Annotated in this window: 44 protein-coding genes and 4 pseudogenes (1 of these 48 running past the window's edge); 29 read left to right on the forward strand and 19 right to left on the reverse strand. The window is 64.7% G+C overall.

Annotation, left to right across the window (positions count from 1 at the left end):
* The 4 genes from AOQ71_RS18590 to murJ all read left to right on the forward strand — a co-directional run.
* Positions 1–1,406, forward strand: a 1,406-nt coding sequence (locus AOQ71_RS18590; protein ID WP_245316978.1) for a mannose-1-phosphate guanylyltransferase/mannose-6-phosphate isomerase, incomplete at its 5' end; no start/stop codon positions are given.
* Between the two features lie 180 nt (positions 1,407–1,586).
* On the forward strand, positions 1,587–2,591 hold the full coding sequence (locus AOQ71_RS18595; protein ID WP_057749003.1) for a Gfo/Idh/MocA family protein: 1,005 nt from the start codon (positions 1,587–1,589) through the stop codon (positions 2,589–2,591).
* A 10-nt stretch (positions 2,592–2,601) separates the two neighbouring features.
* On the forward strand, positions 2,602–3,789 hold the full coding sequence (locus tag AOQ71_RS18600; RefSeq protein ID WP_083514310.1) for a DegT/DnrJ/EryC1/StrS family aminotransferase: 1,188 nt from the start codon (positions 2,602–2,604) through the stop codon (positions 3,787–3,789).
* 278 nt (positions 3,790–4,067) lie between these two features.
* Positions 4,068–5,594 carry a murein biosynthesis integral membrane protein MurJ gene (gene murJ / locus AOQ71_RS18605; RefSeq protein WP_057749004.1) on the forward strand — a complete coding sequence of 509 codons (1,527 nt, stop codon included), beginning with the start codon at positions 4,068–4,070 and terminating at the stop codon, positions 5,592–5,594.
* 21 nt (positions 5,595–5,615) lie between these two features.
* Here the strand turns inward: murJ and AOQ71_RS18610 are convergent, their stop codons facing one another.
* Together AOQ71_RS18610 and AOQ71_RS48095 are read right to left on the reverse strand one after the other, a co-directional pair.
* A complete protein-coding gene (locus AOQ71_RS18610; protein ID WP_057749007.1) occupies positions 5,616–6,314 on the reverse strand; it encodes a winged helix-turn-helix transcriptional regulator in 699 nt (232 codons plus the stop codon).
* A 199-nt stretch (positions 6,315–6,513) separates the two neighbouring features.
* Complete coding sequence (locus tag AOQ71_RS48095) at positions 6,514–6,711, reverse strand: hypothetical protein (RefSeq protein WP_245316984.1); 198 nt, start codon at positions 6,709–6,711, stop codon at positions 6,514–6,516.
* Here AOQ71_RS48095 and AOQ71_RS18615 point away from each other — a divergent pair.
* From AOQ71_RS18615 to AOQ71_RS18645, 7 genes are all read left to right on the forward strand, one after another.
* The gene (locus tag AOQ71_RS18615; protein ID WP_245316982.1) at positions 6,656–7,048 is read left to right on the forward strand and encodes an SRPBCC family protein; all 393 of its coding nucleotides are present in this window, start codon (positions 6,656–6,658) and stop codon (positions 7,046–7,048) included. The two genes, AOQ71_RS48095 and AOQ71_RS18615, sit on opposite strands and share 56 nt — an antisense overlap.
* A 48-nt stretch (positions 7,049–7,096) precedes the next feature.
* Positions 7,097–7,522, forward strand: coding sequence for a GFA family protein (locus AOQ71_RS18620; RefSeq protein ID WP_057749013.1), 426 nt, complete (start codon positions 7,097–7,099; stop codon positions 7,520–7,522).
* Between the two features lie 423 nt (positions 7,523–7,945).
* Positions 7,946–8,338: a DUF1127 domain-containing protein gene (locus AOQ71_RS18625; RefSeq protein ID WP_057749016.1), complete on the forward strand. Its 393-nt coding sequence runs from the start codon at positions 7,946–7,948 to the stop codon at positions 8,336–8,338.
* A 39-nt stretch (positions 8,339–8,377) separates the two neighbouring features.
* Positions 8,378–8,902, forward strand: a complete 525-nt coding sequence (locus AOQ71_RS18630) for a GNAT family N-acetyltransferase (RefSeq protein ID WP_083514311.1) — start codon at positions 8,378–8,380, stop codon at positions 8,900–8,902.
* 237 nt (positions 8,903–9,139) lie between these two features.
* Positions 9,140–11,449 carry a xanthine dehydrogenase family protein molybdopterin-binding subunit gene (locus AOQ71_RS18635; protein ID WP_057749022.1) on the forward strand — a complete coding sequence of 770 codons (2,310 nt, stop codon included), beginning with the start codon at positions 9,140–9,142 and terminating at the stop codon, positions 11,447–11,449.
* 100 nt (positions 11,450–11,549) lie between these two features.
* Positions 11,550–11,999, forward strand: a complete 450-nt coding sequence (locus AOQ71_RS18640) for a cytochrome c (RefSeq protein ID WP_057749025.1) — start codon at positions 11,550–11,552, stop codon at positions 11,997–11,999.
* Positions 12,000–12,271: 272 nt separating this feature from the next.
* Entirely contained in the window at positions 12,272–13,555 is a 1,284-nt protein-coding gene (locus AOQ71_RS18645; RefSeq protein WP_057749029.1) for a cystathionine gamma-synthase family protein, read from the forward strand.
* Between the two features lie 83 nt (positions 13,556–13,638).
* Here AOQ71_RS18645 and AOQ71_RS18650 read toward each other — a convergent pair whose 3' ends face one another.
* Complete coding sequence (locus AOQ71_RS18650; RefSeq protein ID WP_057749031.1) at positions 13,639–14,058, reverse strand: CHRD domain-containing protein; 420 nt, start codon at positions 14,056–14,058, stop codon at positions 13,639–13,641.
* A gap of 153 nt (positions 14,059–14,211) precedes the next feature.
* On the opposite strand from AOQ71_RS18650, the gene AOQ71_RS18655 reads away from it, so the two are divergent.
* On the forward strand, positions 14,212–15,138 hold the full coding sequence (locus AOQ71_RS18655) for a c-type cytochrome (protein ID WP_057749034.1): 927 nt from the start codon (positions 14,212–14,214) through the stop codon (positions 15,136–15,138).
* Positions 15,139–15,148: 10 nt separating this feature from the next.
* On the opposite strand, the gene AOQ71_RS18660 is transcribed toward AOQ71_RS18655, so the two are convergent.
* Both AOQ71_RS18660 and AOQ71_RS18665 read right to left on the reverse strand, forming a co-directional pair.
* On the reverse strand, positions 15,149–15,394 hold the full coding sequence (locus AOQ71_RS18660; RefSeq protein WP_018642903.1) for an Lrp/AsnC ligand binding domain-containing protein: 246 nt from the start codon (positions 15,392–15,394) through the stop codon (positions 15,149–15,151).
* A 97-nt stretch (positions 15,395–15,491) separates the two neighbouring features.
* Positions 15,492–17,471 carry a PAS domain S-box protein gene (locus AOQ71_RS18665; RefSeq protein ID WP_157083570.1) on the reverse strand — a complete coding sequence of 660 codons (1,980 nt, stop codon included), beginning with the start codon at positions 17,469–17,471 and terminating at the stop codon, positions 15,492–15,494.
* 261 nt (positions 17,472–17,732) lie between these two features.
* Here AOQ71_RS18665 and thiD point away from each other — a divergent pair, with 261 nt between their 5' ends.
* The 4 genes and pseudogenes from thiD (at position 17,733) to AOQ71_RS18685 (ending at position 21,692) form a co-directional block, all read left to right on the forward strand.
* Complete coding sequence (gene thiD / locus AOQ71_RS18670) at positions 17,733–18,533, forward strand: bifunctional hydroxymethylpyrimidine kinase/phosphomethylpyrimidine kinase (protein WP_057749153.1); 801 nt, start codon at positions 17,733–17,735, stop codon at positions 18,531–18,533.
* A gap of 216 nt (positions 18,534–18,749) precedes the next feature.
* Positions 18,750–19,562, forward strand: coding sequence for a UDP-2,3-diacylglucosamine diphosphatase (locus AOQ71_RS18675; RefSeq protein WP_057749037.1), 813 nt, complete (start codon positions 18,750–18,752; stop codon positions 19,560–19,562).
* Positions 19,562–20,585 (forward strand): annotated as a pseudogene (locus tag AOQ71_RS18680) (glycosyltransferase family 4 protein). Before AOQ71_RS18675 ends, AOQ71_RS18680 begins: the two are co-directional and overlap by 1 nt.
* A gap of 123 nt (positions 20,586–20,708) precedes the next feature.
* Entirely contained in the window at positions 20,709–21,692 is a 984-nt protein-coding gene (locus tag AOQ71_RS18685; RefSeq protein ID WP_057749039.1) for a threonine/serine dehydratase family protein, read from the forward strand.
* A gap of 285 nt (positions 21,693–21,977) precedes the next feature.
* On the opposite strand, the gene AOQ71_RS18690 is transcribed toward AOQ71_RS18685, so the two are convergent.
* Together AOQ71_RS18690 and AOQ71_RS48105 are read right to left on the reverse strand one after the other, a co-directional pair.
* Positions 21,978–23,720, reverse strand: coding sequence for a caspase family protein (locus tag AOQ71_RS18690; RefSeq protein WP_057749042.1), 1,743 nt, complete (start codon positions 23,718–23,720; stop codon positions 21,978–21,980).
* A 719-nt stretch (positions 23,721–24,439) separates the two neighbouring features.
* A pseudogene (locus AOQ71_RS48105) lies at positions 24,440–25,414 on the reverse strand (hypothetical protein); the annotation flags it as partial.
* 75 nt (positions 25,415–25,489) lie between these two features.
* On the opposite strand from AOQ71_RS48105, the gene AOQ71_RS18700 reads away from it, so the two are divergent.
* Positions 25,490–26,686, forward strand: coding sequence for an MFS transporter (locus AOQ71_RS18700; RefSeq protein ID WP_057749046.1), 1,197 nt, complete (start codon positions 25,490–25,492; stop codon positions 26,684–26,686).
* Here the strand turns inward: AOQ71_RS18700 and dgcA are convergent.
* Entirely contained in the window at positions 26,656–27,651 is a 996-nt protein-coding gene (gene dgcA, locus AOQ71_RS18705; RefSeq protein WP_057749049.1) for an N-acetyl-D-Glu racemase DgcA, read from the reverse strand. The genes AOQ71_RS18700 and dgcA overlap by 31 nt on opposite strands.
* 137 nt (positions 27,652–27,788) lie before the next feature.
* On the opposite strand from dgcA, the gene AOQ71_RS18710 reads away from it, so the two are divergent.
* The 7 genes from AOQ71_RS18710 (at position 27,789) to AOQ71_RS18735 (ending at position 36,823) form a co-directional block, all read left to right on the forward strand.
* The gene (locus tag AOQ71_RS18710; RefSeq protein WP_057749156.1) at positions 27,789–28,922 is read left to right on the forward strand and encodes an MlaE family ABC transporter permease; all 1,134 of its coding nucleotides are present in this window, start codon (positions 27,789–27,791) and stop codon (positions 28,920–28,922) included.
* 2 nt (positions 28,923–28,924) lie between these two features.
* A complete protein-coding gene (locus tag AOQ71_RS18715; protein ID WP_057749052.1) occupies positions 28,925–29,707 on the forward strand; it encodes an ABC transporter ATP-binding protein in 783 nt (260 codons plus the stop codon).
* A 16-nt stretch (positions 29,708–29,723) separates the two neighbouring features.
* On the forward strand, positions 29,724–30,605 hold the full coding sequence (locus AOQ71_RS18720; RefSeq protein ID WP_057749055.1) for an MlaD family protein: 882 nt from the start codon (positions 29,724–29,726) through the stop codon (positions 30,603–30,605).
* Between the two features lie 225 nt (positions 30,606–30,830).
* Complete coding sequence (locus tag AOQ71_RS43460) at positions 30,831–31,007, forward strand: DUF3311 domain-containing protein (RefSeq protein WP_083514315.1); 177 nt, start codon at positions 30,831–30,833, stop codon at positions 31,005–31,007.
* The gene (gene mctP, locus AOQ71_RS18725) at positions 30,997–32,487 is read left to right on the forward strand and encodes a monocarboxylate uptake permease MctP (RefSeq protein ID WP_057749058.1); all 1,491 of its coding nucleotides are present in this window, start codon (positions 30,997–30,999) and stop codon (positions 32,485–32,487) included. The genes AOQ71_RS43460 and mctP overlap by 11 nt, the downstream gene beginning before the upstream one ends.
* Before the next feature lie 122 nt (positions 32,488–32,609).
* On the forward strand, positions 32,610–36,173 hold the full coding sequence (locus AOQ71_RS18730; protein ID WP_057749061.1) for a hybrid sensor histidine kinase/response regulator: 3,564 nt from the start codon (positions 32,610–32,612) through the stop codon (positions 36,171–36,173).
* Entirely contained in the window at positions 36,170–36,823 is a 654-nt protein-coding gene (locus tag AOQ71_RS18735) for a response regulator (RefSeq protein WP_057749064.1), read from the forward strand. Before AOQ71_RS18730 ends, AOQ71_RS18735 begins: the two co-directional genes overlap by 4 nt.
* Positions 36,824–36,997: 174 nt before the next feature.
* Here the strand turns inward: AOQ71_RS18735 and AOQ71_RS48110 are convergent.
* Positions 36,998–38,001 (reverse strand): annotated as a pseudogene (locus AOQ71_RS48110) (apolipoprotein A-IV repeat region-like domain-containing protein); the annotation flags it as partial.
* A gap of 1 nt (position 38,002) precedes the next feature.
* Positions 38,003–42,900 (reverse strand): annotated as a pseudogene (locus tag AOQ71_RS18740) (apolipoprotein A-IV repeat region-like domain-containing protein); the annotation flags it as partial.
* Between the two features lie 405 nt (positions 42,901–43,305).
* Here AOQ71_RS18740 and AOQ71_RS18745 point away from each other — a divergent pair.
* Together AOQ71_RS18745 and AOQ71_RS18750 are read left to right on the forward strand one after the other, a co-directional pair.
* Positions 43,306–43,680, forward strand: coding sequence for an Hpt domain-containing protein (locus tag AOQ71_RS18745; protein ID WP_083514317.1), 375 nt, complete (start codon positions 43,306–43,308; stop codon positions 43,678–43,680).
* Positions 43,681–43,857: 177 nt separating this feature from the next.
* A complete protein-coding gene (locus AOQ71_RS18750; protein ID WP_011088626.1) occupies positions 43,858–44,178 on the forward strand; it encodes a 2Fe-2S iron-sulfur cluster-binding protein in 321 nt (106 codons plus the stop codon).
* 84 nt (positions 44,179–44,262) lie between these two features.
* Here the strand turns inward: AOQ71_RS18750 and AOQ71_RS18755 are convergent, their stop codons facing one another.
* Entirely contained in the window at positions 44,263–44,730 is a 468-nt protein-coding gene (locus tag AOQ71_RS18755; protein WP_057749067.1) for an acyl-CoA thioesterase, read from the reverse strand.
* A 182-nt stretch (positions 44,731–44,912) separates the two neighbouring features.
* Here AOQ71_RS18755 and AOQ71_RS18760 point away from each other — a divergent pair, with 182 nt between their 5' ends.
* The 3 genes from AOQ71_RS18760 to AOQ71_RS45980 all read left to right on the forward strand — a co-directional run bounded on the left by AOQ71_RS18760 (position 44,913) and on the right by AOQ71_RS45980 (position 47,280).
* Positions 44,913–45,941, forward strand: a complete 1,029-nt coding sequence (locus AOQ71_RS18760) for an NAD(P)/FAD-dependent oxidoreductase (protein ID WP_057749070.1) — start codon at positions 44,913–44,915, stop codon at positions 45,939–45,941.
* A 124-nt stretch (positions 45,942–46,065) separates the two neighbouring features.
* The gene (locus AOQ71_RS18765) at positions 46,066–46,677 is read left to right on the forward strand and encodes a DUF2147 domain-containing protein (protein WP_057749162.1); all 612 of its coding nucleotides are present in this window, start codon (positions 46,066–46,068) and stop codon (positions 46,675–46,677) included.
* Positions 46,678–46,923: 246 nt separating this feature from the next.
* Positions 46,924–47,280, forward strand: a complete 357-nt coding sequence (locus tag AOQ71_RS45980; RefSeq protein WP_205668240.1) for a hypothetical protein — start codon at positions 46,924–46,926, stop codon at positions 47,278–47,280.
* 51 nt (positions 47,281–47,331) lie between these two features.
* Here AOQ71_RS45980 and AOQ71_RS18775 read toward each other — a convergent pair whose 3' ends face one another.
* From AOQ71_RS18775 to AOQ71_RS18810, 8 genes are all read right to left on the reverse strand, one after another.
* The gene (locus AOQ71_RS18775) at positions 47,332–47,601 is read right to left on the reverse strand and encodes a hypothetical protein (protein ID WP_057749076.1); all 270 of its coding nucleotides are present in this window, start codon (positions 47,599–47,601) and stop codon (positions 47,332–47,334) included.
* Between the two features lie 185 nt (positions 47,602–47,786).
* Positions 47,787–49,328 (reverse strand): galactarate dehydratase, encoded by a 1,542-nt coding sequence (gene garD / locus AOQ71_RS18780; RefSeq protein ID WP_057749078.1) that lies wholly within the window; start codon positions 49,326–49,328, stop codon positions 47,787–47,789.
* Positions 49,329–49,467: 139 nt separating this feature from the next.
* Positions 49,468–50,916, reverse strand: coding sequence for an aldehyde dehydrogenase family protein (locus AOQ71_RS18785; protein ID WP_057749081.1), 1,449 nt, complete (start codon positions 50,914–50,916; stop codon positions 49,468–49,470).
* An 81-nt stretch (positions 50,917–50,997) separates the two neighbouring features.
* Positions 50,998–52,341 (reverse strand): glucarate dehydratase, encoded by a 1,344-nt coding sequence (gene gudD, locus AOQ71_RS18790; RefSeq protein WP_057749084.1) that lies wholly within the window; start codon positions 52,339–52,341, stop codon positions 50,998–51,000.
* A gap of 26 nt (positions 52,342–52,367) precedes the next feature.
* Positions 52,368–53,312, reverse strand: a complete 945-nt coding sequence (kdgD, locus tag AOQ71_RS18795; protein WP_057749165.1) for a 5-dehydro-4-deoxyglucarate dehydratase — start codon at positions 53,310–53,312, stop codon at positions 52,368–52,370.
* A 137-nt stretch (positions 53,313–53,449) separates the two neighbouring features.
* Positions 53,450–54,355 (reverse strand): LysR family transcriptional regulator, encoded by a 906-nt coding sequence (locus AOQ71_RS18800; RefSeq protein WP_057749087.1) that lies wholly within the window; start codon positions 54,353–54,355, stop codon positions 53,450–53,452.
* 125 nt (positions 54,356–54,480) lie between these two features.
* Positions 54,481–55,827 carry an MFS transporter gene (locus tag AOQ71_RS18805; protein WP_057749090.1) on the reverse strand — a complete coding sequence of 449 codons (1,347 nt, stop codon included), beginning with the start codon at positions 55,825–55,827 and terminating at the stop codon, positions 54,481–54,483.
* Positions 55,828–56,236: 409 nt separating this feature from the next.
* Positions 56,237–57,671, reverse strand: partial view of an SGNH/GDSL hydrolase family protein gene (locus tag AOQ71_RS18810; protein ID WP_057749093.1) — the 3' portion only. 518 nt of this gene lie beyond the right edge of the window; only the last 1,435 of its 1,953 coding nucleotides appear in the window; its start codon lies beyond the right edge, outside the window — the gene reads right to left on this strand; the stop codon is at positions 56,237–56,239.

A 57,671-nucleotide genomic window follows, 5' to 3' on the forward strand; every position in this document is an offset into this window, starting at 1 on the left:
AACGCATTATCCCCCTGATCATGTGCGGTGGTGCCGGCACGCGGCTGTGGCCGGCTTCGCGCGAGGTGCGGCCAAAACAGTTCCTGCCGCTGTTCGGCCCGCGCTCGACCTTCCAGGACACGCTGCTGCGTGTCTCCGATGCGTCGCTGTTCGACCGGCCTGTTGTCATCACCAATGCGGCGTACCGCTTCATGGTGCTGGAGCAGCTCGCCGAGATCGGCATCGAGGCCGACGTGATCCTCGAACCGATGCGCCGCGACTCCGGTCCTGCGATCGCCGCCGGCGCGGCATTCGCGCAAAACCGCACCAGTGAAGCGATCGTGCTGGCGCTCGCCGCCGACCATGTGGTGCGGGACAATGCCGCCTTCGTCGCGGCGTGCCGCGAGGGCCTCAGCGCCGCGAGCACGGGACGCATCGTCACCTTCGGCGTCAAGCCGGAGCGGCCGGCGACCGAGTACGGCTATATCAGCCCGGGTGAGGTGATCTCAGGCGAGGTCCACGCAGTCGCGCGCTTCGTCGAGAAGCCGGATGCGGTGAAGGCTTCGGATTACGTCAATTCCGGCTATCTCTGGAACAGCGGCAACTTCATGTTTCCCGCAAGCCTCCTGCTCGGCGAATATCGCAGGGTCGATGCGGCGAGCGTGGATGCGGTGTCCTCGGCGGTGAACAATGCCGGCCGCGATCTCGGCTTCGTGACGCTGGAGCCGCAGGCCTTTGGCGCGGCCAAGGCGATCTCGATCGACTATGCCGTGATGGAAAAGACCTCGCGCGCGGCCGTGGTGCCGGTGTCGTGCGGCTGGTCCGACGTCGGCTCCTGGCGCGCGGTGTGGGAATTGTCCGACAAGGATGCGCAAGGCAATGCGGCGCACGGCACCGCCGTGTTCGAGGATTCGCGCAACTGCAACGTCACGACCGATCATGCGCTGGTCGCGCTCGAAGGCGTCGACGATCTCGTCGTGGTCGCGACCGCGGATGCGGTGCTGGTCTCGCGCCAGCAGGATGCCAACGGGCTGAAGCGCCTGATCACCAAGCTGAAGGCGGTCGCGCCGAAGGTCACCGAGGAGCATCTCAAGGTGCATCGGCCCTGGGGCAGCTACCAGTCGGTCGACAATGGCGAGCGCCACCAGGTCAAGCGCATCGTGGTGAAGCCGGGCGGACGGCTGTCGCTGCAGAAGCATCACCATCGCGCCGAGCACTGGATCGTGGTCCGCGGTGCCGCCCGCGTCACCGTCAACGAGACGGTGAAGACGGTGCACGAGAACGAGTCGATCTATATCCCGATGGGCGCGGTGCACCGGATGGAGAACCCCGGTAAAATCATGCTGGAGCTGATCGAGGTCCAGACCGGGTCCTATCTCGGGGAAGACGACATCATCCGGATTGAAGACGACTATCAAAGGTCGTAACCAGCGAACTCCGAATCACGCGATCCGGGCCCCAAAGCCCGCTTTCGGCGGCTAAGGCCCGGAGAACGTGTAACTTTTTGAATCAAATCGTGTCCGGTCAATTTGCCCGGCATTCGCCACATCTGTGGCGCCCGTGCTAGAAGCAGCCCGGGGATTTGCGTTGAATCGGGGTTTGCTCAGATGAGTTCCAAGGGATCACAGCCGGCAAAGGCCGGCCTGCGCGTCGGTGTCGTCGGCGCCGGCGTGATGGGCAGCAACCATGCGCGGGTGCTCGCCGGTCTGCCCGGCATCACCCTGGTCGGGGTGGTCGATCCTTCACCCGCGCATCGGACGCGCGCGACGGAGCTCGCCAATTGCAACAGCTTCGAGACGCTCGACCAGCTCCTGGCCGAGGGCGTCGATGCCGTCACCATCGCAGCGCCGACGCATCTGCATCACGAAGTCGCGCTGGCCTGCATCGCCAGGAATATCCACGTGCTGGTCGAGAAGCCGATCGCCTCCACGGTGGAAGAGGGCCGCGAGATCGTCGCCGCCGCGCAAAAGGCCGGCGTCACGCTGATGGTCGGCCATGTCGAGCGCTTCAATCCGGCCGTTGCCGCGGTCAAGCAGGCGATCGCGGGCGAGGACATTCTCTCCATCGCGATCACCCGCGTCGGCCCGTTCCCGCCGCGCATGTCCAATGTCGGCGTCGTCATCGACCTTGCCGTGCACGACATCGACCTGATCCGCTGGTTCACCGAATCCGACATCGTCGAGGTGCAGCCGCAGCTGTCGAGCGCGGTCGCCGAGCGCGAGGACATCGCGCTGCTCCAGTTCCGCACCGCCAATGGCGTGCTTGCCCACATCAACACCAACTGGCTGACGCCGTTCAAGGCGCGCAGCGTCACAGTCGCGACCCGCGGCAAATACGTGATGGGCGATTTGCTGACGCGCCAGGTCACCGAATGCTTCGGCTTCAAGCCTGACGGCAGCTATTCGATGCGGCATCTGCCTGTCGGCCATGACGAGCCGCTGCGCGCCGAGCTGATCGCCTTCCTCAAGGCCGTTCGCAACGGCGAGACCCCTGCGGTCACCGGCGACGAAGGCGTCGCCAGCCTCGAGATCGCGACGCAGTGCCTCGAGACGCCATCGCGGCCCGCAGCGACGTCGCCCGCCCGCAAAGGCCCGCGCCGCGTCGCCGGCTAACTCCCTTTCCATGTCGACCAGGCAAGAAGGCGCCAAGAACCAGACCATGAACCAGCATCTTCGTTCCGAACCGATTCCCTTCATCGACGTCGCCTCGCAGCGCCGCCGGCTCGGCGCGGAGCTCGATGCCGCCGTCAAGCGTGTGATGGACCATTGCCAGTTCGTCAACGGTCCTGAGGTCTTCGAGCTCGAGAAGCAGCTTGCGGCTTATTGCGGCGCCAAGCACGTGGTGACGTGCTCCAACGGCACCGATGCGCTGCTGATGGTGCTGATGGCGAAGAACGTCGGGCCCGGCGATGCCGTGCTGTGTCCTTCCTTCACCTTCATTGCGACCGCCTCGCCGGCGGCACGGACCGGCGCGACGCCTGTTTATGTCGACGTCGATGAGACGACCTTCAACATGGACCCGGAATCGCTCAAGCGGGGCATTGCGGCTGCGCGCAAGGCCGGCCTGAAGCCTGTGGCGGTCATTCCGGTCGATCTGTTCGGACAGCCGGCCGACCACGATGCCATCGCCGAGATCGCCGCCGCCGAAGGCCTCTTCATCATCGATGACGCCGCGCAAGGTTTTGGCGCAAGCTACAAGGGGCGCAAGCTCGGCACGTTCGGGCTCGCCACCACGACCAGCTTCTTTCCGGCAAAGCCGCTCGGCTGTTTCGGCGACGGCGGCGCGATCCTGACCGATGACGACGAGCTTGCAGCCACGCTGCGCAGCATCCGCGTGCACGGGCAGGGCGTCGACAAATACGACAATATCCGCCTTGGCCTCACCGGCCGGCTCGACACCATGCAGGCCGCGATCCTGATCGAGAAGCTGAAGATCTTTGACGACGAGATCGCCGCCCGCAACAAGGTCGCGGAGCGCTACGCGCGCGGCCTCTCCAATGTGGTCACCGTGCCGCGTCTGGCGCCGGGCAATACCTCGGTCTGGGCGCAGTACACGATCCGCCTGCCTGAAGGCACCGACCGCGACGGCTTCGCCGCTGCGCTGAAGGCGCAGGGCGTGCCGACCGCGGTCTATTACGGCAAGTCGATGCATCAGCAATCCGCCTACAGGCAGTATCCAATCGCGGAGGGCGGCCTGCCTGCCTGCGAGAGCCTGTCGCAAGACGTCATCAGCCTGCCGATGCACGCTTATTTGACCGAAGCCGATCAGGAGCGAATCATCGCTGCCGTCCGCGGCGCCCTCGGGGGGTGATTCGGAGGAGTGCCTCACGGCTCATCCCCCTGAGACGCGCGCCTTCGCGGCTTCATCGTCGTCCCGGCGAAGGCCGGGACCCATAGCCACAGGGTTCTGTTGCGAGACCGCGCTGGTAAAGCCAGCGTGCTTCAACACTATCAGCCGGGGTATGGGTCCCGTCCTTCGCCGGGACGACCACCTTTCTTGTGGGGCCGGCGTGGTCGACAGAAGTCTTTTTTGAGCCATTGTCCTTCTCAGACTTATCGATTGACCGATAAGTCTCTAAAACAGTCCGCATGCTCGGACGCATCTTCACGGTTGGTGGTTACACGCTGCTCTCGCGGCTGACGGGGTTTGCCCGCGACATCATGCTCGCGGCGATCCTCGGCGCCGGCCCTGTGGCCGACGCCTTTTTCGTGGCGCTGCGCCTGCCCAATCATTTCCGCGCAATCTTCGCCGAGGGTGCCTTCAACGCCGCCTGGGTGCCGGCCTATGCACATGTCCATGGCGAGAAGGGGGAGGCGGCGGCACACCTTTTCGCCGACCGCATCTTCACGCTGCTGCTGGCCTCTCAAGTTGTGCTGCTGATCGTCGCCTGGCTATTCATGCCTCAGGCCATGAGCATTCTGGCGCCGGGCTTTTCCGAGGACGCCGAGCAGCGCAAGCTCGCGATCGAGCTGACCCGGATCACCTTTCCCTATCTGCTGCTGATCACGCTGGTGACGCTCTATGGCGGCATGCTGAACGTGATGCAGCGCTTTGCCAGTGCCGCCGCCGCGTCGATCTTTCTCAACGTCGCGATGATGATGACGCTGGCGGTCGCCGTCTGGTTTCCGACCGCCGGCCATGCTGCGGCCTGGGGCGTCCTCATCTCGGGCTTCCTGCAATATTTCCTGCTCGCCGGCGATCTCGCCCGCCATGGTGGTCTGCCGCGCTTCGCGCCGCTGAGGCTCGACGAAGACGTCCGAAGCTTCTTCAAGGCGCTCGGGCCGGCCACATTAGGCTCGATGGGGACGCAGATCGCGCTGTTCGCCGACACCATCATCGGGACCTTCCTGCCGGCAGGCGCGCTGTCGGCGCTGTACTACGCCGACCGTCTCAATCAGTTGCCGATCGGCGTCATCGGCATCGCCATCGGCACGGTGCTACTGCCGGAAATGTCGAAACGGATCACGGCCAACGATCATGACGGCGCGATGAAGGCGCAGCGCCGCGCCTTCGATTTCACGCTGCTGTTCTCGATCCCGTTCGTCGCGGCCTTCCTGACCGTGCCCGACGAGATCATGCGCGCGCTGTTCGCCCGCGGCGCGTTCTCCAAATCTGACGCGATTGCAGCGGGCGGCACGCTCGCTGCGTATGCGATCGGCCTGATCCCCTTCGTGCTGATCCGCAGCGCGGTTGCGACCTTCTACGCCCGCAAGGATACGGCGACGCCGGTCCGCGCGTCGCTGACCGGCATCGCCGTCAACGTCGCGCTGAAAGTCGCCCTGATGGGATCGCTCGCCCAGATCGGCCTTGCGCTCGCGACTGCCGTCGGCGTCTGGACCAATCTCTTGCTGGTGCTGTTCTTCGCCGTGCGGCGCGGTTTTCTCGTGCTCGACCGCGCCTGGCTGATATCGCTCGGCAAATTCCTGCTGACCGGAATCATCCTCGCGGCCGCCTTCTGGCTGATCGCGGGCGTCAGCGGATCTACGTTGGGCGCGATGCGCTTCCACGACGAGGTGGCGCTGGTCCTGCTCGCCGTCGGCGGCACGATCGTCTACGCGCTCGCGATCCTCGTTCTGTTCGGGCGCCGCTGGCTGGTCTCGCTGGTACGCGGCTAGACCCGAGCGAATGGTCGGCATTCAACTCGCCAGTTTTCTCTCCTTGGCGAACGGGCTGAGACCAAGCCAAGTTTGCATCGAGGATGCGATTTGCCGATCGCCGGTCAGAATCATTCGGCGACTGTCCACGGCCGCACGGACGGTGTCGAGCCCCATCCAGATAGCAGTCATGCTGCGCAGATCGACGGAAATATAGAGGTCGACGTCAAACCCGGGATCGACCGAGCACAGGTCGACGCCTTCCTTGGGATCGACGATCAGCCACCAGTGTCGTTGGGTCGCCGAAAGCTCGGGATAGACGAACTGAATGATGTTTCGCCGCCTGGGCATCGGCGTCGGATTCAGATTTCGCCGCATATCCCACATCAGCAGTTGAACGTCGAGGTGCTGGAGCGACAGGTCGGCCTTGATCCGGCGTTGACCCCAGATTCCAAATCCTTCGACGATGGGAGTGAGTTCACGTCCCGCTGGCGTCAACCGATATTCGTAGAGGCCAGGGTCCGAAGCCAATGCTTCCCGCGCGACAATCCCTGCCGACTCGAGATCCTTGAGCCGCTGCGATAGCAGCGCGGGCGACATCCGGGGGACACCACGTCGCAGATCGTTGAAGCGCGTCGAGCCGGCCATCAGCTCCCGCAGCAGCACCACAGTCCAGCGTGTACACAGAACTTCGGCGGCCATCGCGACGGGACAGAACTGCTTGTAGCTGCCAGCAGCCATGTTCTCTCTCCTGGTGGACCATTTGCGAACGTACTGCGGAATTCGCAGGGGCTTCCAGTTCAAAATCTGTACCGGCATCGATTCAGTTCGTGAACTAGAGGCGCGCAGAGGGCCTTTGCTACCTCTCAGCATGCGGATTTGGACCGCTTCACCGGGCTTGAAGGACCGCCGCGTCGGCCGAGAGCCTCATGGCATCAACTCACAATGACAAGGTAATTGCGATGACAAGGATTTTCTGCAGGCCCAGGCTCTCCATGGCGAGCGCCGCGATGTTCGGCACGGTGTTGCTCCATTCGGGCGCCGCATCGGCCGCTGCAGCCACGATCAGCCGCAGCGTTGATGTGAAGGCGCCTGCCCGGGACGTTTGGTCGCTGATCGGGCCGTTCTGCGCGATCAAGGATTGGCTGCCCCCGGTGGGTCAGTGCATCGAGGACGGCAAGGCGCCATCGACGCGCATTCTCGTCACGAAGGACGGAAAGGCCGCTTTCGTCGAGACGCAAGTCGCCCGGAATGAGGCCGAGTACAGCTACTCCTACAAGTTCCTGACGAGCCCGCTGCCCGTCTCGAACTACACCGCAACGATCAAGGTGACCGCGAAAGCCAATGGCGCTTCCACCATTACCTGGAACGGCTCCTATACGCCCGCGCCAAGGCAGGAGAAGGCCGCGAGCGAAGCATTGCTCGGGGTCTATGAAGCGGGGCTCGCTGAAATCCAGGCAAGATTCGGGAAATAGGTCCGAAGCTCCAGACGTTCAACAGATCAAATCAAGGAGATCGACATCATGACGATTTACAGCGGCAAATGCTTTTGCGAAGCGGTTGAAATCGAAGCGGAGGGCGCACCGGAGGCCATGGGATATTGCCATTGCTCGTCGTGCCGCTCCTGGTCGGCCGCCCCAGTGAACGCATTCACATTGTGGAAGCCGCAGAACGTGCGGGTGACCAAGGGCGCCGAATTCGTCGCCACCTACGCACAATCGGAGCTCAGCCATCGGCAATACTGCAAGGGCTGCGGGGGGCATCTCATGTGCGACCATCCGCCGCTTGGGCTCGTCGACGTCTACGCAGCCACATTGCCGACGCTGAAGTTCGCGCCGGGCGTGCACGTCAATTATTCCGAGACGGTGTTGCCGATCAGGGACGGCCTGCCTAAACTAAAGGATTTTCCCGCCGAATTCGGAGGCTCAGGTGTCGCCGTTTCTGAATAGCCCCCTGGTCTGGACCTTGATCGCGCTGATCTTGTCCATGGCCGGAATCCTTCATGACCTCAGCTGAACTTCTTCGCAGGAGCGCGGCCGTCTGATCGTCCGGCGATCCTATTTCCGCGGCGTGCAGCCGCGGAAAAAGGTCCTTGCGAAGCGTGCTCGCGAATACCTGTCGCCACTCGCCTTAAAGGAGTGCTTGGCTCCCTTGCATCCCTTGATTTTGTGCGGTTGCCGTGGTATTGGAGCCCCATGATCAAGTGCCCGCGCAAAGTAAACTTCTCGATCATGACCCGCTTCGGCTGGGCCGTGGAAGGAGTCGTGCGCTAGCATTTCGACGACGACATCTCTTCCACCAGGCCCCGCCGGCATCGGACGGGGCCTTTTGTTTGGCCACGCTCCCTGCCGGCACAACAGCAGGAGCATACGATGCCACCACAACTCACGGATATCTCACCCGGAATTGAGGGAGAGGCCGCAAGGCGCGGCCTCACGCTCTCGATCGTCCAGGCAAAGAGCGCGATCGACCAGGCGTTGGCGGAGCGCCTCAAGGCGTCTGCGTCGGCGCTGGACGGCGCTGTGCTGGATGCTGCCGGACCGACGGCCGCATCGACGCCAACCCTCCTCGGTCTGCTCAAGCAAGCCTGGCTTGCGTTTCTGGCGCGGCGCCAGAATCCGCAGGTCACCTTGCAGGATCTGAGCGACAGGGAGCTGATGGATATCGGCCTGACGCGCGGTGAGGTCGACTATCTCTCGCCACAACGCGGCATCGACAAGTTGAGGGACAGCACGATGTATCTATGGAGCGGCCGTGGGATGTAAATGACCATGCCGCGCTAAGATAACAGAAGGGCTGATATCATGGTCTCAAACGCGGTCATTCCTCGGGCGGATTTTGAGATCCGGCGATTGACTGTCGATGATCTGGATTGTCTCCGCGAGATTCGCGCGGAGGCAATTCGGGCGTATCCTCAGACGTTTGGATCTCCTGAAGAGGACGAAGGCGGCGATGTGATGATGGCGGCCTATCGCCAATGGCTCGGCGAGACGATCCTCGGCGCGATTGGATGTGAGGGTCTGATCGGAGTGGCGGGCTTCTATGCCTCGCGATACAGGAAATCGCAGCATAGGGGACATATCTTCTCGGTCTATGTGCGGGAGAACGAACGCGGCAAGGGCGTCGGCGATCGGCTCATCAAGGAGCTTCTTGCCCATGCCGTGACGCGTGTCGAGCAGGTGCACCTCGCCGTGGGATCGACGGCAGTTGCTGCCATCAAGACTTATCAGCGAAATGGTTTCGAGATTTATGGCACTGATCCCAGTGTCATTCGCATCGGTGATGCCACCTATGACCATTACCTGATGGTGAAGAAACTGAGTCACTAGCGCCGGTTTTGGCAGCGGCCGGGGCCTGGTGGTGCCAGAATTCGGATGCGTCGAAGGGACGCCGAATCATCGGTCTCCACAGGGAAACGACCGCACTGCGGGCGTTCCGTCCGATCCCGCTCTGAGGCGCAAGGTACGGGTCATTTTTTCGCGGGGCCCGCCTGCCTAAACCCGTTTGCACTGCCTCTTTTTCCACGGCAATATGCCGGCAAAACAACCATAGGACGGGACAAGACAATGGCAGCCCCCATCAAATTCGGCGTAGGCCAAAGCGTGCTGCGCAAGGAGGACGACGCGCTGATCCGCGGCAAGGGCCGCTATACCGACGATTACACGCCGCAGGCCGCGCTGCGCTGCCTGGTGCTGCGCTCGCCGCATGCACACGCCAAGTTCACCATCGATGCGAGCCGCGCCCGGACGCTGCCTGGGGTCGCACTGATTCTCACCGCGGCCGAGGTCGGCGATCTCGGCAATCTGCCCTGCCTGTTCAATCTAGAGACCGATCCGTTCACCGGCCCGCCTTACCCGATCCTGGCCAAGGACGAGGTGCGGCATGTCGGCGACGCCGTCGCCTTCGTGGTTGCCGAGACCATCGACCAGGCCCGCGACGCGATCGAGGCGATCGAGGTCAAATGGAGCCCGCTGCCGGCCGTGACCGGCGTCGTCAACGCCGTCAAGAAAGGCGCGCCGCAGGTCTGGCCGGACAAGCCGGGCAATGTGCTGTTCGACGTCTCGATCGGCGACAAGAAAGCGACTGAAGCCGCCTTCGCCAAGGCGCATACGGTTGCCGAAATCTCCATCGTCAATCCGCGCGTGGTTGCGAGCTTCATGGAGACGCGCGCGGCGGTCTGCGAATACGACGCCAAGGCCGATCATCTGACCCTGACGGTCGGCAGCCAGGGCAGCCACCGTCTGCGCGACATCCTCTGCCAGAACGTGCTGAACATCCCCACCGACAAGATGCGGGTGATCTGCCCCGACGTCGGCGGCGGCTTTGGCACCAAGCTGTTCCCGTACCGCGAATACGCGTTGATGGCGGTCGCCGCGCGCAAGCTGAAGAAGGCCGTCAAATGGTCGGCCGATCGCTCCGAGCATTTCATGGGCGATGCGCAGGGCCGCGACAACGTCACCACCGCCAAGATGGCGCTGACTGAAGACGGCAAGTTCCTGGCGATGGATTGCGACCTGATGGGCGACATGGGCGCGTATCTGTCGACCTTTGGGCCCTATATCCCGCATGGCGGCGCCGGCATGCTGCCGGGCCTTTACGACATCCAGGCCTTCCACTGCCGGGTGCGCACCATCTTCACCCACAGCGTGCCGGTCGATGCCTATCGCGGCGCGGGCCGGCCCGAGGCCGCCTACGTGATCGAACGCCTGGTCGATGCCTGTGCGCGCAAGCTCGAGATGACGCCGGATGCGATCCGTCGCAAGAACTTCATCCCGCCGAAGGCGCTGCCCTACAAGACCGCGACCGGCAAGGTGTACGATTCCGGCGATTTCGCCGCGCATCTGAAGCGCGCGATGGAAATCGGCGAGTGGAAGGAATTCGGAAAACGCGCCAAGGCGGCGAAGAAGCACGGGCTGATCCGCGGCATTGGCCTTGCGAGCTATGTCGAGATCTGCGGCGTGATGGGCGAGGAGACCGCCAATGTGCGGCTCGACCCCAATGGCGACGTCACCGTCCTGATCGGCACGCAGTCGAGTGGGCAGGGCCACCAGACCGCCTATGCGCAGATCGTCGCCGAGCAGTTCGGCGTTGCGCCGGAGCGCGTCCACGTCCGCCAGGGCGACACGGCAGAGATCGCCACGGGCCTCGGCACCGGCGGCTCGGCCTCGATTCCATCAGGCGGCGTCAGCGTCGAGCGCGCCACGCGCGAGCTCGGGCAAAAGCTCAAGGAGATCGCGGCGCAGGCGCTGGAAGCCAGCGCCGGTGACCTCGAGATCACCGACGGCATCATCAAGATCGCCGGTACCGACCGCTCGATCTCGTTCGCGGATCTCGCCAAGCGGCCCGGCGTCGATCCGTCGAAGCTGAATGGCAGCGCGACCTTCGCCAGCGCTGACGGCACCTACCCGAACGGCACGCATCTGGCGGAGGTCGAGATCGATCCGGCCACCGGCATCATCAGAATCGTCAACTACGTGATCGTCGACGATTTCGGCAAGACGCTGAATCCGCTGCTGCTGGCGGGCCAGGTGCATGGCGGCGCCATGCAGGGCATCGGCCAGGCGCTGATGGAGCAGGTGGTCTATGGCGCGACCGATGGCCAGCTCATCACCGCGACTTACATGGACTACGCGTTGCCGCGCGCGGCGGACGGCCCGTCCTTCGTGTTCGAGACCCACAACATTCCTTGCACGACCAATCCGATGGGGGTGAAGGGCGCGGGCGAGGCCGGCGCGATCGGGTCCTGCCCGGCCGTCGTCAACGCCATCGTCGATGCGCTCTGGCGCGAATACAAGATCGATCACATTGACATGCCGGCAACGCCTGAGCGGGTGTGGATCGCGATCAACGAGCACCACCGCCGCCACAGCCTGTAAGGCGTGGCTTCTCCCGCGGCGGGAATTAACTGACCGCCGCCGGGTTCTAACCATCAATGGCCTGTTCCCCAACCGACTTGCGAGCCGGAGAAGAAGACTCATGAAACGAATGTTTGTTGTCGCGGGCACCCTGATCCTGGGTGCAGGCGCCGTGATGGCGCAGCAGGAGGTCGCCGTCCAGCAGGACAATCTGATGCGCTCGCAGGCCAAGAGCATGTACGGCGTGATCCTCAAGATGACGAAGGGCGACATTCCCTACAACCAGAAGCAAGTCGACGAGGCAATCGCCAGCCTGGAGGCGGACGTCGCCAAGATTGCCAAGACCTTCGAGGTCAATCCCAAGCAGGACGTGGTCAACGCCACCTATGGTTCGTCGCCAAAGGTGTGGCAGCAGAAGGCTGATTTCGAATCAAAAATCCCCCCGGTGCAGAAGGCGATCGCCGACGTCAAGGGCAAGATCCACAATGTCGCCAGCCTCAAGGCGGCCTACACCACCATCAACGACCGCTGCAATGATTGCCACGAGACGTATCGGCTGAAGCTGAAGTAAGGCGAGGAGCTCGCTGACTTCGTAGCCCGGATGGAGCGAAAGCGAAATCCGGGGCTGCCGTCGATGCGGATAGCCCTGTCCCGGATTGCGCTGCGCTCCATCCGGGCTACTGGGCTCGCGCCTTTTTCGATCACATCGCCAAATTCTGTCCGCTTGCCCTGACGCATGGCCGTCAGAAGGACTATGTTTGCTCGCGCCGCCGCGGCGTTGATGCCTGACGCTATCGAGAGTTGCGCCGCGGGCGGCGATCGCAGGCAACAGCGAGACAGGCCATGGCAAAACCGTTCCCGTCGAAAACCCACATCGGCAACCATATGCTGCATCCGGAAACGCTGATGCTGACCTATGGCTATGATCCGCAGCTGTCGGAAGGCGCCATCAAGCCGCCGGTGTTCCTGACCTCGACCTTCGTGTTCAAAACGGCCGAGGACGGGCAGGACTTCTTCGACTACGTCGCCGGCCGGCGCGAGCCGCCGGAGGGGATGGGCGCTGGGCTCGTCTATTCGCGCTTCAACCATCCCAACAGCGAGATTGTCGAGGACAGGCTCGCGGTCTATGAGCGCACCGAGAGCTGCGCGCTGTTCTCCTCGGGCATGGCGGCGATCTCGACGACGATTTTGGCGTTCGTCCGCCCGGGCGATGTCATTCTCCACTCGCAGCCGCTCTATGGCGGCACCGAAACCCTGCTGACGAACACGCTGTCGCGCTTCTCGATCGGCGCGGTCGGCTTTGCCGACGGCGTCGACGAGGTGGTGGTCAACCAGGCCGCGGAGGAAGCCATGCGCTTAGGGAGGGTTTCGATGATCCTGGTCGAGACGCCGGCCAACCCGACCAATGGGCTCGTCGACATCGCGCTGATGCGCCGCGTCGCCGACGGCATCGGCAAAGCCCAGGGCACCACGCCGATCATCGCCTGCGACAACACGCTGCTCGGCCCGGTGTTTCAGCGGCCGATCGAGCACGGCGCCGACATCTCGCTGTACTCGCTCACCAAATATGTCGGCGGCCATTCCGATCTGATCGCGGGCGCAGCGCTCGGCACCAAGGCGGTGATGAAGGGCATCAAGGCGCTGCGCGGTGCCATCGGCACCCAGCTCGATCCGCATTCCTGCTGGATGATCAACCGCTCGCTCGAGACCCTCAGCCTGCGCATGGAGAAGGCCAACAGCAATGCGCGTCTCGTCGCGGATTTCCTGCGCGATCACGCCAAGGTGGCGAAGGTTCATTATCTCGGCCATCACGAGGAGACCTCGCCCTCGGGGCGCGTGTTCGCGCGGCAATGCTCAGGCGCGGGATCGACGTTCTCGTTCGACATCGTCGGCGGCCAGGCGGCGGCGGAGAAGTTTCTCAACGGCTTGCAGATCCTCAAGCTCGCGGTCAGCCTCGGCGGCACGGAATCGCTGGCGAGCCTGCCGGCGACGATGACTCATTCCGGCATTCCCGCCGATATCCGCCGCAAGATCGGCGTGCTCGATTGCACCATCCGCCTGTCGATCGGCATCGAAAATCCGTCCGATCTGATCGCCGATCTCGAGCATGCGCTGAGTGCGGCTTGAGCGCGCGGGTGTCACCTGTCGTTTCGGAATCAAAAAGGCCGGACGCTCGCGCCCGGCCTTCAACGATGAGGTCTTGATGATCTCTACTTCGTCACCTGGCCGCGGATTTCGCCGCCCGGGTTGGCCGCGGTGTGAATGTTGACGTAGAGCTTGCCGGACAGGAGATCGGAGGCCTGCGCGTCGGTCAGCGTCGCCGAACCTTCGGCCGGGCTGTTGGCGATGCCCGGGATCGGGATCGCGACGCCGGCGTTCTTGCCGACCTCGGCAGGGCCGTGGAAATGAGCGGCAGTGGCGGGGCCGGAGAGGCCGGAATAGGTCACCTTCCAGGACAGCTTTTTCGTTGGGGCGTCATAGTCGATATCGGCGGTGCCGGTGCCACTGGTGGTGGTGGCGGGCACTTCGGACTTCCCGTCCAGTGTCGCCTTCAGCTTCTCGGCGCTGGCCGGACCTGCGAATGCGACGGCAGCTCCGAGTGCCAGCGTGGCAAAAAGCGCTTTGTTCATGGGTCTCTCCCTGTTGACGCCTGATTGCTGTCACCTTGCAAACAGTGCGACTGCGATTTTATTCCCGGATTACAGTCACACCATCTAAATTATTCGTGGCTGGAGCTGCGGCGGGATGACCCGTAAATACGCTTGAGCTCAACGGGATTCTTCATGCTGCGACGAACAATTTACGTCACTTTGATCGCTGCTGTCGCAGCCTTTGCCGTCTATTGGTGGCTGACCGCGCCGAGCGCCTTGGCGTTGCCGGCGCCGACGCGCAAGCCTGATCTCGCCAATGGACAGGAGCTGTTCAATGCGGGCGGCTGCTCCTCCTGCCATGCCGTGCCCAACCAGCCGGATCGCCTGAAGCTCGGCGGCGGGCTCGCGCTGGGCTCGCCGTTCGGGACGTTCTATGCGCCGAACATTTCGCCTGACCCCACCGACGGCATCGGCCGCTGGAGCGAGGCTGATTTCGTCAATGCGGTGACGCGCGGCATTTCGCCCGAGGGCAGGCACTACTTCCCGGCATTTCCCTACACGTCCTATCATCTTGCGGAGGTCGACCACGTCCGCGATCTCTTTGCCTATCTGAAGACGCTGCCGCCGGTCTCGGGTCGCGTGCGCGACCACGAACTGCCGTTTCCGTTCAATATCCGCCGCAATGTCGGCATCTGGAAATTGCTGTTCATGGATGTAAGGCCGTTCGTGCCTGACGCAACGCGCTCCGCGCAGTGGAATCGCGGCGCCTACCTCGTGAATGGTTTTGGCCATTGCGCCGAATGCCACAGCCCGCGCAATGTTCTCGGCGGCGTCATCAGCTCGCAGCGCTTTGCCGGCGGTCCCAATCCCGAAGGCGAGGGCTGGGTGCCGAACATCACGCAGAAGGGCTTAGGTAGCTGGAGCGAGAAGGATATCGCCGACTTTCTCGAGACCGGCGACATGCCCGAGGGTGACAGCGCATCGGGCGCGATGCGGCCGGTGATCAAGAACCTCGCGCAGTTGCAGCCGGAGGATCGCGCCGCGATGGCGGCGTACCTGAAGTCGCTGCCTCCGGTCGATGGCCCGACGCCGCCCAAGCGCAAGGAGGGCGGCGGCTGAGCGCGTGCGGCTAGCCGGTGCCGAACGCCTTGAAGGTGATGATGGTGAGCGTGTCCTGGATGCCGGGCAGCACCTGCACCTTCTCGTTCACGAAGTGGCCGATGTCGGTGTCCTTGTCGACATAGAACTTCACCAGCAAATCGTATTGGCCGGCGGTGGAGTAGATCTCGGAGGCGATCTCGGCTTCGGCGAGCGCATTGGCCACCGTGTAGGACTGACCAAGCTTGCATTTGATCTGGACAAAGAAAGGAACCATTGCAGTCAACTCCGAAGACATGTCTTGGCGGCTAATAGGCCAAAACCGGCGCGATTTAGCAAGCGGGCCGGCCGACCGCCAGAGAGCCGTGCGGGGTTTACGACGCCACCACCGCTGCTGCGAAGGCATCCCTGAGCCGCTGGGCCAGTTCGGCCTTGCGATAGGGCTTGGTCAGGACCACGGCCGCTGCCTGCGCGCGGCCCTGCTCGACCAGGGTCTCCAGCGCATAGCCCGAGGTGAACAGCACCGGCAGGCCGGGCCTGATACGCCGGGCCTGCTCGGCGAGCTCCCAGCCGCTCATGCCGCCGGGCATGACGATGTCAGTGAACAGCATGTCGATGCCGGGATCCGCGCGCAGCCGGTGCAAGGCCTCCTTGCCATTGACGGCGGCGACGACGCGATAGCCCAGCGCCTCCACCCGCTGGATCACCGAGGAGCGTACGAACGGATCGTCCTCCGCGATCAGGATGGTCTCACGGCCGCGCGGCGCGGCCTCGTCAGTCTCGGGCATGTCGGCCAGCCCTTGTCCGCCGCCGGGGCGGGGCAGGTAGATCCGGACCGTCGTCCCCAGGCCCTGTTCGCTATAGATCGAGACATGGCCGTCGGATTGCTTGGCAAAGCCATAGACCATGCTCAGCCCGAGGCCGGAACCCTTGCCGACCTCCTTGGTGGTGAAGAACGGCTCGAACGCGCGCTCGATCACCTCAGGCGCCATGCCTTCGCCGTCGTCGGTGACCGAGATCAGCGCATAGCTTCCGGATGCGACCTCCGGGTGAAGGGCGCGATAGTCGTCGTCGATCGCGGCGATCTCCGTGCTCAGCGTCAGATGTCCGCCCGACGGCATCGCATCCTGCGCGTTGAGCGCAAGGTTCAGCACGGCGGATTCGAGCTGGGCGCGGTCCGCAAAGGCCTGGATGGTGCCGGGACCGAACGTCGTCTTGATCTCGATGTTCTCGCGCAAGGTGCGCTTGAGCAGTTTCAGCATGGACAGGATCAGCTCGCCGCAATCGATCGCACGCGGCTGGAGCAATTGGCGGCGACTGAACGCCAGCAGCCGCTGCGTCAGTTCCGCACCGCGTTCGCCTGATTCGCAGATGTCGTCGGCAAATTGCCGCAGATCGGGCCGCGCATTGAGCTGCTCGCTGAGATGCTCGGCGTTGCCGATGATGACGGTGAGGAGATTGTTGAAGTCGTGGGCGATGCCGCCCGAGAGCTGGCCGACCGTCTCCATCTTCTGTGCCTGCTGGAGCTGCTGCTCGGTGAGCTTGCGCGTGGTCAGATCGTGGATGATGCCGACGTGGATCAGCTCGCCATCCTGCCATGCCTGGCCCACCGAGAGGTTCATCGGAAACGTCGAGCCGTCCTTGCGCAGGCCGACGGCTTCCCCGGTTGCGAAACGCCGCGCATGAGCTGCGGAGGAGGGCCTTTCCTCATTGGACATCAGCATGCCGATGTCACAATTCATGATCTCGTCGGCGCGATAGCCGAACAACCGCTCGCAGGCAGGGTTGAACAGGAGAATGCGGGCTTGTGCGTCGAACAGGATGACGCCGTCGACCGCAGTCTCGACGACAGCGGTGAGTCGCGTCATGCTTTCGCGCATCGCGCGCTGAGCGTCCCCCACCTGTTTGAGCAGCAGCGCCGCGTCCCGGCTCTTGATCTCTTCCTCAACGAGCGCTGCCTGGACCTTTTGCAGCTCGAACGGGGAGGGGATCATCAGGATCTTCGGCAGCAGCGGCCATAGTGCACCGGCGGTGAAGATAGAGGCCGCGGCCGTGACCGCCTTGACCATGCCCTCAATGCCGTAGATCGGAACCCAGAGCGTGTAGATCGACAGCACATGCGTCAGGCCGCAGGCCATGATGAAGATCGCGAACGCCCAGTAGACCCAGCCGAACTGGAGGTCGCGCCGCTTGGTGACGAGAATGGTGAGGGCGAACGGGATCGAGAAATAGGCGGCGGCGATGACGGCGTCGGAGGCGACGTGGAGCCAGATCAGCTCGGGCTCCCACAACAGGCAGATGCCGTGCGGTGAAAGCGTCGACGAATCGAGCAGACGTTGAAAAAAGGCCCACATGATTTCTTCCCGAGAGGATTGCGGCCGAAGCCGGACCGCAATTTGGCGTCGCTGAACGAATCCACTCACTAACGTGTCATTTGCACACTCGGGCGCCAAGGCCGGTCGATGCCATGGTCATATTTTCTCAGGATATGCACGCCTACGGGACGACAATCCCGCGCAGCGCCGGCTCCGCCTGATTCGCCGGCTTGCTGGGGCTGCGCCGGCGCGCTAGGACAGGCGATGGCCAATGTCCTTTTCGAGCAGGAATATCCTGCGATGACGACGCCCGTGGCGCTCACCATTGCCGGCTCGGATTCGAGCGGCGGGGCCGGGATTCAGGCCGACCTGAAGACCTTTGCTGCGCTCGGCGTCTACGGCGCATCCGCAATCACGGCGCTCACGGCGCAGAACACCAAGGGCGTCACCGGCATTCACGCGGTGCCGGCAGCGTTCGTCACAGCGCAGATCGATGCCGTGTTTTCCGATCTCGATGTCGCCGCGGTGAAGATCGGCATGGTGGCGCAGGCCGCGAGCATCGATGCGATCGCTGCTGCGCTGGCGCGCTGGAAGCCTCGCCATGTCGTGCTCGATCCCGTGATGGTCGCAACATCAGGCGACCGCCTGCTCGCCGCAGAGGCCGTCACGGCGTTGCGCGCGAAACTGATGCCGCTCGCATCCGTGATCACGCCCAATTTGCCGGAGGCGGCCGCGCTGCTCGAAGAACCGATCGCGCGAAGCGAGGCCGAGATCGAAAGCCAGGGACGCCGCCTGCTGTCTCTTGGCTGCCGCGCGGTTCTGATCAAGGGCGGGCACGGCGAGGGCGCGGAGAGCACCGATTATCTCGTGGCTTCGGACACCACGCTGGCGCTCGCCGCACCGCGCGTCGCCACCCGCAACACCCATGGCACCGGCTGCTCGCTGTCGTCAGCGGTGGCGGCGGGCCTCGCCAAGGGCGAGGATCTCGCGACGGCGGTACGCAACGCCAAAGGCTGGATCAGCGCGGCGATCGGGTCTGCCGACCGTTTCAGCGTCGGTCATGGCCACGGGCCGATCCATCATTTCCACAAGTTTTACTGACGCCGGCGTCCTGCTGCCGCCGTCTGTCCCGATATTAACCAATGAGGCCGGGGGGTCCGCGGTCTTGCGGGCCATCATCGGCTGATCATGTCGCCTGATTGTCGCATGTGACTGATATTCGCGGGGAGGGCGAGGCAAGGTTCGATTCGTATCTGAGGGGCCTCAAGGGTTCAATCGGTCATCCCCCTGTCACGGGACACGGTTACAGGCTGGCGCATGGGAAGTTACGATGTGAGTGACGAGAGCCCGGAGCGGCGCTTTCGCACGTTGTTCATCTCCGACGTTCATCTCGGAGCCCGCGGCTCTCAAGCCGATCTTTTGCTGGACTTCCTGCGCTACCATGATGCCGATACGATTTATCTCGTCGGCGACATCGTCGACGGCTGGGCGCTGAAATCGAGCTGGCACTGGCCGCAATCGCATAACGACCTGGTGCAGAAGCTGCTGCGCAAGGCGCGCAAGGGCGCCAAGATCATTTACGTGCCCGGCAATCACGACGAGTTCCTGCGCAACTATTACGGCACGCATTTCGGCGGCATCGACGTCGTCGAGAACACGGTGCACACCGGCGTAGACGGCAAGCGCTATCTCGTCATCCACGGCGACATCTTCGACCTCGTGGTGCAGAACGCGCGCTGGCTCGCCCATCTCGGCGACAAGGCCTACGACTTCGCGATCCAGATGAATCGCTTCGTCAACTTCTTCCGCCGCCTGTTCGGCGTGCCCTATTGGTCGCTGTCGCAATGGGCCAAGCAGAAGGTCAAGAACGCGGTCAATTATATCGGCGCGTTCGAGCAGGCGCTCTCGGCCGAAGCGCGGCGCCATGACGCCGACGGCGTGATCTGCGGCCACATCCACTATGCCGTGATCCGCGACGAGAACGGCATCCGCTACATGAACTGCGGCGACTGGGTCGAAAGCTGCACCGCGCTGGTCGAGCATGACGACGGCCATTTCGAGATCATCACCTGGGCGGATCATCTGCAGAAACCCGCACAAGTGCCGCAAGTGGCAGCAAGGGCAGCTTGATGCGCATCCTGGTCGCGACCGATGCCTGGCACCCGCAAGTCAACGGTGTGGTTCGGACGCTGACCAAGCTCGCTGACGCCGCCAAATCGCTCGACGCCGAGTTCACGTTCCTGACGCCGCAATCATTCCGCACCTTCGCGATGCCGACCTATCGCGACGTTCGGCTGGCAATGCCGCGCCCGGCCCGCATTGCAAAGCTGATCGAGGACGCCCGGCCCGACAGCATCCATATCGCGACGGAGGGGCCGATCGGCCTGATGGTCCGCCGCTATTGCGGCCAGCGCAAGTTGCCATTCACGACCAGCTTCCATACCCGCTTTCCTGAATATGTCCGCGCCCGCGTGCCGGTGCCGGCTTCGCTGATCTGGCGGGCGCTGCGCCGATTCCACAGCAGCGACGCCGGCGCTGGCCCGGGAACTCGGCGAGCGCGGTTTCGACAATGTCGTGCTGTGGCCGCGCGGCGTCGACACCCGCCTGTTCCATCCTCGCGCTGTCGATCTTTGCCTGCCGGCGCCGATATTCCTCTCGGTCGGCCGCGTCGCGGTGGAGAAGAATCTCGAGGCGTTCCTCGATCTCGATCTGCCCGGCACCAAGGTGATCGTCGGTGGCGGCCCGGCGCGCAACGCTCTGGAGGAGGCTTATCCCGAGGCGATTTTCCTCGGGGAAAAGCACGGCGAGGAACTGGCCGACATCTATGCGGCGGCTGACGTGTTCGTGTTTTCGAGCAAGACCGATACGTTCGGCCTGGTCCTGCTCGAGGCGCTGGCGAGCGGCCTGCCCGTCGCGGCCTTCCCGGTCAAGGGTCCGCGCGACGTCATCGGCGATGCGCCGGTCGGCGCGCTGGACCATGACCTGCGCAACGCCTGTCTTGCCGCACTCGACATCTCCAGGCAGGCCTGCGTCGAATTCGCCGCCGCCTACACCTGGGAGGCCTCGGCGCGGGCTTTCATCGACGGCATCCGCGCCGTCGGCGCCGTGCTGCCGGGCCGGGACAGGGCGGAACAGCCGCGCTTCGTGGCCTAGATTCTTGTTTTGACGCGTTTTCTTCACGCGAACCGGTACCCACTTCGCTCGAAAACGCTTTGAGAAAAATCCTCGCGCGGAGGTGTCTTGCCCGCGCCGCGCCGGGCGCGATAACATCCCGCCATGTCCGAACAGCCCCTCCCGATCGGCCCCGCCGATATCGACGCCGCAGCGCGCGTGCTCGCGCCCTTCGCCGTCCGTACCCCGCTGTTGTCTTTCCCCGTGCTCAACGAGCGCGTCGGTGCAAAAGTGTTCCTGAAGCCGGAGATGCTCCAGCGCACCGGCTCCTTCAAGTTCCGCGGCGCCTTCAACAAGGTGTACTCGATCCCGCAGGACAAGCGCGCCGGCGGCGTCGTCGCATTCTCCTCCGGCAACCACGCCCAGGGCGTGGCGGCGGCGGCAAAAATCCTCGACATGCACGCGACCATCGTGATGCCGGCGGACGCGCCGCTGTCGAAGCGCGAGCGCACCAAATCCTATGGCGCCGAGGTCGTGCTGTACGACCGCTACAACGACGACCGCGAGGCGATCTCGCGCGGCATCGCCGAGAAGCGCGGCGCGACGCTGGTGCGGCCCTATGACGATCCCTTCGTGATTGCAGGCCAGGGCACCGCCGGCCGCGAGATCGCGGAGGACATGGCAGCGCTCGGCCTCTCACCTGACATCGTGGTGGCGCCGGCGTCCGGCGGCGGCCTGATCGCGGGCGTCGCCACCGCCGTGAAGGCGCGCTATCCGCAGGCCCAGATCGTGGTGGCCGAACCCGAGGCGTTCGACGATCACGGCATCTCGCTGACCGCAGGCCATCGCGAGCCGCACCCGCCCGCCGGCCGCACCATCTGTGATGCGCTGATGGCGCTGATCCCCGGTGAGATGACCTTTGCGATCAACAGCAAGCTGCTGGCGCGCGGCGTGACCGCGTCGGACAAGGAAGTCGGCGCGGCGGTTGCCTTCGCCTATCACGAGCTGAAGCTCGTGGTCGAGCCGGGCGGCGCGGTCGGCCTTGCCGCACTGCTGGCGGGACGTCTCGATGTCGCCGGCAAGAGCGTCGTCATCGTGCTCTCGGGCGGCAATGTCGATGCGGATCTGTTCGCCGAGCTGGTGGCCTGATTCCGATTGAACGCTGCGAGCGAGGGAGCTCGGTCCACCTCTCCCCAGCGGGGAGAGGTCGGATTGCGCCCGGCGATGCGAAGCATCGTCCAGTGCAATCCGGGTGAGGGGCAGCGGCGCTCACTGAGACTGTAACCCCTCACCCGGATCGCATCTACCGATGCGATCCGACCCTTCCCTTCGGGAGAGGTGGGCAGCTTGCCTCAGCGGTGAAATTCAATTCGCGCTACGAAGAAAGGGGCAGAACGTCGCCGTTCTGCCCCTTTGTCGTTTCGCTGATCGCGATCAATGCATGAAACCGCGGTGGTTGTTGCCGCCGTTCATCGCGGGCGACTGGTTCATCGACTGGCGGAAGTTGTTGTTGCCGCCGCCGTTGCCGATCGCATTGAACTGCGGACGGTTGTTCACCTGGCCGTTCTGCACCTGCACCCTGTTCACCGGGTTGTTGTTGAGCTTTACGATGCCGGTGTTGCCGTTGTTGACGTGGATCGGCTGGTTCTGGGGCTGAACATTCGTCGTCTTCACGTCGGTGCTCTTGACGTCGACTGTCGAACCACCCTTGCCGACATTCACCGGCATGCTCACGATCTTGCCCGCCGGGCCGGTATTGTTGTTGCCGGTGTTCGACGTGGTGTTGGTCGCCGGCAGCGTCACGATCTTGCCGATGCCGGTATTGTTCGTCGTGGTCTTGGTCGGCGCCGGCAGGGTGACGATCTTGCTGATCACGTTGCCATCGATCGGCTTCTGCACGACCGGCAGGTTGCCGTTCGTCGGGGAGCCGCCATTGCCCTGCTGCTGGATCAGCGGCACGTATTTGGGCTGACCGAGATTGCCGATCTTCAAGGTCGGGGCAATGTTCTGCGGAGCCAAAAACTTCGTCGCCTGCAGCAGCGGGATGATTTTGGGCTGCGCCTCGAGCTTCAGCGCGGCTTGTGCATATGGGCTGTTGCTGTAGTGGCTGTAGAAGGCCTGATAGCCGATCGGCGAGTTCGCGAGCACTGCTTCGTGCCACGCCTGCGAGATCAAGAGGTTCGCCAACAGCCAGCGGATGTGGTCGCACAGCGGGTCGTGCGGATACATCGCGACGAACTCCTGATAATATTCCGGCTTGCCCTCGGACAGCACGTAATCATAGGCCTGGCGCGCCGAGCGGCTCGGCAGGTTGGAGGCCATCTGCACCACCGGCGCATGCACCGGCGCGCGGCTCGCGGCCACGGCCGTGTCGCCGAAGAAGGTGAAGTCCGAGGTTAGCGAGGAACTCTCCCAGGGGACCTGCGCGCCGCTGGTGGTCTGGTTCACCGCGAGCCGCACGCGCTTGAACAGCTGCTCGATCGGCACGTTGGGCTCGCGTGCGACGTTCAGGAAGGCCTGCGTATAGGGGCTGTGGCCGCCCGTGCCGTCGAGCGCTTCGGCGCCCGGCGCGGTCGAATAGCCGACAATCGAGCCGTTCGGCGCGTCGACGATGGCAAGGCCCCGGCCGGCGTCGTTCACGTTGGGGAACGGGTTGTTGCGGCAGGCGTCGAGAACGACGATGCGCATCCGGCTCGGGATCGTCTCCAGCGTCGACATCACGTCGACCAGGCGGACCGAGTCGTTGACGAGGTCGGTCTGGTTGGAGACTTTGGCATCGACGGGCACGAGATAGTTCTCGCCGGCAAGCTGCACGCCGTGGCCGGCGTAATAGACCATCGCCACGGTGTTCGGTCCGCGCGCGGACACTTTTGCGGAGAAATCCTGCACCACGCGCAGCATGTCGTTCTGGCCAAGGTCGGTCGCCGAGATCACCTCGAAGCCGGCGGAGTTGAGGAATTGCGCCATCGACTGGGCGTCATTGTCGGGGTTCGCAAGCTGCGGCGCGTTCTGGTAGTTCGAATTGCCGATCACCAGCGCCACCCGCTGCTCCGGGCCTTGCAGCGTGGTCGGGGCGGGCGTGACGGGGGCAACTTGCGCAGAAACAGGCCCGCAGGCGAAGCCGAACAGGCTTCCCAGCAGGCCAACAGTCATCACGGCGGATTTCAGGCGGAACATGGCGTGCTCCTTTGGCACTCATCTCGATGCGAGATTGGTTGCGAGGAGACTAGGTCGCGTTCGAAGGCGTGGTCCGTGATTGTGGTCACCCTCGTGAGATGCGTGATCCAGGTCACGCAAGGTCAAAAAGCTCATTGGAAAATTTCGTTGACGTCTCATACTCCGTCATTGCGAGCGCAGCGAAGCAATCCAGAGTCTTTTCGCGGAGGGATTCTGGATTGCTTCGCTGCGCTCGCAATGACGATGTGGAGGCGGACCTGCGTCACACGTCGCTCTCGTGCCCCGGACGCAGCGCAGCACTTCTTAGGGGTGCGCTGCTGAGCAGGGGCCCAAAGGAGCACCCTACGAGAAGAACGCGATCTTCTCGGCCTGGGTCATGCGGCGGATCGGGGCGAGCGCGTCGTTGGCGGCGGGGCGGGGCTTTTGCACGATACCGCTGGCGAGGATGGTGGCGCCGAGCGAGGGCTCGGGCAGGGGCGACGGCAACGGCAGCGTTGCGCTGGGGGCTCCGCCAGAGAATGCTGCGGCCGCCATGGCGGAGGCCGGCTGCTCCATCACTTCGGCGGCGGCTTCCGCGATGGCATCGGTCAGGCGCGCCAGCGATGCCATCGCGATCGGGGCCTCGACGACGGGCTCCTCGACCTCAGGCTCCTCGATATGGGGTGTGATCGGCGGCTGCTCGGCGACTGGTTCCGCGATCTCCGCGGGCCTCTCCTCCNCTCGGGAACTGCTGCTCCCATCTCCATGGGCTCGACGATCGCGTCGAACTCCGGATCGGGCGCGGCCATCTCCAGCGCGATGGCGTCGAGGATGGCGTCGTCCTCGGCCTCAGCAGCGGCGTGAAGGGAGAATTCGTCGGTGATCTCGGCAACGTCTGCGAGTCCGGCGAGGTTGTCCTCGACCGCGGCAAAGTTCTCCTCGACGGCGGGAGCGTGGCTTTCGACGATCTCGGGCGCGACCGCGACGTCCATCATCGCCTCCTCGGCGATGCCACTGATGTCGGCGACTGCCTCAGGCTCGGGAGCAATCTCCTGCGGCGTCTCCGTAGAAGCCACGGGTGGTTCGCTCGCCATCGCCGGTCGCGCTTCGCCAACAGGTGCCCCAGCCGCCGGCTGCTCGGGCGTAGGTCGCGCCGTTGCCTGCTGTGCAGCAGCGCCCCCAGCGTCCGTCTGCTCGATCCGGTCCTTGAGCAGATCAAAGGCGGCCTTGAGGTCGCCGCGCGGATCGATCCCCGACACCTGGGCGCAGGCCGCTTCGATCGAGGCGAGCTGCGAATCAATCAGATCGCAGATTCGCCCGTCGGCGCCGATCTCGCGCCAGCGCCAGGAGATCTCCTTGATGATGCGTACGCCGCGCGTCACAGGCGCAAGGCTCGCTTCGATCGCGGCGGGATCGAACGCCATGGCGACGGTGCTTTCTGTGTCCTCGACCGCGCGGCGGATCGCGACCAGCGCTTCCGGCAGGCGATCCTCGACGACGGGTTGTCGCTGTGCCGCAAGGGCTTCTTCGATTTTCGCGACCGCATCGAGCACCATGCTTGTGTCGGCGTTGCGGTTGCGCTTGGCATATTCGCCGAGGAACCAGCGGCCGCGCGCCGTCTCCATGAAGGCTTCGCGGATCGCGTCGTAATCCTGCTCGTTCGGCTCAGCCGCGCGGGCAGACATGGGCGAGAGGGCGAATGCTTCGTTGGCCATGACAATCTCGTCGCGCAAATCAGTGCGCGTTACTGTAACGATCACCACGATATCGACCGAATCGCAATTGGTTTGATGCAGAGCGAATCACAAATCCCCACGCCAGCGGCGGTCAAGCGGCGATTCGCCGTGAGTCTCGCGCTGTTCTACGGCACGTCCTATGGTGTCCTTGGCACCCATCTGCCGTTCTTCACTGTGTGGTTGAAGGCCATCGGCATCGAGCCGGGCTGGATCGGAATCATCAGCGCCGTCCCCGCCGTCACGCGCTTCACAACGCTGCCTGTCGTGACCGGCCTTGCCGAACGGCGCCGCGCATTGCGCGGCGCGATGATCCTGACGGCGTCGGCCACCGCGCTTCTCTTTATGCTGGTCGGCACCCAGCAGCAGCCCTTGCCGGTGCTGGTGCTCTACATCGTGACCTGTTGCTGCTGGACTCCGCTGACGCCGCTTACCGATGCCTACGCCTTGCGCGGCGTCGCCCGCTACAAATTCGACTACGGACCCGTGCGGCTCTGGGGATCGGTCGCGTTCATCCTGGGTGCGCTCGCCTGCGGACTGTTGATCGAATTGATTGCCGCGCGCCAGCTGATCTGGATCATTGTCGCGATGGCGACGATCTCGGCCTTGACAGGGCTTTCGCTGCAACCGCTGGAGGAGGTGCCGCGAACGTCTGGGGTGGCGGAGGGCGGCAGGCCTCTGCTGCGCGACGCGGGCTTCCTCGCCATCATCGTCTCGTCCGCGCTGATCCAGTCCAGCCACGTCGCCTACTACACCTTCGCCTCGATCAACTGGCAGAGCCATGGTCTTGGCGGATTGACCATCGCGGGGCTGTGGGCGCTCGGCGTGTGTGCCGAGATTGTCGTCTTCGCGGTGTCGCCGCGCTTTTCGTTGCATCCCGCGCTGCTGGTGGTGATCGGAGGCTTGAGTGCGGTGATGCGCTGGTCGATTACCGCGCATGAGCCGCCGATCGGCCTGCTTGCTATCGCGCAGCTCGGACATGGCCTGAGCTTCGGCCTGACCCAGGTTGGCGTGATGACTCTCCTGGTGCATCACGTGCCGCCCCGTCAAATGGCGCGAGCACAGGGATACTACGCGGCGACCACCGGGTTGTTGAGCTCGGCAACGTCGATCATCTCAGGCGCGATCTACGCACGCTATGGCGAGGGGCTGTACTACGTCATGGCGGGGATGGCCGCGGCCGGTGCGCTTCTGATCTGGTCGGCGCGGAATCGGCTGAAGGATCAGCCCCACAGGGCGGCATCAGGCGGATAGACCAGGCTGCCGTCGTAACGCAGCCCATGATCGCGGTCGCGGGCGAGCAGCAAGGGACCATCGAGATCGACGAAGCGCGCTTGCGGCGTCACCAGCATGGCAGGCGCCATCGACAGCGAGGTCGCGACCATGCAGCCGATCATGATTTCAAAGCCGAGTGCCTGCGCCGCATCGGCCATGGCGAGCGCTTCGGTGAGGCCGCCGGTCTTGTCGAGCTTGATGTTGACAGCGTCGTAGCGCGCGCGGAGCGGTGCCAGCGAGTGGCGGTCATGCACGCTCTCGTCGGCGCAGACCGCGAGCGGCCGCTTGATCCGCGCCAGCGCCTCGTCGTTGCCCGCCGGCAGCGGCTGCTCCACCAGGGTGACGCCGACGGCGGCGCAGGCCGCGAGGTTGGCCTCCAGATTGGCCTCGGTCCAGGATTCGTTGGCATCGACGATCAGCTCGGATTCGGGAGCGGCCTTGCGCACCGCCGCGATCCGCTCCGCATCGCCGTCGCCGCCGAGCTTGATCTTCAATAGCGGCCGATGCGACGCCTTGGCGGTTGCCGCCGCCATGGCCTCGGGCGTGCCCAGCGAGATCGTATAGGCGGTGGTGCGCATCCCCGGCTCCGGGCGGTCCAGCAGGTTCCAGGCCCGCTGGCCGGCCGCCTTGGCCTCGAAGTCGATCAGGGCGCAATCCAGCGCATTGCGGGCGGCTCCCGGCGGCATGGCGGCTTGGAGGGCCTGCCGCGTCAGGCCATCAGCCACGGCCGCCCGCATGGCCTCGATGGCCGCAAGGGCTGCCTCGGGAGGTTCGCCATAGCGCGGATAGGGGACGCATTCGCCGCGGCCGACGAGGCCGTTCTGGCTCACTTCGGCCACCACGGTCACCGCTTCCGTCTTGGCGCCCCGGCTGATGGTGAAACTGCCGGCGATCGGAAACCGCTCGATTCGCGCGGCAAGGGCAGGAACTTTGCTGGAAGTCATTTTGAACTCTGGCGAAATCTGAACCTGCTGGTTACCTCTAGCAACTAATATTATCCAAATGGGGATACCTTTTCCGGGTACGGGCGCGTGCGCAACAATCTGATTTCCTCCGCCCTGGTCGTATGGGAGCGGACACCTTGAGCGGCGATCCGAAGCTGGAACGGATTGCCAAAGGCAATGCGCTGGCCCTCTGCGCCACCGGGACCTGGACCGCGAGCTTCGCGCCGGCCCTGGAGCGGATGGTCGCAGATGCCGAGGAGCTCGCCGGCAGCCCGCAAAACATCTTCATCGACGTCTCCGAGGTTGCCAAGCTCGACACCTTCGGGGCCTGGCTGATCGAGCGGCTCCGCCGCAGCCTTACGAAAGGCGCCGTCGAGGCGCAGATCGCGGGGCTCTCCGCCAACTATTCGAGCCTCGTCGACGAGGTGCGCCGGGTCCGTGCGAGCCCTGTGGCCGAGACGTCGGCGATCACCATCACCGGCATGCTGGAGCAGATCGGCCGCGCCGTAGCCGGTGTCGGCGGCACCTTTGCCGGCCTGATCGACATGCTGGGCGCCGTGCTTGCGGCGGGCGTTCATGTGCTGATCCATCCCCGCTCGCTCCGCCTGACCTCGACCGTGCACCACATGGAGCAGGTCTGCTGGCGCGCGGTGCCGATCATCGTGCTGATCACCTTCCTGATCGGCTGCATCATCGCCCAGCAAGGCATCTTCCATTTCCGCCGCTTCGGCGCCGACATCTTCGTCGTCGACATGCTCGGCGTGCTGGTGCTGCGCGAGATCGGCGTGCTGCTGGTCGCGATCATGGTCGCAGGCCGCTCGGGCAGCGCCTACACCGCCGAGCTCGGCTCGATGAAGATGCGCGAGGAGATCGACGCGCTGCGCACCATGGGCTTCGATCCGATCGAGGTGCTGGTGCTGCCGCGCATGCTGGCCTTGGTGCTGGCGCTGCCGATCCTCGCCTTCCTCGGCGCCATGGCCGCGCTCTACGGCGGCGGCCTCGTCGCCTGGCTCTATGGCGGCGTCGATCCCGAAGCGTTTCTGCTGCGCCTGCGCGATGCCATCTCGATCGATCATTTCATCGTCGGCATCGTCAAGGCGCCCGTGATGGCCGCGGTGATCGGCATCGTCGCCTGCGTCGAGGGCCTCGCGGTGCAGGGCAGCGCGGAATCGCTCGGACAGCACACCACGGCCTCGGTGGTGAAGGGCATCTTCTTCGTCATCGTGATGGACGGCGTGTTCGCCATCTTCTTCGCCTCGATCGGGATGTGACGATGGCGCAAGACACGCAAAGCGCGATTCAAAACCCCATCATCCGCGTCCGCGACATCACCGTGCAGTTCGGCAGCACACGGGTGCTCGACGGGCTCAACCTCGACGTCAAGCGCGGCGAGATTCTCGGCTTTGTTGGTCCTTCAGGCGCGGGCAAGTCGGTGCTGACCCGGACCATCATTGGCCTCGTACCGAAGATCGCGGGCTCCATCGAGGTGTTCGGCGTCGACCTCGATTCCTCCAACACCGCGCAGCGCCGCAATGTCGAGCGGCGCTGGGGCGTGCTGTTCCAGCAAGGCGCGCTGTTCTCCTCGCTCACCGTCAGGCAGAACATCCAGTTTCCGATGCGCGAGTATTTGCGTGTCTCGCAGCGGCTGATGGACGAGATCACCATGGCCAAGCTCGCCATGGTCGGCCTCAAGCCTGAGGTGGCCGAGCGTTTCCCCTCGGAACTGTCCGGAGGCATGATCAAGCGCGTCGCGCTCGCCCGCGCATTGTCGCTCGACCCTGATCTCGTCTTCCTCGACGAACCGACCTCGGGCCTCGATCCGATCGGCGCCGGCGACTTCGACGAGCTGGTCAGGACGCTGCAGCGGACTTTGGGGCTGACCGTTTTCATGGTAACCCACGATCTCGACAGCCTCTACACAGCTTGCGACCGCATCGCCGTTTTAGGGAACGGTAAGATCATTGCGGCAGGGTCGATTGCCGACATGCAGGCCTCGCAGCATCCCTGGCTGAGGCAGTATTTCCATGGCAAGCGCGCCCGCGCAGTGATGAGTTGAGTAGCCGGAGCACCTGATGGAAACGCGGGCGAATTATGTGTTGATCGGATCCTTCACGCTGGCGGTGATCGCGGCTGCGATCGGCTTCGTGCTCTGGTTCCAGTCGCTGCACACCACCAAGCAGCGCAGCCCCTTCCGTGTCGTGTTCGAGGGCCCGGCGGCAGGCCTGCGCAACGGCGGCAGCGTCAATTTCAACGGTATCCGGGTCGGCGAGGTGGTCTCGGTGAAGCTTGACAATCCGCGGCGGGTTGTCGCACTCGCCATGATCGAGAACAACACGCCGCTGCGCAAGGACACCCTGGTCGGCCTCGAATTCCAGGGACTGACCGGCGTCGCCGCGATCTCGCTCAAGGGCGGCGAGGAGGCCGCGCCGCCGCCGCCGCTCGACGAGGACGGCATTCCGACGCTGACGGCGGATCCGAACAAGCTCCAGGACGTCACCGAGGCGATCCGCGGCACGCTGCAGAACATCAACAAGATCGTCGCCGACAATCAGGAGTCGGTGAAGAACTCGCTGAAGAATCTCGAGACCTTCACCAATTCGCTCGCTCGCAATTCCGAGAAGATCGATGGCGTAATGGCCAAGGTCGACGGCGTGATGCTGAAGGCCGACAACCTCATGCTCGGCCTCAATACGCTTGCCGGCGGCAAGGATGGCGGCGAGCTGTTCCTGACGGTGAAGTCGATCCGCGAACTGGCCGAGGATTTCGACAAGCGCTCCGGTGCGCTGATGACCGACGGTCGCCGCACCCTCGGCGACATCAGCCGCGCCGTGAACAATTTCGACCGCAACCCGACCCGCGTGCTGTTCGGCGCCAGCAACAGCGCACCAGCCGCAGCGCCGCCTCCGGCCGAGCCGCCGAAGCCGGCACCGGCGAACGAGCGCAAGCGGCAGTAGGCGTCTCCCTCCTCCGTCGTTGCTTCATCGCCTGCGCAAAATTGCGACGCAATTTTGTCGCGGGCTTCTTGCAGTGACGACCTATCGGTCGCCGCGCCCATACGAAAGTATGGGGGGCTGGCCGCGCCAAGGTAGGGGGAGGGGCTGGCGGTGATCTCCGCTATATCGCGCTCAAGGTGCGCTTCACGAAAAGCGCGTCGACTTCACTCATAGGGAGGAGAGAGCGTGATACGTCTGCTGCTGTTGTTGCCGTTCATCGGCCTGATGATCGTGCCGTTCTACAATATCCGGGAGCCCTATCTGTTCGGCTTCCCGTTCTTCTACTGGTACCAGCTCGCCTGGGTGCCGCTCACCTCGCTGCTCACCTACATCGTCTACAGGAGCGTGCGTCGTGCTGGCTAATGTCGATAGCGCGGCGTTCGCCGTTTTCCTCGTATTGTTCATCCTCGTCACCGGCATGGGCTTCGTCGCTGCGCGCTGGCGCAAGCCTGAGACGCTAGCTCACCTCGACGAGTGGGGCCTCGGCGGCCGCAAGTTCGGGACCTTGATCACCTGGTTCCTGGTCGGCGGCGATTTCTACACCGCCTACACCGTGATCGCGGTGCCCGCCCTCGTTTACGCGGTCGGCGCCTACGGATTCTTCGCGTTGCCCTACACCATCATCGTCTATCCCTTCGTGTTTGCGGTGATGCCGGTGTTGTGGAAGGTCGCCAAGAACCGCGGCTATGTCACGGCCGGCGACGTGGTACGCGGCGCCTACGGCTCGCGCGGGCTGGAGCTTGCCGTTGCGGCGACCGGCGTGCTGGCAACGATGCCCTACATCGCGCTCCAGCTGATCGGCATGGAAGTCGCGATCAAGGCGCTCGGGCTGAGCGGCGAGGTGCCGCTCGTCCTGGCCTTCCTGGTGCTGGCGCTCTACACCTATTCGTCGGGCCTGCGCGCGCCTGCGCTGATCGCCTTCGTCAAGGACATCATGATCTACATCGTGGTGATCGCCGCGATCGCGATCGTGCCGTCCAAGCTCGGCGGCTACGGCGCGATCTTCACCGCGGCGGATGCAGCCTTTGCGGCCAAGGGCTCGGGCGGCATCCTGCTGTCGCCGGCGCAGATCGTGCCCTACGCCTCGCTGGCGCTCGGCTCGGCGCTCGCCGCCTTCATGTATCCGCACACGCTGACCGGCGTCTTCGCCTCGTCAGGCGGCAACACCATTCGCAAGAATGCGATGCTGCTGCCGGCCTACACGTTGCTGCTCGGCCTGCTGGCGCTTCTCGGCTACATGGGCCACGCGGCAGGGCTGAAGCTTGCGAGCAACAATGACGTCGTGCCGGAGCTGTTCAAGACTCTGTTCCCGAGCTGGTTCGCAGGCTTTGCCTTCGCGGCGATCGCGATCGGTGCCTTGGTGCCGGCAGCTGTCATGAGCATTGGCGCGGCCAATCTGTTCACCCGCAACTTCTGGAAGGTGTGGGTCGATCCGAAGGTGACGCCGGCAGGTGAAGCCAAGGTCGCCAAGATCACCTCCATGCTGGTAAAGGTCGGCGCGCTGCTCGCCATCCTGTTGATGCCGACGCAATTTGCGCTCGACCTGCAATTGCTTGGAGGCCTCTGGATCCTGCAGACGCTGCCGGCGCTGGTGTTCGGTCTCTATCTGACCTGGTTCTCGAGCACGGCGCTCTTGGCCGGCTGGGCCGTCGGCCTTGCGGGCGGATCGTGGCTGGCCTGGTCGGATGGGCTGAAGCCGCTGCACGGCATGGACTTCGGCGCCGGCAAGGTCGCGATCTACACCGGTCTGCTGGCGCTCGTGCTCAACATCGTGGTCGCGGTCGTAGTCAACCTCGTGCTCAAGGGCCTTCCGCAGGCTCGCTTGTCGCGCGAGGCGGCCTGACGTCAAGACTGGATCGGCGGNCCGCCGATCCAAAGTGCCTTCCATGCGATTGAAAACGCTTTAGTATCCGCCCGCGTTCCGAGCCCTCATGAGTGGGCGGATCGGTCTGGAGTGAGGATATCTTGCAGGCGTGGTTCGTTCTCGCGGTCGCGGCCGGTTATGTGACTACGCTGTTCCTGATTGCCTGGTGGGGCGATCGGCGGAGCGCGGACGGACCGCTGGTCTCGCCAAAGTCCTGGGCGGCGGCGATCAGCTATTGCCTGACGCTTGCGGTCTACAACACCTCATGGAGCTTCTACGGGTCGGTTGGCCGCGCCGCCACCAGCGGGCTGGACTTCGCCACGATCTATATCGGTCCGACTCTGGTGCTGCTGTTCGGCCAGAAGTTGCTCGGCAAGTTGATCGCCATTGCGAAGGCCCAGAACGTCACCTCGATCGCCGACTTCATCGCCGCACGCTACGGCAAAAGCCAAGTACTCGCCGCCTTCGTGACGCTGGCCTCGCTGCTCGGAGTGCTTCCCTATATTGCGCTTCAGCTCAAGGCCGTCGGCAAGAGCTTTGACTATCTGATCCTGCAGCCTGAGCGCGCCAGCGGCGAGGCGCTGCGGTTCTGGCAGGACTCGGCCTTCGGCGTCGCGGCGTCGATGGCGCTGTTCGCAATCGTGTTCGGCGTTCGCCACGTCCATGCCAGCGAGCATCATCGCGGCTTGATGCTGGCGATTGCGTTCGAGAGCGTGGTCAAGCTGATCGCCTTCCTTGTCGTCGCGTTGTTCGTGCTGTTTGGGCTCTCAGGAGGACCAGCCGCGCTGCTGTCGCAGCTCTCTTCGGATCCGCAATTGGCTGGGATCCTCGCCTTCGATCCCGCCCAGCCGGTCTGGCCCTCGACGATCATCATCTCGGCGATTGCCTTCCTTTGTCTGCCGCAGGCGTTCCACGTCGTCGTCGTCGAGAACGAGAGCCCTGGCCATACGCGCACCGCAGCGTGGCTTTATCCTGCCTATCTTGCGCTGTTCAGCCTGCTGATCCTGCCGATCGCGGCCGCCGGCCTTGCAAGGTTCGGTGCGATGACGGACCCCGACACCTACGTCATCTCGCTGCCGATCGCAGCGGATGCCGGCACCATCAGCCTGATCGCCTTCCTGGGTGGACTGTCGGCCGCCACCGGCATGGTGATCATGACTTCCGTCGCTCTGAGCACCATGCTCTGCAACGACGTCATCATGCCGCTGTTGCTGCGCTCGCGCTTCTTCGGCCTGCGCGCCCAAAGCCGGCCGGTGACTTCGGTGCTGATGACGGTGCGCAGGCTCTCGATCCTCTGCATTCTGCTGCTGGCCTACCTGATGCACCGCCTGGTCAACCAGGCCTATCCGCTCACCGTGATCGGCCTGTTGTCGTTCGTCGCAGTCGCGCAATTCGGTCCAGCGTTCGTCGGTGGCCTGTTCTGGCAGCGTGCCAACAAGATCGGTGCCTCGATGGGAATCGCCGCCGGATTCCTGATCTGGGCTTATACGCTGCTGCTTCCCTCGGCCGCACCGCTATGGCCCGCCTTCGAGGAGATCGTTAGCCACGGCCCGTGGCAGCTCGCTTTCCTCAAGCCGAACGCACTGTTCGACCTCGGCGGGCTCGATCCGATCTCGCACGCGACGCTGTGGAGCCTTGCCGCCAACATCATCTGCTTCGTTGCGTTTTCGCTGCTGGGGCGGCAAACCACCGTCGAGCGCAATCAGGCTGCGGCATTTGCCGACGGTGTCGTCCGCGACACGGTGCCAAAACTGTCATCGCGCGTGGTGGTCCGGCTCGACGATCTCCGCGCGCTCGCCCGGCGCTTTGTCGGTGCGGAGCGCGGCGAGGCGGCTTTTGACGGCTATCTCGCATCGCGTATGGCGGGCACCGGGCCGCGCCTCGATCCGTCCGACTTCGTCGATCTCGACTCGATCCGCTTCACCGAGAATCTTCTCGCTGGCGCGATCGGTGCTGCGTCGGCGCGCGTGGTGATTGCAGCCTCGCTGGAAGGGCACTCGCTGTCGCGGCGGGCGGCGATGGCGATGCTTGACGAGGCTTCAGAAGCCCTCCGCTTCAATCGCAGCCTGCTGCAAAGCACGCTCGAAAGCGTGCCACAGGGCATCTGCGCGTTCGACGCCGATTTCAACATCACGGCCTGGAACGGGCGGTTTATCGCGCTGCTCGACCTGCCGCCCGATTTCGTGCGCGTCGGCCTTCCGCTCTCCGAGCTCATTGCCTTCAATGTCGAGCGCGGCGAATACGCCGCGTCCGAATTCGCTGCGCTCCTGGTCAATCGCGACGTCGCGACCCAGAGCTGGCCCTATCTGTACGAGCGCAAGCGGCCGGACGGCACGGTGCTCGAGATTGTCTACAATCGCGCCGCCGAGGGCGGTTATGTCTCGACCTACACCGACGTGACCGAGCGTCACCGCGCTGCGGAAGCGTTGCGGCGCGCCAACGAGGATCTCGAACTGCGTGTCCGCGAGCGGACCGAGGCGCTTGAGGAGGCCAAGGCGGAGGCCGAGCAGGCCAATCTCGGCAAGACCCGCTTCTTGGCGGCGGCCAGCCACGATCTGCTGCAACCGCTGAACGCGGCGCGTCTGTTCCTGTCCGCGCTTGACGAGAGCCTCCGTGCTTCTTCGCACGCTGGTGCCGCGGGGAAGGAGCTAACTCTCGCCGGTAGCGCCATCACGGCTCTGCGCTCGACCGAGCATGTCCTCGATCGGCTGCTCGACATCTCCTCTTATGATGCCGGTGCCGTTCGTGCCGAGCCGATCGACTTTCCGATCGCGGATCTGCTCGTGCAGCTGAACGTGGAATTCTCCGCGATGGCGCGCGAGCGTGGGCTCGTCCTCCGCGTCGTCGATTGCCGGCTCGCTGTGCGCAGCGATCCGCATTTGCTCCGACGGATCTTGCAGAACCTGCTCTCGAATGCGCTGCGCTACACGCCCAAGGAGACTTTCAAGGGACGCATCCTGCTCGGCTGCCGGCGACGCGGCGGCGACTTGCGCATCGAGGTCTGGGATACCGGGATCGGCATCGCCGCGGCGGATCGGAAGCGCATTTTTGAGGAGTTCCAACGCCTGGCACCGGGATCGGAGAAAGGGCTGGGCCTAGGGCTCGCGATCGTCGATCGCATCTCGCGGCTGCTCAGTCATCCCGTCGACCTCCGTTCGCGCCCCGGACACGGCTCCTGCTTTGCCGTCACGGTGCCGCTCGCGCACGGGTCGGGAACGTCGCTCCAGCGCAAATCGGCCGACGCGGCGCCTGATGTGACCGAGCGTGCGCTGACGATCCTGTGCCTGGACAATAATGCAACGATCCTCGATGGTCTGACGGCGCTGCTCGGCGGCTGGGGTCATCGCGTCCTGGTCGCAACCGATGCCGCCAACGCGATGGCGGCGGCCGCGGCAAGCCCGCCCGACGTCGTGCTGGTCGATTATCATCTTGATGGCGAGCGTACCGGCTTGGACTTTCTCGACGATCTCAGGCAGAGATCGGGCCGCGGCGCCTGCGCGCTGGTCGTCACCGGAGATCGCAGCGAGGCCGTCCGGACAGCGGCGAAGGCACGTGGCTGCGAGGTACTGTCCAAGCCGCTCAAGCCCGCGGCGCTGCGTCGCTTCCTCGGGGGTGAGGCCTTGAGCCGGCAGTTCGGGACCCAACAGGGAGCCTCATCATTGTGACCATGCGCATCCTTATCGGCGATGATCATCCGCTGGTGCAGGCTGCGCTCCGCAGCGCGCTGTCGACCGTGCTGCCCGACCTCGACATCATAGCCTGCCAGTCCCTCGACGAGGCGGTGAGCGTGCTCTCGGCGCAATCGGACGAGATCGACCTCATCCTATGGGACCTGACGATGCCGGGGATCCAGGGATTTGCCGCGCTATTCATCCTGTCGGCGCAATTTCCGATGGTGCCGGTTGCGATCATCTCGGCGCGGCAGGACGCGGCCACGATCCGTCGCGCCATCGCCTATGGCGCATCCGGCTACATCCCGAAATCGCTCAGCCTGCCCGAGATGGCGGAGGCGATCACGAAGATCCTGGCCGGCGAAATCTGGATGCCCCCCAATGTCGGCGGCCGCGGCTCGATCCAGAGCGCCGATGTCGAGCTTGCCGCCCGCATGGCCTCGCTGTCGGCGCAGCAGCTGCGCATTCTCACGATGATCGTCGAGGGCAAGCTCAACAAGCAGATCGCCGGCGAGCTCGACATCGCCGAGCAGACCGTGAAGGGTCACGTCTCCACGATCCTGCGCAAGCTCGGTGTCGGCTCGCGGACCCAGGCTGCGGTCCTCGCCGAGCGGCTGTCGTTCAGGCAGCCGGGCGGGGCCTGATCTCGCAAGGTCAAAAAACAAAACGGAGGCGGTACTGCCTCCGTTCTCATTCATAGTCGCTAAAGCATGATCCGGAAAAGTGCGGAGCGGTTTTCCGAAAAGATCATGCTCAAACAAAGAGCTAAAGCGCGATGACGATTGAACCTAATCTCATCGCGCTTAAGCCTCGCCGCTTTATCCCAACCGCCCCGCCGCATGTGCGAGCAGGGTGTAGACCAGGCCCGTCTCCGAGGTCAGGTGGCTGCGCAGCTCCTGCGGGCCGCGGCCGTCGCGGGCGACTTCGTCGAGCAGGCGTTCGAACTCGCCGATGTAGCGGTCGACCGTGCCCTTGAAGTTGCGGTCGGCGCGATATTTGCGGGCGACCTCGTCGAAGGCCTTCTGGCCGGCGGGCGTGTACAGGCGCTTGGTGAAGGCCTTGTTCTCGCCGCGCTGGTAGCGGTCCCACATCTCGGCGGCGAGGTTGCGGTCCATCAGCCGGCCGATGTCGAGCGACAGCGACTCCAGCGGATTGCTGCTCGCCTGCGGGGCCTGCGGCTGCGGAGCGGGGGCAGCCTGGCGGCCGCGCGGGGCCTCACGACCGGTCGAAGCCGCCTGGCCCGCGTCCGTGCGGTTCAAGAGATCCGACAGCCAGCCGTCGCGGCCCTGGTCGTTGCCACCAGGGGCGACCGGGGGGGCCTCGGTGCGACGCGAGGAGGCGGGCATGCCGAGGTCCGGCGGCGGCAGCGTCGAGGCGCTGCCGGTGTCGCGCGTGCGGGTCTCGACGCCACGACCGCCCACGCTTGCTATCACCGGCTCCTCCTGGCGCTGGACGGCGACGGAGGCGCGGCCCGCCGTGGTGACGTCGAGGCCGCGGCCGTGCTGGGCCACGATGCGGTTGAGCTCAGCGAGCGCCTCGATCTGGTCGACGATCACCTTGCGCATCTGCGCGGTGCTCTCGGCGGCCTCCTGCGGCATCTCGAGCACGCCGCGGCGCAGCTCGTTACGGGTGGCTTCGAGCTCGTTGTGCATCTCGAACGCCATCTGCTTCATGCTGGCGACCAGGTTGCCGAACTTCTCGGTCGACTGCTTGAACATCGCATCCGCCTCGTCGGTGGTCTGGCGGTAGATGTCGTGCATGGCCTCGATGGTCTGGCGGTGCTCCTCTTCGGACGCCGCGCGCACCGCCTCGAACTGGCGGGNGAGCCTGCGCCGGCGGTCTCGGCGACCACGCGCGCGATGTCGCGGGCGCGCTCTTCGGCAGCAGCGAGCGACTCATCGAGCAGCCCGGTGAAGCGCGACAGGCGCTGGTCGAGATCGGCGGTGCGCAGGTCGATGGTGGTGACCAGCGATTCCAGCGCCGCCTTGCGTTCGGCAAGCGAGGCGGTGGTGTTCTTGTTGCTCTGCTCGACCACCTGTGCGGCCTCGACCAGCGCCTGGCCGTGCTTGTCGAACTGGGTCGACAGCTCGCCGAGATCCTGCAGCGCCCGGGTGGTCTTCGTATTGAAGACATTGAGCTGGTCTTCCAGGTTCTGCGTCGCCGCTCCGTTGCGCGAAGTGACGTCGTTCATCGCCGAGACGAAATCGGCGACGCGCGTCACCAGTGCCCGCTCCAGGGAGTTGAGGTTGTCGTGCGCACCGGTCAGCACTTCCTGGAGGAGGATGTTGCCTTCGCGCAGGCGCTCGAACAGGGCGACCGTGTCGGTGCGCAGGATCTTGCTGGTCTCCTGCATCTCGGTGACCGCAGCGATGGAGACCTGGCGCGACTGGTCGATCGCCGCGCGCGAGGCCGATTCGAGGTCCTTGAGCGACTTGCCGACGGCGCTGGTCGCGATCTCGCTCGCCGCGTTGATGGTGCGGGCGACTTCGTTGCCGTTGCCCATCATGCTCTGCGAGAAGGCCTGGCCGCGCGTCTCGATCGACTTCAGCGCGTCGGAGGTGACCCGGTCGATGTCGAGCGTGAGCTGGCTGGTCTTCGAGCCAATCGCGTCCACGAGCGAGCCGCGCTTGGCGTCGATCATGTTGGAGAGGCGGTCGGCCTGCTGCTGCACATAGGTGACGATCTCGTCGGTCTTGCCGGTCATGGCCTGGCCGAAGCTCGAGCTGGCGGCGAGCACCGAACGCTCGACGTCGGCCGAGCTCGACTTGACCCGCGAGCTCGCCTCGTTGGAGGCGGAGATCAGCGCGTTCTGGGCATTGAGCGCGCTGGTCTGGATGTCGTTGGTCGCGTTCGCCGTGGCCGTGCTGAGCGCGCGCTCGATCTCGGTCGAGATCGTGCGGATCTGGCTTGCGGCGTCCGCCGAGGTCGAGGTCAGCGAGATCTGGGCCTCACGCGCGCTGCTCAGGATGGTCGAGGCGGTGTCGGCGCCGACCGCGGTCAGCGTGCGTTCGATATCCGTCGTCAGCGACTTGATCTGGGTCGCGGCGTCGGTCGAGGCCGAGATCAGCGTGCCCTGGGCCTCGCGCACGCCGCTGGTGAGCGCTTCGATGGTGGCGCCGCCCGCGGTTGCCAGCGCGCGCTGCATCTCGGCGGCGAGCGAGCGGACCTGGCTGGTCTGTTCGGCCGAGACGGAGAGCAGGGTGCTCTGGGCGTCGCGGGCGCTGGCCGTGATGGTTTCGGCGGTCGTCTGGCCGACCTGCGACAGCGAACGATGCACTTCGACCGCGAGCGACTTGACCTGGCTTGCGGCCTCCGAGGACGCATTCACGAGCGTGCTTTGAGCTTCGCGGGCGCCAGCCAGAATGCTCTCCGCCGTCGAAGTGCCGGCCATGGAAAGCGAGCGCTGCACGTCGGCTGTGAGGGCCTTGACCTGGTTTGCCGCGTCCGCAGATCCGGCGACGAGCGTGCTCTGGGCTTCGCGCGCACCCGTCATGATGGTCTCGGCCGTCGCGGTGCCCGCCATCGAGAGCGAGCGCTGCACGTCGGAGGACAGCGCCTTGATCTGGTTGGCGGTCTCGGTCGAGGCCGCGATCAGCGTGCTCTGCGCATCGCGGGCACCCGCGGTGATCGATTCCGCCGTCGAGGTGCCGGCCATCGAGAGCGAGCGCTGTACCTCGGCGGTGAGCGTCTTGACGTGGTTGGCCGCGTCCGAGGACGCCGTGACGAGCGTGGTCTGCACCTCGCGGGCGCCGGCCAGGATCGAGGCCGCGGTCGCCGAGCCGGCTGCCGACAGCGTGCGCTCGACGTCGGCCGCGAGGCCCTTGATCTGGTTGGAGGCATCGCCCGAGGCTGCAACCAGCGACGACTGCGCTTCGCGGGCGCTGGTCAGGATCGAGTTCGCAGCACCGGTGCCGACCGCAGTCAGCGCGCGCTCGACCTCGGCCGAGGTCATCTTGAGCTGGGCGTTGACGTCGGAGGAGACCGTCATCAGGGACTGCTGCGCGGTGCGCGCACCGGTCTGGATCGTCTCGCTGGTGTTGACCACGAGGTTGGTGAGCGAGCGCTCGGCATCCTCGACATGCGAGCGGATCGCGGTCGAGATCATCTCGGCGCGGGACATCATGTCCTCGCTGGCCTGGCGGCCGCTGCTCTCGATGCGGCCGGCGACGGCCTCGACACGCGAGCCGAGCAGATCCTCGAATTGCGCCACGCGGACGTCGATGTCGCTCGCGACCGAACCGACCTTGGTCTCGATCGCCTGCTGGATGTCCTGGAAGCGCGCCGTGACCGTATCGGTCAGATGCATGCTGCGGCCGTCGATGAGGTCGGCAACGCTGGTGATGCGGTGATCGACCGCCTCGATCGCCTGTGCGGTGCCGTCGGTGAGCGTGGATGTCAGGAGGCCGAGGCGCACATCGATGGACTGCAGGGCCTGCGAGGCGCCGTTTGTCAGGGCGGTGTTCAGATAGGTGAGGCGGGTGTCGATGGTCTCGAGGGCCTGCGACGCGCCGCCGGTGAGCGTGGTGGTGAGATGGGTCAGGCGGCTGTCGATTGTCTGGATGGTTTGCGATGCGCCGTCGGTCAGCGTCGTCGTGAGGTTGATCAGGCGTGAGTCGATGGATTCGAGCGCCTGCGCCGCGCCGCCGGTGAGCGTCGTCGTGAGGTTGGTCAGGCGCGAGTCGATGGATTCGAGCGCCTGCGCTGCGCCGCCGGTGAGCGTCGTCGTGAGGTTGGTCAATCGCGCATCGATCGACTGGATCGCCTGCGTCGCACCGTCGGTCAGCGTCGTGGACAGCGCGTTGAGACGGCCGTCGATGGTCTCGGTGACGGACTTCGCGCGGGCATCGAACGACTGCTCGAGCGCGCCGACGCGGCCGCCGAGCTGTTCGTCGAAGGTCTTGATTTGGCCTTCGATCGTGCCGTCGAGGCTGGCGATCTTGCCGTTCAGCGAGGCGTCGAGATTGGACACGCGCTCGCCGATCGTGGTCTCGAACTGCACCAGGCGCTGGTCGAGAATGGCCGTGATCTCGCCGCCGTTGGCGGTGAATTGGGCGTCGAAATTCTCGACATAGGTCTTCAGCGAGTCATGAATGTCCTGCGTGCGCTGACCCATGCGCTCGACGATCTCGCCGCCGAAGGTCTTCACGGTGCGGTCGAACTCGGAGATGTGGCGGGTGATCAGGGCGCCCAGCGTGCCGGAATCGCGGGCGAACCTCTCGACCAGTTCGGTACCCTGGTTCTTCACCAGCTCGTCGAACGCGCTCATCTGCAGCGACAGCGAATCGTGCGCGGTCTCGGTCTGGCTGACGACCTTGGCGACGAGGGTGTTGACCGTGGCCTCGAGCGCTTCGCTCGCCTTGTCGCCGGAGGTCATGATCTGGCCGGCGAGGCGGTTGCCGGCGTCGTCGATCTTGGCCGAAAGATCGTTGGAGCGCAGCTCGAGTTCGAGCAGCAGCGAGTCCGACGAGTTCTTGAGGCTGTCGTGCACCAGCTCGGTGCGCTCGGAGATGCCGTCGACAATCGCGGCGGAACGCTGCTCGAACTCGCCGGTGATGCGGTCGATGCGCTCGTTCAGCATCTCGTGGACGCGGTCGGCGAGGTCGACGAACTCGTCGTGGACGTGGCCGGTCTTGAAGTTGAGGCTGGTGGTCAGCCGCTCGCTGGCGTCGAGCACCGCGCGCGTGGTCTCGGCGCTGGCCTCCTCGAGGCGGTCGAGCAGGTCGCCGCCGCGCTCGCCGAGCGCCAGGATCATGTTGTCGCCGGCATGGCTCAGCGCGCCGGTGATGTGGGCGCCGCGCTCTTCCAGCGCGCCGGTGATGGATTTGGCAACCTCGTCGACGCGCGAAGCGATCGCATCCGAGATCAGCGCGATGTCGTGGCGGAGGTCGATCTGCACGCCGGAAATGGCGCTGCGGACCTGCTCGGCCTGGCCGACCAGGTTGTCACGCTGGTGGGCGATGTCCTGCAGCAGGGCGCGGATGCGCACCTCGTTGTCGGAATAGGCGCGCTCGAGTGCGGCGACCTCGTTGGCGACAAGGGTCTCAAGTTCGCCGGCACGCGCGATGGCGCGCTCGATGCCGTCGCCCATCGCCGCGACCTCGCGGCGGATGGCCTGGCCGACGGTAACCATGGAATCGGAGGCCGAGCCTTCTGGCTCGGAGAAGCGGATCGCGACCTGCGCCATCGCTTGCGCGACTTGGCTCATCTGCTGGCCGCGCCAGACCAGGCTCGCGAGGAAATAGAACAGCATGATCGGCGCAAAGAACATGGTGGCGAGGCCGGCGATCGCCAGCACGCCGCCGCTCTCGCCCATGGCGGCCCGAATCGAGGGCAGGAAGCCGACCGTCAGCGCGGCGCAGGCTGCAAGCCAGACCACGGTGAAGATGGTGGCGCCGGTGTAGATGTTGCGGGCAGGGCGGCCCGTCTGCAGCGACTGCAGCAACTGGCCTATGGTCTCGCGGTCATCATTGGCGGCGCGGCGCGAGGTCCGCGGTTCCTCGATGGAATCGAACACGGCGCGTTCATCGGCGGCGGGCCGCGGCTCGAAGGCCGGATCGTCGAACACGGGCGGCGCGGGAGGTGCGACCGGCGGCACCGTTTCGTTGCGCATCGATGCGTTCCGGCTGGTGTCGGCAGCCGTGTCGCTGATGTTGAGGGCTTCCTGGATCGCAGAAAGCGCAACTTCTGTGGGGTCTTTGACCTTTTTGGGAGTATTGGCCATGTTCAGTCCGAGCCCTCGTTACTTACTTGTACGCGTCCCCCGCGAGCCCTGCGCGCGGCGCAAGCCCACAGACCGGATCATGCCGCTTGCGCGGATCTCCAAGCCGTCCCCACCCGGACGGCTTGTCCGCCAATTTCCGCAACATCCTATTGGCAGAGCGTCGCGAATGAAATGCCCGCGATTAAGACATTCTTAATCATCCTTAATCATCGTTAACAGGAACGGGCCGTAACACCTTAGGCCTAAATGAAATTCTCCACTGGACTCGGCCGATTGCGGCAGCTTTTCGTCAAGAAACGGGCGGATTTGCGTAAAACTACCCAAACACTTCGTTAACCATTTCCGTGCTTCGGTTGCGAGAACCGCCGGACCGGCGGACCATCGCGCGATGCCGGGGCCTGCGCCATGACGCCTGAACTGCAACGGATGGACTGGATGCCCTCGCCCCCGCTTGCGCCCATCGACAGCCCGCTCGACCTCAACCACCTCTCGCGCATGACGCTGGGCGATGCCGAGCTTGAGCAAGAGGTGCTGGCGATGTTTGCCGAGCAGGCGGTCCGCCTGATCGCGGCTATGGCCTCGCTGCCGGCCGAGACCGGCGCGCTGGCACACAAGCTCAAAGGCTCGGCACGCGGGATCGGCGCGTTCGCGGTCGCCGATGCGGCGGCCGGCCTCGAGACGGCGATCAGGACCGGCGACAACCCGCCGAGGGCCTTTGCTGCCCTAAAAGAGGCGGTGGCTGAGGTTCGTGCCGCGATCGCGACGATACTCAAGCACTAAAGGCGGGGTCTCCAAAGGGCCCTGGTCTGCTCACCGCAGTGCTTTGTTTCGGCGCGCTTTCTCTCCGGCGAACAGGTCCCCACTTCGCTTGAAAACGCTATGGCGCGGCCCTGAGCGACCCGTTATAGGACAGCCCAGACCTCCTTTTTCCCCCAGATCGCGGCAGCACGAGAACACATGGCCAAAATTCACTTTGTCGACCACAAGGGCGAAACCCGCACGGTGGAAATTGAGAACGGCGCGACCGTGATGGAAGCCGCCATCCGCAACAGCATTCCCGGCATCGAAGCCGAGTGCGGCGGCGCGTGCGCCTGCGCGACCTGCCATGTCTATGTCGATGAAGCCTGGCGCGAGAAGGTCGGCAGCCCGACGCCGATGGAAGAGGACATGCTCGACTTCGGCTTCGACGTGCGCCCGAACTCGCGCCTGTCGTGCCAGATCAAGGTCTCCGACGAACTCGACGGGCTCGTGGTGTCGACGCCGGAACGTCAGGCCTGATCTTCCTCTTTAAGAGCGCACGATCTTTCCGGAAAACCGCTACAGGCTTTGCGCTAACGCGGCCCTGCGGGGTCGGACCATGCGCTAGGCGGGCGGCGGCGCGACTTCGATGCCGCGCTTGTGCCAGGGCTTGAATTTCTCGACCACCTCCGCAGTCAGCGGCGCCGGTCGCCGCGTCGCCTCGTCGAGCAGGACGCCGACCGATGTCGCCGATGCGATGCACGTTCCATTCGAGAACACGACCTGCTCGAAGGTCACTGACGTGCGTCCCAGCTTGACCACGCCGAGGCCGAGCTCGATTGTGCCCGGCCAGTGCAGCTCGGCGCGAAAATGCATGTCGAGCCGCACCATGATCCAGGCGAAGCCCGGCGGGGTCAGCCCGTATTCGGGAAGCTTCATCAAAGTGACGCGGCCGGTCTCGAAATAGGTGGCATAGACCGCGTTGTTGACGTGCTGGTTCGGGTCGAGATCGCCGAAGCGAACATTGTCGCTGAGGCGAAAAGGGAAGTCTTCCAGGCGCGGCGTCGTGTCGAGGCGGCTTGGTGCGTTCACCTGATGATCTCCGTCAAATCCAGCCTCGTTACAGCCCAGTTATCTTGGCCCGGCAAGTGGGTGTGCCTGCGGGGCCCTCCCGCTTTTATGCCTTCCCTGATCCATCCCCGTTGGCTAGACAGGCGGGGTCACCTCTGCCCGCCGGGCGCCGTCCAACCGATAACGACCGATAAAGAGACGACATGAGCGACGTGATCAAAACCGATGTGCTGATTATTGGCGCCGGCCCCTGCGGTCTGTTCGCCGCCTTCGAGCTTGGCCTTCTCGACATGAAGGCGCATTTCGTCGACATCCTCGACAAGGTCGGCGGCCAGTGCGCCGAGCTCTATCCGGAAAAACCGATCTACGACATTCCCGGCATTCCGCAGGTTTCGGGGCAGGGGCTCACCGACGCGCTGATGGAGCAGATCAAGCCGTTCCACCCGACCTTCCATCTCGGCGAGATGGTCGAGACGGTCGAGAAGATCGGCGATCCCTTGTTTCGCTGCACCACCGACACCGGCAAGGTGTTCGAATGCAAGGTGGTGGTGATCGCGGCCGGCGGCGGCTCGTTCCAGCCCAAGCGTCCGCCGGTGCCGGGGATCGAAGCTTATGAAGGCACCTCGGTGCACTACGCCGTGCGCAAGATGGAAACCTTCCGCGACAAGAACGTGCTGATCGTCGGCGGCGGCGATTCCGCGCTCGACTGGACGCTCAATCTGCATCCGCTCGCGAAGCGCATCACGCTGCTGCATCGTCGCGACGATTTTCGCGCCGCGCCCCACAGCGTCGAGCAGATGCGCGCGCTGGTTGCCGCCGGCAAGATGGATTTGCGGCTCGGCCAGGTCACCGCGCTGTCAGGTGCTGACGGCCAGCTGACCGGCGCCACGGTCAAGGGCAACGACAACAATGTCAGCGAGATCGCCTGCGACACCATGCTGCCGTTCTTCGGACTGACCATGAAGCTCGGTCCGGTTGCGAACTGGGGCATCGCGCTGGAGAATAATCTGGTGCCGGTCGAGACCAGTGCGTTCGAGACCAACGTGTCAGGCATCTTCGCGATCGGCGACATCAACACCTATCCCGGCAAGATCAAGCTGATCCTGTGCGGTTTCCATGAAGGCGCACTGATGTCGCAAAAAGCCCACCGTTATGTCTATCCGGAGAAGCGGCTCGTGTTCCAGTACACGACCTCCTCCTCCAGCCTGCAAAAGAAGCTTGGTGTCAATTAGTGGCGCCGGTGTCGGGCGCGTAGCGTCTCGTGGTTCTGGTGCTGGAATCGTTCGCGAAATCGCCGTAGTCTGCGGCCAATCCGGTCTTGACGAGCAAGGTGTTTGGCTTAGCAAGGTGATGATGATGCGGAATCCTTTTTCGAGCTTTCGGCTGCTCTCGCTTCTGACGCTCGCCCTCGCCCTGCCGATAGGCGCGGCGAAGCCGGCTGCGGCGCAAGTGCCGGCTCAGCAGCCGACCGCAGCGGGGCTCTGGCAGAAGGTCGAAGACGGCAGGCCGGTGGGCTGGTTTCTCTTCGTCGATCACAACGGCATCTTCGAAGGCGTCATCGCCAAGACCTTTCCCCGTCCCGGCGATGATCCGAACGAGGTCTGCGCGAAATGCACTGACGATCGCAAGAATCAGCCGGTGCTCGGGCTCTCCTTCATTCGCGACATGAAGCGCGATGGGCTGAAATATGAGGGCGGCAACGTCGTCAATCCGCGTGACGGCAACATCTGGAAAGCCAAGATGACTGTCAGCCCGGACGGGCAAACGCTGACCATGCGTGGCTTCCTCGGCATTTCGCTGTTCGGCAAGGACGAGACCTGGCAGCGCCTGCCTGATGCCAATCTGGCCGAGGTCGATCCCGCGATCATCGCCAAATATCTTCCCGCGCAAGCCGCCGCCGCAAAGACACCGCCGTCCGCGACCAAGAAGGGCGGTGCGATGATGATGGCGCCGGCGGCGAAGAAGTAGGCTGCCGCGCGGCCGTTGCGGCCGCCGCCTCACACCGCACTGCCATTTCTGCAGCCGAGCGCATTCGTCGAAAGGCCAATGCCGCCTACGACTGCGCCAGTAGTTCCCCGGAATGCGCCCTGGCGCCGGATTTGCATAGCTGTCGCAAAGCCGCTGGGGGAACGAGTCGTCGTTTCGCGCCTGTTCAAAAGGCGTGAGCGGCCTCGTCTGTGCCTCGTGGCGCAATTCGATCCGCGAGAAGACCATATGAGACTTGCAAGATCGTGTCCGGCGATGGTGCCTGGACTGCTCCTGCTGCTGGCAACATCGGCGCTCGCGCGCGATGACGGCCGCTATGCCAACTCACCGCTCAAGCCGTGGTTCGAGAGCCTGCGCAGCGAGTATGGGTTGTGCTGCTCGGACGCCGACGGCTATGTGGTCGCCGATGTGGACTGGGAGTCCGACAAGGGACACTACCGTGTCCATCTCGACGACGAGTGGGTCATCGTTCCCGATGGCGCCGTGATCATCGAGCCGAACAAGATCGGCCGCACCATGGTGTGGAAGCATTATCTCGACGGCCACCCGCATGTGCGGTGCTTCATGCCGGGCAGCATGACCTGAAAATGCTTGCAGCGCCCGCACGGGATGCGAGCGCTGCGAATTGCGGATGATCTAGCGCGCTTCGCTGTCGGAGGTCGTGCTGGCGAGCCGCTTCACGCGTGGTGTCAGGACCGACATCTGTACGGGCGAGGCGGGCATTCCGGCGACGATCATCGTGGGCGCGGTCGACTGTTCCTCCACACCGGCGCCGCCGAGCACCTGCACTTGCACCGCCGAGATCGGAAACGACTTCACTTCGTAGGAGGGGAGTTCGCCGGCAAATGCGCTGGCCGTGCTCGCAATCATCGCGCCGGTCACGGCAATCATCGAGAGAATACGCATTCGAAATCTCCGTGAGAAAATGACAATCGCAGATTTGGTCGCGGCAGTGCGGCGAGAGGTTCGCTTGTGTGCGAACATTCGTGTTCCATGATGGAGTTATTTGGTTGCGTGGCGCGACCATCATGAAGCGAAGGCGAAGCTTTTCGCGCCTTTGTTTCAGGCCGATTTCACCGGATGGCGCCGGTTCACGTCACCGGCGCTGGATTGAACAGCGTCAGATCGTTGTGGATGCCCCAGCGATCCGACCACGGTTTGGTGCGGCCGGAGGCGACGTCGAGGATCAGGCGGAACAGGTCCCAGCCGGTTTCCTCGATGGTCTTGGCGCCGGTGGCGATGCCGCCGGCGTCGAAATCGATCAGGTCCTTCCAGCGCCGCGCAAGCTCAGTGCGGGTCGCGACCTTGATCACGGGCGCGGCGGCCAGGCCGTAAGGCGTGCCGCGGCCGGTGGTGAACACTTGCAGTGTCATGCCCGAGGCAAGCTGGAGCGTGCCGCAGATGAAGTCGGACGCCGGCGTTGCCGCGAACAGCATGCCTTTCTGCGTCGCCTTCTGGCCGGGCGAGAGCACGCCGGTGATGGCTGACGAACCGGACTTGACGATCGAGCCCAAAGATTTTTCGACGATGTTGGCGAGGCCGCCCTTCTTGTTGCCGGGCGTGGTGTTGGCGCTGCGATCGGCGCCACCACGGGCGAGATAAGAATCGTACCAGGCCATCTCGCGCACCAGCGCGCGGCCGACATCCTCGTTGATGGCGCGGCGGGTGAGCAGCTGGATGGCGTCGCGCACCTCGGTGACCTCGGAGAACATCACGGTAGCGCCGGCGCGCACCAAGAGGTCGGCGGCGAAGCCGACGGCAGGATTGGCGGTGACGCCGGAGAAGGCATCGCTGCCGCCGCATTGCAGGCCGATGACGAGGTCGGAAGCGGGACAGGTCTCGCGCTTGCGGGAATTGAGCACCTTCAGCCGCGCCTCGGCCTGGGTCATGATCGCGTCGACGATGGCGCCAAAACCGTCGAAGGCCTCGTCCTGCATGCGGACGATGGCATCGTTCACGCCCTCCGGCACCAGCCGTTCGGGTGCAAGCTTTTCGCAGCCGAGGCCAACGACAAGGATCTCGCCGCCGAAATTCGGGTTCAGCGCGAGGTTTTGCAGCGTGCGGATCGGCACGACCGCATCCGGCGCGGTGATGGCGACGCCGCAGCCATAGGCGTGGGTCAGCGGCACGACGTCGTCGACACCAGGGTACTTCGGCAGCAGCTCGGCGCGGATGCGCTTTACCGCGTATTCCATCGTGCCCTTGACACATTGTACGGAGGAAGAGATGCCGAGGATGTTCTTGGTGCCGACCGAGCCGTCCGCATTGCGGTATCCCTCGAAGGTGAAGCCTTCGAGCGGCGGCAGCGGCGCGGGGACGGCGGTCGAAATCTCGAGCTTGTCGAGGGCAGGGGCCTCCGGCATGCGGATGCGGGCTTCATCGACCCATTCGCCGGCCAGGATCGGCGACAGCGCGTAGCCGATCACCTCACCATAGCGGATGATCGGCTCATCTTGGGCGATGTCGACCAGGGCCGTCTTGTGCCCTTGCGGCACAAAGGCGCGCAGCGTCAGTCCGCAGGCAAAGCGGGAGCCGGCAGGAAGCCCGAAATCATTGACCACGATCGCGACATTGTCGCGCGCGTTGAGCTTGATGTAGCGGGGCTGCTCTTTCGCTGCGACGTGCTGGTCCATGAAGGACTCCGGATTTGTAGGGTGGGCAAGCCCCGTGATTGCGCGAAGCGCAATCACTCGGCGTAACCCACCACTGTCTCTCTCCGCGGAAGTTGAAGCGGTGGGTTACGCTGCGCTAACCCACCCTACGATCGAGGTCTCAACCTGGATAGGTATAGGCCGTCTTCACCGTCGTGTAGAACTCGCGCGCATAGGAGCCCTGCTCGCGGGGGCCGTAGCTCGAGCCCTTCCGGCCGCCGAACGGCACGTGATAGTCGACGCCGGCGGTCGGCAGATTGACCATCACCATGCCGGACTCGCTGTTGCGCTTGTAGTGCGAGGCGTATTTCAGGCTGGTGGTGCAGATGCCGGAAGCGAGGCCGAACTCGGTGTCGTTGGAGATCGCAAGCGCCTCCTCGTAGTTCTTGGCGCGGATGACGGCGGCGACCGGTCCGAAGATTTCCTCACGCGCGATGCGCATGTTGTTGCTGGCTTCGGTGAACAGCGCCGGCTGCAGGTAATGGCCGGGGTTCTCGCGCTTGAGCAGCTCGCCGCCGAAGGCGAGCTTGGCACCTTCGTCCTGGCCGATCTTGATGTAGCGCAGGTCCTGGTCGAGCTGGCTCTGGTCGACCACCGGGCCGATATGCACGCCGGCCTTGAGCGCATCGTCGACCGACAGGCTGTTCAGACGTTCGGCCACCGCGGCGACGAAGCGATCATGAATGCCTTCGGTCACGATCAGGCGCGACGAGGCGGTGCAGCGCTGGCCGGTCGAGAAATAGGCGCCATTGACGGCGACCTCGACGGCGGTCTTCAGATCGGCGTCGTCAAGCACGACCAGCGGATTCTTGCCGCCCATCTCGAGCTGGAATTTCTTCATCGGGTTCGAGAGCACGCAGGCCTGCGCGATCTTGCGGCCCGTCTGCACCGATCCGGTGAAGGAGATCGCTGCGACATCCGGATGCTCAAGCAGGGTCTGGCCGACGACGGAGCCGGAGCCGACCACGAGGTTGAAGACGCCGGCGGGGATGCCGGAGCGGGTGATGATCTCGGCGAGCGCGTGGCCCGAGCCGGGCACCAGCTCGGCCGGCTTGAACACGACCGTGTTGCCATAGCAGAGCGCGGGCGCGATCTTCCAGGCGGGAATGGCGATCGGGAAATTCCAGGGCGTGATCATGCCGACGACGCCGACCGGCTCGCGGGTGATCTCGACATCGAGACCGGGACGCACCGAGGCGCCCTTCTCGCCGATCAGGCGCAGGGCCTCGCCGGCGAAGAACGCGAAGATCTGGCCGGCCCGGGCGACCTCGCCAATGCCCTCGGGGAGCGTCTTGCCTTCCTCGCGGGCGAGCAGGCGGCCAAGCTCTTCCTTGCGAGCGAGGATCTCGGTGGAAATCTTGTTCAGCGCGTCGTAGCGCACCTGCGGCGTCGACTGCGCCCAACCCGGGAAAGCGGCCTTCGCGGCGGCGATCGCCTTCTCGGTCTGCGCCTTGTCGGCCTTGGCATATTCGCCGACGAGATCATTGGTGTTGGAGGGGTTGATATTCCTGGTGACGCCGGAGCCATCGACCCACTCGCCGCCGATGAAGTTTTTCAGGATCGCAGTCATACAGTCCTCCAAGTCATTTAAGGGGGCATGATCCAGGTCGGAAAACCGGTACCCACTTTTCCGGGACCATGCCTCAGTTTCTTAGCGAACGAGGCAGGGACGCTTGTCGTCAAAGGTCCAGCCCGGGATCAAATCCTGCATGGCAATAGCGTCATCGCGGGCACCGAGTCCATGCTTCTTGTAGAGCTCATGCGCGGCCTCGATGGCCGCCCGGTCGATCTCGATGCCGAGGCCCGGACGATCCGGAACCGCGATCTTGCCGCCGCGGATCAGCAACGGCTCCTTGGTCAGCGCCTGGCCATCCTGCCAGATCCAGTGGGTGTCGATCGCGGTGACCTTGCCGGGGGCGGCGGCGCCGACATGGGTGAACATGGCGAGCGAAATGTCGAAGTGGTTGTTGGAGTGCGAGCCCCAGGTCAGACCGTTGTCACGACAGGTCTGGGCGACGCGCACGGAGCCTTGCATAGTCCAGAAATGGGGATCGGCGAGCGGAATGTCCACCGCGCCGAGGCGTAGCGCATGGCTGAGCTGGCGCCAGTCAGTCGCGATCATGTTGGTCGCGGTCGGCAGGCTGGTTGCGCGGCGGAACTCGGCCATGATCTCGCGGCCGGAGAAGCCGGCCTCGGCACCGCAGGGATCCTCGGCATAGGCGAGGATGCCGTGCATGTTCTTGCAGAGGCTGATGGCCTCATCGAGTGACCAGGCGCCGTTCGGGTCGAGCGTGACGCGGGCGTTGGGGAAGCGCTTGGCGATGGCGGTGACCGCCTCGATCTCCTGCTCGCCGCGCAGCACGCCGCCCTTCAGCTTGAAGTCGGCGAAGCCGTAATGGTCCTGCGTGGCCTCCGCGAGCCGGACGACCGTCTCAGGCGTCATCGCCTCCTGATGGCGGAGGTTGAACCATTCCGCCTTGCCGGTCTCGCCCTTGACGTAGTCGAGCTTGGATTTGCTGATATCGCCGACAAAGAAGAGATAGCCGAGCGTCTCGACGCTGCTCCGCTGCTGGCCTTCGCCGAGCAGAGCTGCGACCGGCAGATTGAGGTGCTGGCCGAGCAAATCGAGCAGGGCGGATTCAACGGCGGTGAAGGCGTGGATCATCACGCGCAGGTCAAACGTCTGCTTGCCGCGGCCGTCGGCGTCGCGGTCGGCGAAGGTGGTTCTGATATCGGCGAGGATGTTGTTCATTGCGCCGACGGTCTTGCCGATCACGAGTTCGCGGGCGTCCTGCAGTGTCTGCCAGATCTTTTGCCCGCCCGGCACCTCGCCGACGCCGGTATGGCCGGCATTGTCGGTGAGGATGACGATGTTGCGGGTGAAGAACGGTGCATGCGCGCCGCTCAGATTGAGGAGCATGCTGTCGCGGCCGGCGACCGGAATCACCTGCATCGCCGTGACAATCGGTGCGCCAGATATATCCGTCTGGGCCATCGCGCGCTTCTCCCTATTGTTGCCTGTTATTCTGCAGCTTGTTGTGACGATGGGATGGCGGGCAGATTCTTCACCAGCGCGGTCAGTTCCGCCATCTCCTGCTCGGTCAGGTCGGTCAGTGGCGGACGGACCGGGCCGGAATCGCGGCCGATCACCTTCATGCCGGCCTTGATGATCGAGACCGCATAGCCCTTCTTGCGGTTGCGGATCGCGATCAGCGGCAGGATGAAATCCTTCAGCCCGGCGTGGATGGTCGCATGATCGCGCTTGCGCACGGCGGCGTAGAAATTTGTGGCGAACTCCGGCACGAAATTGAACACGGCCGAAGAATAGGTCGTCACGCCCATGTCGAGATAGGGCAGTGCGAAGGTTTCAGCGGTCGGCAGGCCGCCAACATAGGTCAGGCGATCGCCGAGCTTGGTATAGACGCGGGTCATCAGCTCGATGTCGCCGATACCGTCCTTGTAGCCGACGAGGTTCGGGCAACGCTCGGCGAGGCGAGCGAGCGTGTCGGGCTGCAGGATGGCGTTGTCTCTGTTGTAGACGATGACGCCGATCTTCACGGCGGCGCAGACGGCCTCGACATGGGCGGCAAGGCCGTCCTGCTCGGAATGGGTGAGGTAGGGCGGCAGCAGCAAGAGGCCATCCGCGCCGGCTTTTTCCGCGCCAACAGCGATCTCGCGGGCGATGGCGGTGCCATAACCCGTGCCGGCGAGCACGGGCACGCGGCCCTTGGTCTCGTCGACGGCGACCTTGACCACCTCAGGAACCTCGGTCGGAGTCAGCGAGAAGAACTCGCCGGTGCCGCCGGCGGCGAACAGGCCGGCAACCTCGTAGCCGCACAACCAGTCCATGTTGGCGCGGTAGGTCGCTTCGTCGAAGGAGTAGTCCGCCTTGAACGGCGTGACGGGGAAGGACAGGAGGCCCGATCCGATCTTCTGGGCCATTTCCTGCGGGGTCATCTTGCTCACGGGGCGCTGCTCCCTGCTCTCGTGTGTGTCGGGGACGCTCACCGAGGCACTGAGGCACGCGTCCATGGGCCGCTGTTTAGGAGACCGTTCGATGCGCGTCCAAGCCAAAGCCTATATCGACCGATGCGGATTGAGCATCAATCCTCCACGATCTCCGCGGACGATAATTCGCTGGCGATTTTGACCAGCGCCGACAGCAGCGGGTTCTCGTCGTCGCGGCGCCAGACCATGAAGAGCTCGACCGGGACGCGGTTGCGCAGCTTCAGCGGCCGCAGCCGCACGTCGGAGATCTTGAGGCCGGCGGCCGCGGCCGGCACGATGGCAAGGCCAAGGCCGGCGCGCACCATCGCCAGGATCGAATGGATCTGGCTGAGGTGCTGGACATAGCGCGGCAGAATGTCGGCGCGGGTGAACAGCGCAACCAAGAGGTCGTGGAAGTAGCGGCTTTCATAGGGCGAATACATCACGAAGGGCTGGTCGTCGAAGTCCTTGATGGTGATGTTCTCGGCATTGGCCAGCGGATGCTTCTTCGGAATGGCGGCGAGCAGGGGCTCGGCGACGACGCGGCGGCTGGCAAGCTCGGGCCGCGCGATCGGCGGCCGCAGCAGGCCGGCATCGATCTGGCCCGAGGTGAGGGCCTCGAACTGGTCACCGGAAACCATCTCCTTCAGCGAGAAGTCGACCTCCGGCAGCTTGGCCCGGCAGGCCGCGATCAGCTCAGGCAGGAAGCCGTAGGCGGCGGCGGCGGTGAAGCCGATCTTGACCGAGCCGGTCTTGCCGAGCGCGATGCGGCGAGCCACTTGCGAGGCGCTTTCGGCAAGCTTCAGGATACGGCGTGCCTCGGGCAGGAAGCTGCGGCCCGCCGGGGTCAGCCGCACCGACCGGCTGGTGCGCTCCAGGAGCGGCGCATCGATGATGTGCTCCAGCACCTGGATCTGCCGGGACAGCGGCGGCTGGGTCATGTTCAGTCGCGCGGCGGCGCGGCCGAAATGCAGTTCCTCCGCCACCGTGACGAAACAGCGGAGCTGGTTGAGGTCGAACATCGATACATGCCTTAGATGAATAAGGCGTTTCCCCGGCACTTCTAGCATCGATCACCTCCAAAAACAAAGACGGCGGCTTTTGAGGGCCGCCGTTGAGTTGCCTGGTCAAGCTCCCATGGGAGCCCTCAGGAGGAACGTTTGAGCGTCACCCGCTCGATCTTGCCGACGATGACGAGATAGGCGAACGCCGCCACCAGCGCGTTGGCGCCGACGAACACCAGCGCGCCGTTGAAGGAGCCGGTCGCGGCGAGGATGTAGCCGATCACGATCGGCGTGGTGATCGAGGAGAGATTGCCGAAAGTGTTGAACAGGCCGCCGGAGACGCCGCCGGCTTCCTTCGGCGAGGTGTCGGAGACGACAGCCCAGCCGAGCGCGCCGATGCCCTTGCCGAAGAAGGCGAGCGCCATGAAACCGACCACCAGCGCCTGGCCGTCGACATAGTTGCAGGCGATGATCGACATCGACAGCAGCATGCCGCCGACGATCGGAATCTTGCGCGCCATGGTCAGGGAGCCGGTCCGGCGCAGGATCGCATCGGAGATGATGCCGCCAAGGACGCCGCCGATGAAGCCGCACAGCGCCGGCAACGTCGCGACGAAGCCGGCTTGCAGGATCGACAGGCCGCGCTCCTTCACGAGATAGACCGGGAACCAGGTCAGGAAGAAATAGGTCAACGTGTTGATGCAGTACTGGCCGAGATAGACGCCGAGCATCATGCGGTTGGAGAGCAGCTGGCGGATGTGGTCCCAGCCGGAGCCGGCCTCGGGTGCCCGCTTCAGATCGTCCTTGGGCGCATCGAGATCGACCAGCGCGCCGCCATCTCTGATGTAGTCGAACTCGGCCTCGTTGATGCCGGGGTGCTCCTTCGGTCCGTACACGGTCTTGACCCAGACCAGGCCCATGATCACGCCGAGACCGCCCATCACGAAGAATACGTAGCGCCAGCCGTAATCATGGGCGATCCAACCCATCAGCGGCGCGAAGATCACTGTCGCGAAATATTGCCCTGAGTTGAAGAACGCCGACGCGGTGCCGCGCTCGTTGCCGGGAAACCAGGCCGCGACGATGCGGGCATTGGCGGGGAAGGACGGCGCCTCCGCGACGCCGACCAGGAGGCGAAGCGCGAACAGCACGGCGACGGCGGCGCCGGCGCTGAGGAATCCGACCCAGCCCTGCATCATCGTGAACAGCGACCAGACGATGATGCTGAAGGCGTAGACGAGGCGCGAGCCGTAGCGGTCAAGCAGCCAGCCACCCGGCACCTGGGCGACGACATAGGACCAGCCGAAGGCCGAGAAGATCCAGCCCATGGCGACCGGATCGAGATGAAGTTCCTTGGAGAGGGCGGGACCTGCGATCGACAGCGTGGCGCGGTCGGCGTAATTGACCGTGGTGACCAGGAACAGCATGGTCACGATGAATAGCCTGACGCGAGACCTCTTCACGTCCGTTGTGGACACCACTGCGCTCATCAGGCGCTCCTTAGAACTTGAAATGTTTCCTCACGGCGACTCCTAGAGGCGCGCGTGGGAAAGTGTCCAAGTTGAAGGGGGTATCGATTGATGCCGGTTTTGAATTGATGGAACGACGGGGACTGGAAACGAGCGTGAAATTGCCAAAATGCAGGCGCGATGTTGAGGGTGACGAGCTTGCGTCACGCACACCACTGTCGTTCCCCGCGACCCGGCTACCCCAAGGCTTCGCCGCCGTTGAGGTCCAGGGGCGCCGAAGCTTTAGCGTAGGCGGCAGGCGGGGAATCCCGCAGCTCCTCGATTCAATCAGCCTGCCGTGGAGTACTCGATCGCCCGCCTGCGGGCGATGACACCGCGTATGTGGAGAGTGCGAGTTCGCAACACGGCGCGGTGGGAGATTGCTTTGCTTCTACTGCTGCGTACCGCCCAGCAGCGGCGGCAGCAATCCGCGCGTGACACCCGGCGGCACCGCGTCCAGGCCAAGCACGGCGCTTGCGGCGGGCAGCGTGGCATCCGCCATCGCGGCGTGGCCTTCGGCGCTCGGATGCACGGCGCCGCCGTAAACCGCCGAGAGCACGCCCCAGGTCGCGTCGTGGATGTCATTCGGCTGGCTCGCCGCCGGCAATCCTTGCGGATAGGTCATCGCTGCGAAATAGCTGTCATTGGCATCGCGGATCCAGCGGGCGCGCGGTAGATAGGCGCGATACTCCGAGGCGCCGCGGCCGCACAGCATCGGCTGGCTCGCCGCCGACACGATGTCCGGATTGAAGCTCTGTCCGTTCTCGGCAAAACAGGTGCGGTCGAATTCGGGATCGCCTCCGGCATGCGCGCAGAAGCCGTGATCGGCAAACGCGGCCTGGTGGGAATCGACAAAGGTCATGCGGTCGGCCTCGGGATCGCGGCACAGCGCACCCTGCGTGCAGGTGGCCAGCCCCTTCAACTGCGGCAGGAACTCGGTGTCGACGAAGGTCGAGACGCGGGCGAGGCGCTGCGGATCGGCGCTGAAAGCGGGGTGGATGTCGAAGCCGCTGCGGCCGCCGCGACAGGGCACGCCGCCGTCGGCGAGCGCCGGATTGGCGTAGGAGACATAGACCACGTGCGAGAGATCGCCGCCGAGCAGCGGCTTCAGCGCCTCGCGTAAGCGGACGAAATTCTGCGGCAGCTCGCGCTGGAGCGCGTCACGGGAATCGTCGACGCTCGCCATCACGCCGGAGCGGCGGAACAGGGCACGTTCGGTCGCGGTGTCGACGATGACGTCGGCGACCAGGCCGGAGAAGTAGACGTCGTTGGCGCCGATCGAGAGCAGCACCAGATCGAGATTGCGATCCGGCTGACGCTTCTTCGCGGCGGTCAGTGCCTCGCGCAATTCGGCGACCTGCGCATTCACGCTGGTGTTGCAGACGCCGGACTTGCCGGGCGGGCACTCGCGGGCGCGCTGCGAGCCGAGCAGCCCGTCGCTGATGCTGGCGCCGGTGCAGGCGAGCGGCAGATAGGTGACGGCGATATGGGTGTAGCGCACCGCCAGCGCGAGCGCGGTGCGGGCCTGGTAGCTGTAGAGCGAGCGGTGGCACGGCGAGTTGAACCAGAGCGCGCCATAGCGCTGCCAGTTGGCGAGCGTATCCGGCGCCTCGCAGGCGCGTCCGCCCTTGAAGCCGGCGCGGCTCGGCCGGTAATACTGTCCGCCGCCGGTGCCGAGATAGGAGCGGAAGCAGAAGCCCTCGTCCGACAGCGCCAGCGCCCGGTCCGGATTGCCCTCGCCGGAGGCGATGCTGTCGCCAAGGCCGGCGATGAAGATGTCGCGGACCTGGATCTCGGTCTGAAGGCGCCGGGTCGGATCGGAGCCG

This window comes from Bradyrhizobium manausense (genome assembly GCF_001440035.1).
Taxonomy (GTDB): Bacteria; Pseudomonadota; Alphaproteobacteria; order Rhizobiales; family Xanthobacteraceae; genus Bradyrhizobium; species Bradyrhizobium manausense.

Excerpts from the sequence above, each read along its gene's own strand:
- AOQ71_RS18595 (WP_057749003.1), top strand. The coding sequence starts at position 1,587 with ATGAGTTCCAAGGGATCACAGCCGGCAAAGGCCGGCCTGCGCGTCGGT.
- AOQ71_RS18600 (WP_083514310.1), top strand. The coding sequence starts at position 2,602 with ATGTCGACCAGGCAAGAAGGCGCCAAGAACCAGACCATGAACCAGCAT.
- murJ (WP_057749004.1), top strand. The coding sequence starts at position 4,068 with ATGCTCGGACGCATCTTCACGGTTGGTGGTTACACGCTGCTCTCGCGG.
- AOQ71_RS18610 (WP_057749007.1), bottom strand. The coding sequence starts at position 6,314 with ATGGCTGCTGGCAGCTACAAGCAGTTCTGTCCCGTCGCGATGGCCGCC.
- AOQ71_RS18620 (WP_057749013.1), top strand. The coding sequence starts at position 7,097 with ATGACGATTTACAGCGGCAAATGCTTTTGCGAAGCGGTTGAAATCGAA.
- AOQ71_RS18625 (WP_057749016.1), top strand. The coding sequence starts at position 7,946 with ATGCCACCACAACTCACGGATATCTCACCCGGAATTGAGGGAGAGGCC.
- AOQ71_RS18630 (WP_083514311.1), top strand. The coding sequence starts at position 8,378 with ATGGTCTCAAACGCGGTCATTCCTCGGGCGGATTTTGAGATCCGGCGA.
- AOQ71_RS18635 (WP_057749022.1), top strand. The coding sequence starts at position 9,140 with ATGGCAGCCCCCATCAAATTCGGCGTAGGCCAAAGCGTGCTGCGCAAG.
- AOQ71_RS18640 (WP_057749025.1), top strand. The coding sequence starts at position 11,550 with ATGAAACGAATGTTTGTTGTCGCGGGCACCCTGATCCTGGGTGCAGGC.
- AOQ71_RS18645 (WP_057749029.1), top strand. The coding sequence starts at position 12,272 with ATGGCAAAACCGTTCCCGTCGAAAACCCACATCGGCAACCATATGCTG.
- AOQ71_RS18650 (WP_057749031.1), bottom strand. The coding sequence starts at position 14,058 with ATGAACAAAGCGCTTTTTGCCACGCTGGCACTCGGAGCTGCCGTCGCA.
- AOQ71_RS18655 (WP_057749034.1), top strand. The coding sequence starts at position 14,212 with ATGCTGCGACGAACAATTTACGTCACTTTGATCGCTGCTGTCGCAGCC.
- AOQ71_RS18660 (WP_018642903.1), bottom strand. The coding sequence starts at position 15,394 with ATGGTTCCTTTCTTTGTCCAGATCAAATGCAAGCTTGGTCAGTCCTAC.
- AOQ71_RS18665 (WP_157083570.1), bottom strand. The coding sequence starts at position 17,471 with ATGTGGGCCTTTTTTCAACGTCTGCTCGATTCGTCGACGCTTTCACCG.
- thiD (WP_057749153.1), top strand. The coding sequence starts at position 17,733 with ATGACGACGCCCGTGGCGCTCACCATTGCCGGCTCGGATTCGAGCGGC.
- AOQ71_RS18675 (WP_057749037.1), top strand. The coding sequence starts at position 18,750 with ATGGGAAGTTACGATGTGAGTGACGAGAGCCCGGAGCGGCGCTTTCGC.
- AOQ71_RS18685 (WP_057749039.1), top strand. The coding sequence starts at position 20,709 with ATGTCCGAACAGCCCCTCCCGATCGGCCCCGCCGATATCGACGCCGCA.
- AOQ71_RS18690 (WP_057749042.1), bottom strand. The coding sequence starts at position 23,720 with ATGTTCCGCCTGAAATCCGCCGTGATGACTGTTGGCCTGCTGGGAAGC.
- AOQ71_RS18700 (WP_057749046.1), top strand. The coding sequence starts at position 25,490 with ATGCAGAGCGAATCACAAATCCCCACGCCAGCGGCGGTCAAGCGGCGA.
- dgcA (WP_057749049.1), bottom strand. The coding sequence starts at position 27,651 with ATGACTTCCAGCAAAGTTCCTGCCCTTGCCGCGCGAATCGAGCGGTTT.
- AOQ71_RS18715 (WP_057749052.1), top strand. The coding sequence starts at position 28,925 with ATGGCGCAAGACACGCAAAGCGCGATTCAAAACCCCATCATCCGCGTC.
- AOQ71_RS18720 (WP_057749055.1), top strand. The coding sequence starts at position 29,724 with ATGGAAACGCGGGCGAATTATGTGTTGATCGGATCCTTCACGCTGGCG.
- AOQ71_RS18745 (WP_083514317.1), top strand. The coding sequence starts at position 43,306 with ATGACGCCTGAACTGCAACGGATGGACTGGATGCCCTCGCCCCCGCTT.
- AOQ71_RS18750 (WP_011088626.1), top strand. The coding sequence starts at position 43,858 with ATGGCCAAAATTCACTTTGTCGACCACAAGGGCGAAACCCGCACGGTG.
- AOQ71_RS18760 (WP_057749070.1), top strand. The coding sequence starts at position 44,913 with ATGAGCGACGTGATCAAAACCGATGTGCTGATTATTGGCGCCGGCCCC.
- AOQ71_RS18765 (WP_057749162.1), top strand. The coding sequence starts at position 46,066 with ATGCGGAATCCTTTTTCGAGCTTTCGGCTGCTCTCGCTTCTGACGCTC.
- AOQ71_RS45980 (WP_205668240.1), top strand. The coding sequence starts at position 46,924 with ATGAGACTTGCAAGATCGTGTCCGGCGATGGTGCCTGGACTGCTCCTG.
- AOQ71_RS18775 (WP_057749076.1), bottom strand. The coding sequence starts at position 47,601 with ATGCGTATTCTCTCGATGATTGCCGTGACCGGCGCGATGATTGCGAGC.
- garD (WP_057749078.1), bottom strand. The coding sequence starts at position 49,328 with ATGGACCAGCACGTCGCAGCGAAAGAGCAGCCCCGCTACATCAAGCTC.
- AOQ71_RS18785 (WP_057749081.1), bottom strand. The coding sequence starts at position 50,916 with ATGACTGCGATCCTGAAAAACTTCATCGGCGGCGAGTGGGTCGATGGC.
- gudD (WP_057749084.1), bottom strand. The coding sequence starts at position 52,341 with ATGGCCCAGACGGATATATCTGGCGCACCGATTGTCACGGCGATGCAG.
- AOQ71_RS18800 (WP_057749087.1), bottom strand. The coding sequence starts at position 54,355 with ATGTTCGACCTCAACCAGCTCCGCTGTTTCGTCACGGTGGCGGAGGAA.
- AOQ71_RS18805 (WP_057749090.1), bottom strand. The coding sequence starts at position 55,827 with ATGAGCGCAGTGGTGTCCACAACGGACGTGAAGAGGTCTCGCGTCAGG.